Source organism: Paenibacillus sp. J22R98, from assembly GCF_059383835.1.
The window spans coordinates 173,015-230,347 of the sequence record NZ_JBXENW010000011.1; the positions used below are offsets into that span (position 1 = coordinate 173,015).

The window sequence follows — 57,333 nt, forward strand, 5'->3', positions numbered from 1 at the left end:
TTACCCGGATCCCAATAGGCTGAAGCGGTTGAGAAGACGTAACCGTTCGATAGCTTTTGTTCCCATGTTTGCGATTTATTGACCGCCCATTCCGGATCGATCAGCTCTTCGCGGTACAGTTTGTTCATGTAAAGGATCATCTCGCGGTATTTCGGGTCTTTTACGTCAAACTTCAGGCTTCCTCCATCTTCGTAGTAGGCTTTCATCCCCCACATACCTTTGAAGGTGCCCAGTACAGCGCCCATATTCTCCGCGTTTAACGTGAGCGGAATCGAAGCTTTCCCATCGATGTTCGGATGTTTCGCTTTAAAATCCTTCAGCAGCTGCTCGAATTCATCCGTTGTGAACGGTTGGCCGCCTTCCGCTTTGTCCGGCGCGAGCTCCTTGAGCAGATCTTTGCGCATTTGAACGCCGAATACCGGACTGTTATCCATGCCATACCAGTTGGACAAATAGTAGTTTTTACCGTCCGTATAACGCGTCTTTTGCAAGACTTCGCCGTATTGGGATTTGACGTCCGGTCCGAAGTTCTCGATCAGATCATCAAGTGGAATGATAGCGCCGGCTGCAATGTATTTGTTTACGATATCGCTGCCGCGGTCCATGAGGATAATATCCGGCAAGTCGCCGCTGGCAAGCATCAGATTCAGCTTCTCCGACGGATTGCCGCTCGGCTGCTGGATTTCAACGGTAACGCCTGTACGTTTGGTGACTTCTTGCGCTACAGGGTTTGTGAAGGCATCGCCTGTATTTTTATCGAAAAAAGTAAGCGTAATCGGTTCTGCCGGTTTCGACGTTTCAGTTGTATTGTTCGCATTGGTAGCATTCGTCGTATTGGCCGTAGTCGCGGTATCGTCTTGTTCATTCGTTGCGGTGTTGTTATCTTTGCTGCTGCAGCCGATAAGCAACGTCATAAGGACCGTGATTGTGAGCATGACTGTGAATATACGTTTCTTCTTCATAGATTGTTGCTCCCCCCAAATACAATGATAGATGATTCATCGACTTTTCCAAAGACATTCCGTGGTAAAACGATATTTTGCTGACTGTGCGCCTGAATTAGCCGCCTTCCACTCACACTCCTTTCATGTCCCGCAAAAGATCAGCTTTTGACTGCACCCAGTGTCATACCCTTGACGAAATAGCGCTGCAGGAACGGATAGACGAGCACAATCGGAAGTGTTGCGACCATGGTCGCTGCCATACGGATCGTATCCGACGACACCGCCAGCCTCTTCGAAGAATCTGCCAGCTGCTGGGCTTCGGACACCATGCTGCCTGTTTGGTACTGATTAAGTATCTTAACTAGCACTGCTTGAAGGGTCTTCAAGCTGGGCTTATAGGTGAACACATACGAATCGAACCAAGCATTCCAATGGCCGATGGCCGTAAATAGAGCGATCGTGGCCAGCACCGGAGTCGTCAGAGGAAGAATGATGCGGATGAACACTTGCAGATCGTTAGCGCCGTCAATCTTAGCCGACTCCGTCAGCTCCTGAGGAAGCTGCTCGATATACGTCCGCACGAGAATCATGTAGAACACATTCATCAGCCCAGGGAAGATAAACACCCAGAACGAGTCGATCAAGTGTAAATTCTTCAGCACCATATAGTACGGGATCAGCCCGCCGCCAAAATACATCGTGAAGATGAAATACAAGGTAACCGGTCTTCTCAGCACCAAATCGCGATTGCTCAGCGGATAGGATAATAAGCTGATGACCAAAATCGTAAGCGGCGTCCCAATCACCGTCCGTGCTACGGTTACCCACACGGCGTGAATGATTTGACCATCGGTTAAAATCTCTTTATAGCTCGTAAACGAAAGCTCCCGCGGCCAGAAGTAGATGCCCCCCTTGATGGTATCGGACGCACTGTTAACCGATAGAACCAGCACATTCCAGAACGGGTAGAACGTTGCGAATACGACTGCCAATAGAAAGGCATATACTGCGCCGGAGTAAAGCATGTCTCCCATTGCCCTGCTTTTCATGCTCTCTTTCCTCCCTAGACTCCTTTAGAAAAGCGATTGATCATTTACTTTCTTCGCCAGCCTATTCACCAGCAACACCAAGATAAACGCCACTACCGACTTGAACAATCCTACCGCCGCGCCATAGGAGAACATCCCATTTTGCAGCCCGTACCTGTACGTATAGGTGTCGATAACGTCGGAATACTTCAACACCAAGTTGTTCTGCAGCAAGTATTGTTGGTCGAAGCCGGCATTCAGAATGCCCCCAACCGCCAGAATGAGCAGGATGACAATCGTCGGCCGAAGCGCGGGCAGCGTCACGTACAGCATCTGCTTCATACGGGAAGCACCGTCCACTTTGGCCGCCTCGAACAGCTCGGGATTAATGGAAGCAATTGCCGCAAGGTACATGATGGCGTTGAAGCCCATGTCCTTCCACATGTTGGAGGAAGCGATGATCCACCAGAAATAGTGTCCGTTCTGGAAGAATCCGACCGGCTTGTCGGTAATGTGCAGCAGCATCAGCACTTTATTAACAAGTCCCTGCGACGATAACAGCGTGATGATAATGTTCGCCGCAATGACCCAGGAGATGAAGTGCGGCAAGTACGAAATCGTCTGCACAATCCGTTTGAACGCCCCGCTGTTAATTTCATTAATAGCGATGGCAAGAATGATCGGTGCCGGGAACCCGAACAGCAGGCTTAACGAGCTTTGGGCCAGCGTGTTGCGCATGATCAGCCAGAAGTCGCCATTATTGAAGAAGTATTTAAACCAATCCAGTCCGACAAACTCGCTGTGAAAAAACGATCCAAAGAAAGAGCCGCCGGGTTGGTAATTGATGAACGCCATATATAATCCGAACATCGGGGTATAGGAAAACAGCAGCGTACAAATAAATGCGGGCAAGATCATGAGCCATAAATATTTTTGTTGACGGAAACGCTTCCACTTTCCGTTATTCTTTCCGAGCAGCGGCGCTCGCTGCAACGGGTGTTCGATATGCGCTTTCAAATCCGCTCTCCCCCTGCCTTATCGTCTTGAATATCCTCATTATAGGGGAGCTTTCCGCAGCCATTCCATGCAAACATCCGCTGATTCATACTCCAAAACACCTGAATTGATCCTGTGCCATTGTTGAAATACCGTAGGGCGACTACAATAATACAAGTAACGATCATCCCGCTCTCACATAGGAAGGACGTGGCGCTCACATGCATTCGATACTACTCGTTGACGATGAAAAGATAGAATTGGAAACGCTTACCCATTATGTGCCCTGGGAATCGATGGGGATACGGGTTGTAGGAACAGCCCGTAACGGCCGAGAAGCGCTGGAGTTAACCCATCAGCTTGATCCCGATATTATTCTGACCGATGTTCGGATGCCGATCATGGATGGACTGGAGTTTGTAAAACGTGCGAAGCAAGTTCGCAAGCGGGTCAAAATCGTATTCTTAAGCGGTCACGACGAATTTCAATATATTAAAGCCGCGCTCGCCGTCGAAGCGTCCGGTTATCTGCTCAAGCCCATCGACATGGAAGAGCTCAGGCATCTCATGGAGAAGGTCAAACAGAAGTGCGAGGAAGCCAAACTCACGGAGCGCTCGGAAGAGATGGCCAAGGAGAAGCTGCTGCGGATGCTCCTTATGGAGGAAGCGCCGGACCGGCGTATCGAACTGGTGCAGAAGCTGCTACAGTTGGATTCAATAACCCAGCCGCCGTTTCGCGGTCCCTATAAAGCAGCCTGCTTGGTGATTGACCGCCCTAGCCGAAATGACGGTTCAGCTGCTGGTGCGAGCATGCCGGACCCGCTTGAGAGAAGCATTGGCGAAGCGGTACATAACCGATTAATGGCGCTCGGCTATATCGGTGAGCTGATCGATTGGGAGTATCGTACATTCGCCGGCGTGTTTCCGGACTCCCTCTTTGACGGTGAACGGGAGACCTGGCAGCAATTACAGAAGCTAATTGAAGCGGATTTCCCCGTATCGCTGACAATCGGTCTATCCAGAACAAGCGAAAGATTGGAAGATGCCTATACCCTCTTTAAGGAAGCGCGTGACGCTGCAGGGCAGGCTTTCTATTTCGGTAACGGGGCGTTGCTCTCGGCAGAAGACATTCATAAGCCGACTACAGAAGAGGTGGAGGTTGAAGAACACCGGGCTGCACTTTGCCGCACCATCGTGCATCAGCGCTCCGAGGAAACGGAACATGAGGTCAATCTTTTCATCCATAAGCTTCGGGAGAAGCATGTTCACCCTCATCTTGCCCGCTCCGCAGCCGTTCGTCTCATTACGGCGGTGGAGCAGCATTTCGGAGGCGCAATTAATGAGCTTCAAGTGGGCCCGTTCAGCAGCGAATGGGAGATTATGAGCCACTGCCAAACGCTTGACGATATAGGCGAGCATGTCCTGCATGTCTGCCACAGCTTGATTATGGCCCTGTCCGAGAAGGACAAAGACCGCCATCAGCATATCGCCCGGCACATTCAAGATATTATTGACCGTTCCTATCACAAGCCGCTAACCGTGGAGGATATCGCGAAGGAAGTTTACTTATCGCCGAACTATATACGCACCATCTATAAAGAGAAGACCGGACGCACCATTCTTGAGGTCATTACGGAGACACGAATGGAACGAGCAACCGCGCTGCTCGCCGACAAATCGCTCAAAGTCCATGAAATCGCAGGCTTAGTCGGTTACGAGAATGTCTCTTATTTTTGCTCCATTTTCCATAAGACAACGGGCATGACTCCCAACCATTATCGCAAACAAATTTACTGATTCGGAGGGACGCTTCGTGCCCGGCCTCATTCATCGTCTGCTTGTAAGACCTTTTCTCAATATGCACTTACGCAACAAGCTGTTTGTCGTCTTCGGACTTGTTTCCGTAATCCCCCTTATTTTCTTGGCCATTTATTCCTATGAGACGATGAAGAGCGAGCTGACTCGGCAGATGTATTCCAACATGCTCTCCACGACCGATCAGATTGGCTCCAACCTGAAGATGAAGCTCGACTCTTACTCCAAAGTCTCCTCCTCCTTGTATCTGGACAGCCGCCTGCGCGACTTCCTGACCATGGATTATTCCGATAATAACCAATACGTCGATGCCTATGAATATATCGACAGCACGTTCCGAAATCTGCTGGTCACCAACACGGACCTCAGTAGTGTAACGGTTTACACGAGCAATCTGACCTTGCCGACCGACCAGGTGTTTATTAAACGTTCCGATAACAACTTGATGCGTTACCCCTGGTATAGTTTAGCCAGCAGATCCTACGGGAGCGTGACGTTCACCGTCATGCCAGAGACCAATCCGTCAAGCGAACAGGTGACACAAGGTATTGAAGAGCGCAAACCATCCCGCATCGTACTCGCTCGTCTGCTGGACAATAACAGCCTGAATTACCCGTACGGCATCCTGACCATGGATATTCCGGAAGCCGACATTTACGCCCTGATGGCAAAAGAAAACAACAACAAAGAGCTCTTCATCGTTTCCGAGGATGGAGCCATTATTTCCGGCAAGGACAAGAGCAAGATCAACCACAATCTAAAGGAATTCGTGCGGGGCGACTGGGGAAACAGCAAGGCCGGCAGCTTCATCGGCATGTATAAAGGCGAGCGTGTTTTTGTCGTCTTCAACTCCATCGATAATGGGTGGAAAACCGTCTCCATCGTGTCCTATAACAGCCTCTTAATGAACGTAAAGATCGCGTTCTCCCGTCTGTTCACGATTGCCATTGCCAGCCTCATTCTATCGATCATTCTCATTTATATAATGGCGCGGTGGTTCACGATCCGAATCGAGAAGCTGCTGCAGCTCACGCGCCGGATCGAATCGGAAGACTTCGATGTCCAAGCCGTGTCGACCTGGCATGACGAAGTCGGACTGCTATCCTTCGCCATGATGAAGATGGCCAGACGGATGAAGGAGCTCATTAACGAGGTGTATAAGAAGGAGATTGCGAAGAAGGAAGCGGAAATGAGCATGCTCCAGGCGCAAATTAATCCGCATTTCCTCTATAACACGCTGGCTTCCATCTCATCGTTAGCGATGCGTAGCGGAGATAACCGCATTCAAGACATGGTTACCCATCTCGCGAAGTTTTACCGGATCTCACTAAACAAAGGAAAAACCATTGTCGGCTTTGCCGAAGAGCTGCGGCTGACGAAATCCTACATTGCCATCCAGCAGCTGCGCTTCGAAGGGCTCCTTCATGTTCACTTTGACATTGAGGAAGCGGCGCTGCCATATCCGGTTATCAAGCTGATGCTGCAGCCTTTTATCGAGAATGCGATCAATCACGGGATATGGGACGATGAAGCCGGCATCAACGTAATCATAAGGGCGTGCATACAGGAAGACACCCTTATGCTCCATGTCATCGACGACGGCATGGGCATGCGGCCGGAGAAGCTTAAACGGATACTCGGTGAAGAGGATAGTGACGGTGACGGAACTTCCGGTTATGGCATCCGTAACGTGGACCGCCGCATTAAGCTGACCTTCGGAGACAGCTACGGCGTCCATATTTACAGCCGCTTGGGCATTGGCACGGCGGTTCAAATCCTTATTCCGCTAAGGGGGCCTTTATAAGAAGCAAGAAAAACCGGAGGCGCTGGCCTCCGGTTTTTCTGCATCACTTAGTTCTTAGGGGACAATCGGAATAGCTTGGATTCCATGGGCTCAAGCGTCACTTGCAGGGAGCCGTGAACGTCTTGGGAAACAGCCCCCGTCCAGAGATCCTTCAGCTTGTAAGCCGCGCTGCCATCCAATCCGGCTCTTGCCAGATCGACTGTTTTGTCGACAGGCGCGCTGCCGTAGTTAAACAGTGCGATGTAATAATCGCCTTTATCCTTCAGCACGAATACATCCGCAGCCTTGGCACCGGTATTCCCCTCGACTGGGCGGAATGCTTTTCCGATCTGAGCGACCTCGAGAACTTGCTTATTCGTCAGCAGCGCCGTCATGTACTCCTGTGCTTTCGCATCGTGAACGTTATCCGAATCCAAGAACACAGTGCCCGAAATGACGGCGGAATTGACCCTGCTTCTAGCCTCGGTCAAGGAACCCGCTCTGGACAATGCCATATGATCGGGATCCGTGTAGTGATAGATCGTGCCGTTCTGCCACCAGCCATACGTCAACGCGTTCAGCTGGAACTCCGTGTCGGAGATGCTGCCGAACGTATCGGTAGCAATACGTCTGCTATGCGCATACTGGCTTGGGAACAGCGGTGCGATCGAGGCGCTGATAAACATTTTATCCGCAATAAGACTATCGACGAAAGCCATTCCTTGGTTATACGCTTGCGTTCCGGTTTGGACCGCAGGGTCATAATGGTTTCCTTCCAAAGCACCGTGCGTCAAGAAATCCAGCTTGATATATTCAAAGCCGAGATTCTTAAAGCGGTTAAGGAAATACGTGATCCGTTCCTTAGCCCCCGGATGAGACGGATCTACCGCATAGGCACCGTCCAATTTAGGCAACGGGTTGCCGGACTCATCACGAAGGATGATATCCCCGTATTTGTAACTGGATCCCTCCACCTGCTGCTCCATATTGTCGCCCCAGTAGACGAATGGTCCCCAGTAGATGCCGGCTTTCTGTCCATTCTTGTGGATCTTGGCAACTACGTCCGCTAACTGCGTTTCCGTTAGATTGTCCCAGTACGAATCCAGATTGATATAGGTGACCTTCTTATTATTGAAGCCATCCTTCTGCAGATGCTGCTTCACATAATCGGATGTGTCCAGCACATCCTGATAAGTCAGGTTGCTGCCAACAGCACCCCAGCTGTTCCAACCGACAGGCACACCTTCGGGAACCTTTTTACCGAATGCAAGCGGCGGAGCGATTACTGCGTTTGCCGTGCCGTACTCTTCCATGCCCTTCCGATAATCGCCATAGAAACCGACAAACGCCGTTGGCGACGTCAGAACAGTTCCCTTAATGGTTCCATGAGCGACCGAATCATGCGTTTTCGCGGTCGAGGCGCCGCCGAATACTTCCAACCGATTCAAGCGATTGTTCTCGCCGATGAATTGAATCCCCGTTTTCCAAGTATCGTGGGTCACCGAACCTACAATGAGTCCGTTGCGGCTGGCATTATCATAGATCGCGGACACTTCGTAACTCATGTCTGCTGAATTGATAGGCACGGCTTGATGGCGAATCCACATATCGTTGTCATAAGGAACGGATAATACCCGTCCGTCCGTATAGCTGCCAATATCGATGCCACCCGTTGTATTCGTTACGAGCGGAGCCATATAATTGGTTTGCATTTCTACAGCGGATACCGCTTCTGTTCTTGTGAAGAAATAAGGCGTATCCTCATAAAAGCTGTACCACTGGTTCAATGTCGGACTTCCTTCTTGGCTGTTGACGAACTTGACCTTAATGCCTTTGCCGAACCCGTCTTTCAGAGGGGTCACATCTGCCATGGAGAAGCTGTGGCTGTCATAGCAGCTGCTCGCCTTATCGTCGAACTTACTGTATACGCCTTTGGCGATCGTCTTATCCTTCCATGCATAGTCCGCCATTCCGTTATCCGTGCGATATGCAACGGCATAGTCACCATTCTGGATGACAACTGTATCCGCATAGGCAGAGATCTTGATCGACCCGAACTTCTTCTTGTCCAGCGGCGCTCCAAGCGGCGGTGCTTCCGTGATGACCTGCTCACAAGGCTGCACTTGATCCGCTTCTACCGGTGTTACGACGATTTTGTCCATATCAGGTGAATACCCGCCTCCATCCGAGAACAGAATGGTATTGCTTCCGGCCGCTAAATTGACGCTGATGGTCTGTGAACCCACGGTATTCCAATCCTTCGTGCTTTGGAACAGAATATTTTGAGCCGGACCGCCATTGGTGCTCACATCGGCAGCGCGCGGATCTCCGGAAATATAAAATACAGTCAGGTTGTAGCTGCCTGCTGCCGGGACATTAACGGCATTAAATTGCAAGGAAGCGCCTTGATAGAGATTCCCCACCTTCTGCCCGCCGGAGCAGGCGCCGCAATTCGATACGGCCGCATTCCCGGTCAAGGTGTTACCTGAAGCTTCTGCCTCATAGCCCTGTGCGATCGGATAAACGTCGATTTTATCAAAATCGGGCGAATAGCCGCTGCCATCTGAGATATCGATATAGTTGCTGCCTTGAACTAGGGTCATCGGAATCGTTAACGTACCTAACGTATTCCAGTCTGCCGTCTTGTCGAAGTCAATATGACGGGAAGTGCCGCCGTTCACGCTGATGTCCGCGCTTCTCGGGTCTCCCGAAATATAAGAGAACACCACGTTATACGAACCGGCCTCCGGCACCCCAATATCGGTAAAACGCATGCTGCTGCCTTGGTACAAGCCCCCCACCTTCTTGCTGCCCGAGCAGACGCTGCAGTCGGCAATGGAGGCGTTGCCCGTCATCGTGTTCCCCGCCGCTTCCGCTTCGTAGCTGTAGATGGCTTCGTTCGCTGAGCTTACCGAGGCGTCTGCATTGGAGAGCGTAGACGTACCGAATGAAAAACTACAAACAAGTAGCAAGAGTGCCAAACAAGTTGTGAGCGTTTTCATAATGAACTCCTTCCAACCTTTTATTTGGATACATCTCTCAATGTAATGCAGCCCGAATAGCCGTTCAATCCCAATATCTTACGAAACATACCGCAAAATAAAGGAATACCGGCAGCCGCTTCCGAGGCACTGTATGCGAGTCATCATCCGTTCTCTACTTTCGATCTACCATCCTCAACTTCTTTCGGAATGTTCGTTGTAAGATAGCGTTTACACGATATACTTAAGAGAAAATCCCCCAAAGGAGAAAGTTACGAATGAGCTTTCTGCGCCGGCTCACCCTTTATCCCAAGCTCGTTCTGACCTTTCTGGTCATCATTATTCCTCTTGTTACCATCAGCCTGCTCATGAATATCCGCAGCGAGCGGCTTGTCCGCAACGAGATAACCAGCTCTATGCAAGCGAAGGTCAATTACTATATCAACGCGCTCGAGGACGATTTCGGCCCCCTCGTCACATTGGAGCAGCAATATACGCTCGACGATGACATTTTCAACCTCGCCTACTCTTCGATCATTATGACCAGCGAGCAGTATACGAATGCGGTCAGAAACGTTCAGAAGAAACTGCAGATATTAAAAAATATGAGCCCGTACGTAGAAGACGCCTTCGTCAACTTCCCCGTGCTCGATCGCAAAATATCAGCTTTATCCTTCAACGAATTGAACCATGAGGAAGCAGCCGCCTTAAACCAAATGGCCGATACGTTTGAATCGCCATTCCTGCTCTATCAGAACCGGCTATGGATGAGTTTGCCCTATCCTAACAGTCAGGCTATCGGCCGCGGGTTCACGATCGCGCTCGAGATATCGAGCCAGGCGGTCAGGGATTCGCTGTCCGGCTTCCTCATCGACGGCAATGGCGGCGCTATGCTCTTGGATCAGGATTTGTCCTGGAGCGAGACGAGCGGCAATGTGCCGTCTGATCGCGCGAAGCTGCAATCCCTGATCAGAGCACAGCTGCAAGCCGGACAGAAAAGCGGATACGAAATCATCGAGGACGGAGACTCCACGTACTATGGCTTTTTTGAGAAGTCATCGAAATTAGGGCTTACGCTTGCGATATTCGTGGAAGAAAGCAGCTTCATTGGACCACTTAAACAATACGCGGTTTGGTTATGGGCGATCTCGATTGCCGCTCCGATTCTCATTCTGCTGTTTTCCTATCGGCTCTACCAAGTTATCCATACGCCTCTGAAGCGACTTGTCGGCGCGTTCAAAGGACTTGAGAAAGGCGATCTCTCGGCCCAGCTGAATTACCGTTCACGAGATGAATTCAATTACTTGTATTTGCAATACAACCGAACCGTCTCCAGACTGCAGGATCTGATTAACGAAGCATACGTCCATCAATACCAAATCAAGGTTGCCGAACTGAAGCAGCTGCAATCGCAGATCAACCCGCATTTCTTGTACAATAGCTTCTTCAACCTGCACCGGCTGGCCAAACTCCAAGAGAATGGCAAAGTCGTCGCCTTCTCCAAGCATCTCGGTGAATACTTCAAATACGTCACCAAGAACGCCGACTCCGTGCCGCTCGATCAGGAAATCAAGTTCTGTCGATCCTATGCGGCCATTCAAGGCATTCGGTTCGACGATCATGTCCGCGTAGAATTCGGCGAAGTCCCTGAACGCGTCGGCTCGCTTGCCGTGCCTAAGCTGCTGCTTCAGCCGCTTGTCGAGAACGCCTACCAGCATGGGTTAGAGGACCAAGTTGAAGAAGGGCTCGTCATGGTCGCGTTCAAAGATTGGGGGGATCATGCCGAAATCGCGGTGGAAGATAACGGATCGCTGGATGAGGGGGAGCTGGCGCATATCGTTGCTCTCTTGACCGACTCGGAGTACAAGTCCGACAGCGAAGGCTTGCGTAACGTCCAACTGCGCATTCGGCTTCACTTCGGCGAGCATGCCGACCTGCTTGCGAGCCGAGGCATGCTTGGGGGCTTGCGAATGACGATCATCATTCCATTTAAGGAGGCATGAGACGATGTACCGACTGTTAATCGTGGATAACGAACCGATTATCGTAAGAGGGCTTCAGCAGCTCTTGGGAGAAGAGGCACCGCTGGAGCTGGGCGAGGTATACGGCGCGCATTCGGCGGAAGAAGCTTTGCGGCTGCTGGGTATAATGAAGATCGATATCGCTTTGCTCGATATCCGTATGCCCGGGATGAACGGCCTTGAGCTGCAGGCCAAGATCGTGGAGCATTGGCCCGACTGTAAAGTCGTTTTCCTGTCCGGTTACGATGACTTTTCTTATATTCAGACAGCTTTCCGGAACGGCGGCGTCGATTATGTACTCAAGATGGACGGCGACGAAGCGATCATAGCGGCCATCCAGAAGGCCATCGATGAGCTGTCGCGCGCCAGCTCGATGAACCAACTAATTGATCAAGCTAAACATAAGCTGCAGCAGTCGCTTGCCCCTTTGCAGAGAGATTACGTAAGCCAGTTGATTCACGGCCTTGCGTCCGCCAAGCAAGAACGCATGGATGAACTGGAGATAGCAATGGACGCATCTACGCCGCCGCTTCTGCTGATCTCGCGCGTTGACCGCTTTGCCCCATCGCATTCCGATGCGGATAAAACGCTCATGTATTACGCGCTGCAAAATATCGCCGGCGAGTTCTGGTCGGGCTGCCGGGCTTTCAGCGTTATGCTCGATCCGTCCGCGATGGTGACGTTCGTCCAGCCTGCTTCGAACAGTCGGTTGGAGCCGGTGAGCCAGCGGTGGGTCCGGTTTGTGCATGGTCAGCTGGAAACAATCCAAGCCGCCTGCAAACAGTATTTAAAGCTGCCTGTTTCCTTTGTCGCCAGCTCGGAGACGGTCCGTTGGGCTGACATTCATTTGAAATACTCGGAGCTCAAGCAGATCTTGTTCTACGGCTTTGGCCAGCGTACCGAGATGCTGCTGACGGACGGCGTTAACCGGAACTTCGCCTCGGGAAGCCCGCAAACTAACGAGACGATCATCAAAGCCCAAAGTAGGTTAAAGCAGCTGTTATCCTCCGAGATGGCGCTGGAGAATCGGCTGATGGGCGACTTCGACGAGCTCGCGGCGCTCTCTCGCCAGCTGACGGGCAATCATCCTTTTCTGTATGAAATGTATAACGGCATCGCCTATATGCTGTTATCCGCCATTAATCATCAGCCGCGGACGGAGGCGTTTCCTTCGGATTGGCTGACGAAGCTTGTCTCCTTGGATGCCCATTCGTCTTGGGAGGAAGCACTCGATTATTTGCGGGATACCATTCGCCGACTGCTCGACATTCGCAATCAAGAGAGCGAAGCAGGCGCTCATCTGCTGATCGCCAAGCTGAAATCCTTCATCGACGGCCACCTGAACGAAGACCTGTCGCTCGTCCGGCTGGCGGAAACCGTCTACTTGAATCCGACCTACCTGTCTCGGCTGTTCAAGCAGCAGACCGGCCAAGGCATCTCCGAATACATCGCCGAGCTTCGACTGACGAAATCCTGTGATCTGCTCAAATTCTCGAATCTGAAAATACAAGATATCGCCTTGAAGGTCGGGTTCGATTCTGCGACGTCCTTCGGAAGGTTCTTTAAGAGAGAAATGAACGCCACGCCCCACGAATATCGGGAAAGCGCATCCGCATCATAGAGAAAAGCCGCCGGTTATAAGTTAACCGGCGGCTTTCTTGTTTATTGGAACACGCGGACATAATCGACGAACATGTCGACTTGATTTTTGTATCTGGCGAGATCGATCGGCCAACCGCCGCCAAGTGCCAGGTTGAGCATGAAATACATCGGCGTTTTGGCTTGGTCGAACGTCGTATGGCGCCATACCTCTACGTTGTCGATGTAGTAGATCGTGTCGGTCGGCGTAATTTTGGTGCCGTAAATATGCCAGGTTGATGCGTTGTCTCCGAAAGCGAAGTTAGAGGAGGAGCAATGCGTGTCGTGCATTTCCGGGCTGCCTGCCCACCAGTGCTTCGCCTGGCAAGCGCCGTTCGGATCCTGCCCGTAGGCTTCGACCGTATCGATCTCCGCCGTCGATGGCACGCCTTGCGAAATGCTGTTCTGCGACATGAGCCAGAACGCCGGCCATGTCCCTTTGCCTGCCGGCATCAGAATGCGTGCTTCAAAGTAGCCGTAGGTTGCTGCGACGCCCGTTCCGTTAGTACGCACGGAAGATAACAAGCCGCCGGTGTAGGTACGGTTCCAGCCCATTGGATCGACAGTGCCAGCCGGTGCTTTCTTAGCGCGAATACGCAGATAGTTGCTTCCGAGGATCGCAAACGGATCATTCGCCCCGCCGTAATCGGCGAAGATTGCTTCACCGAACTCGGTGCCGTTTGGCGCATCCGGTTTGGCTGTTGCGTAGGTGGCGCCTGCGCCCGTGCGGGATGCCGACAACGGTCCTGTGAAATCATCTTGGAACAGCACGCTCATGCCCGAAGCTTGGGAAGGCGCGGACGGAATGCCCTGCTTCCAAGTGACGCCGCCTTCGTTATACAGCTGCACATAACAGTTATCCGAGTGCGCATAGTTCGGATTGCCTTCCGGCGAATCCCATGCGCTCAGGATGACGGAGATCGGTCCATGCGGGAAGTCTGCGGCCGGGAAGGTCACTTCGCCATACCCATTCGCATCGGGTGTCACCCGCTGGAACCAGCTGTCATAACCATTCGCGTTCGGATGCGCGGTATCCGGCTGATGCCAGGATCTTGCCCATACGTTCTGCATGCCCGGCGCGTAGAACTTGATCGTAATCGTGCCGTTAATCGAAGCGCCGTAGGATGGCGATATCACGCTTACTTGGTAATTCGGATAGGTCGTAGCCGGCGGCTCCGTTGGAGGCGTCGTTCCGCCTCCGGTGCCGTAATACTTGATTTCCGTCGCCCCGGAAGCCGAGCCGGCTTGCGGCGTGAAGACAATTCTCATCTTGGAAGTCGTAACGGGCGTAAACGTGACCGTGTTGACCTGCCCGCCTGTCGGCGTTGCGGGCGACTTGGATTGGCTTGCCGCGTTCGTCCATGCGGTGCCATTCCAATACTGCACGTTGTAGGAAGCCGGTGCTTTAACGCCGCCTCCATCATCGTAAATATAAATCTCAGCTTGCGCTACGGTGCTGCTGGCGCTCAAATCCTTCTGCACCCAATCGGTTGCGTTCGGCGACTGGTAGCTGGTCCAGCGATTATGCGGCGAATTGACATAGGAGATCGTGCCATCATCTACATCGTCCACCTCATCCATGTGGAACGTATACGACGCTGTGGACGTTCCGGCTAGCGGCGACGATGGCGGCGTAGTTGGAGGATCGGTAGGCGGCGTGGAAGAATCCGTGCCATAGGCGATTTCGGTTACGCCGGACTTGGAGCCGGATTGGTGAGTGAATACGATTCTGAACTTGCTTGCCGACACGGACGTGAAGGTTACCGTGTTGACTTGGTTACCGGTCGGATTCGCCGGGGACTTCACTTGGCTGGCGGCATCCGTCCATGTGCTGCCGTTCAAGTATTGCACCTTGTAGGAGCTCGGTACCTTCACACCGCCTCCGTCGTCATACAAATAGATCCCGGCGCTGCTTTTCGTTACCGACGAGCCGAAGTCTGTCTGTACCCAGTCCGTCGCATTCGGAGACTCGTACGCCGTCCAGCGATTTTTCGGGGTATCGTCGTAAGACAAGATTCCGTCATTTACGCTGCTCGTCGAGTCCATGAAGAAGGTGTAAGATGCCGTGACAGTAGCCCCGGTGTCATACGCGAAGGCTTGCATGCCGGAGAACAGCGTAGACAAGAGAACGCTTACAATTAGGAGCGGCAAAAATACTTTCCTGGGCCTTAATCTCTGCTTTTTCATTAATCATCACTACCTTTTCGCTAAATTGGGTTGCAAGTGTATTATAGCGAAGCCGCGTGCTGCTGCCATCAGCCGTTCGCTACTTTCGCTCTACCGATTTCTACTTTTTTGGCTGCTATAACAAGAGCGCAGCCCATAGTGGGCTGCGCTCTTGATTGACACTTAGCTTTTGTTTAATCCAATGGCGAGCTGGTCCGAAGCATGATGCAGCGGAATTCACCCTCACCTTCCGCAATCATTGATGCATCCCCAGGCTTGGCAGGTCTGCATGCACAGTAGAAGTGATACATTCTGTCATTCCAATAGATCACCGAGGACTTATGCGCATGCGTCTCATCCGCTTCACCCGGTTGTCCATGTGGAATCCACGGCTCGTTCATGATCTCCCAGTCAGTCAAATCCTTCGATACCGCAAGCAGCCCTTGCGCATGCTTGCCGTCGAATCCAAAGCCGAAATTCACCCAATTGCCCGTCCGGCTATCAAACCGGATATGGGGATCGCTGACGTATTGGCTGTAAAACGAATCCGGCTGCACACCCATGACAGGCTTACCACCGGTGAACCTCGTCCAGTGCCGCAGATCATCCGACACGGCGAGTCCCGTCTCCTCCGTCCATGGCCAATTCGGTTTGTCCTTGGCATTGTAGAACATCCAATACCGGCCCTCGAACTCGACGAAGCAGCACTTGTACAATCCGGCCCGTTCCCAATCTCCGCCGTTCTCATACGAGAAAATCGGTTCTTCGAGACGATGCCAGTCCAGCAAGCTCTCACTCTCGCACCAAGCCAGCCCCATCTTCGCTCCCCCGGCCTCGTAACCGAACTCGGGATACGAATGATAGATCATCCAGTACTTTCCGTCCACTTTCTTCAAGCGGGGCAGCTCGTATAAATCATTGTTCTCCAGCAGGATCCACGAGTACGCTGCACCTACATAATCCCAGCGTGAGGCATCCTCTCCACGGTCCAGAATGATGCCTTCATGCTTCCACTCGACTAAATTGTCGCTCGTAGCCAGCGCCGTCCGATAGCCTAAGCCATCGAAGCCGATATGCATCATATAAAACGTATCGTTGTGGTAGAAAACAAACGGACAATCCACCGACATCGCATCATATGTGCCAGCCTCGCCCGATCCTTGCAGCACCGGCGCTTCCCGCTTATACGGCGTGCGCAAATGCTCAAATTCACCTGCCCCTAAACTTGCCATACGCTCCGGAGCTCCTCTCTCCTTCAACTCATCTACTCTTTCACACTGCCTACGATGACGCCTTTAATGAAGAATCGCTGCAGGAACGGATACACGCAAATGATCGGCAAAGCAGCCAGAAAAATTTGCGCGCCTTTTAGCGTCCGGTCCGATATGTCCGCCAGTGCCTCCGCATCCACCATCGAGACGAGGCTGAGATCGCGGTTGATTACAACGGTCTGTAAATAGCTTTGCAGGGGATATTTGTCCGGTGAGTTCATCAAGATGAGACCGTCGAACCAAGAGTTCCAATGCCCCACCATGGAGAACAAAATGAGCGTGGCAATCGCCGGCATCGACAGCGGTACATATACTTTCCATAAAATCTTCCAATGTCCTGCTCCGTCGACGAAAGCCGCTTCCTCTAACTCTTTGGGCAAACCGCGGTAGAAATTAAGGAGCAATACGGCGTTAAACACGTTCACCGCTCCGGGCAGAATGAGCGCGCCCATCGTGCCGAGTAGATGAAGCTTCTGAATCACGAGGTACCAAGGCACGATTCCGCCCCCGACCAGCATCGTCAAGACGAAGAACCAGACGTAAAACAATCTGCCCCTAAACGCGAACGATTCTTTGGACAACGGGTATGCCAGCGTAATCGTCAGCAGCATGTTCAGTGCAGTCCCGAGCAGCACCCGCTCCGCGCTGACGCCGAGTGCCCTCAGAAACTCGGGCTTTTGCAGCACGAAGTTGTACGATTGCCAGGTGAAATCGACCGGCCACAGCGACACCTCTCCGGAGCTCGCCGCGGTGCTCGAGCTGAGCGACACCGCAAGCACGTTTACGAGCGGGAACAGGCAGAGAAAGGCCAGCAGGATGAGAAATAGCGCGTTAAAGACATTAAATAGTTTTCCGGATACGGAAGTTGTCTTCATCATTTGTTCCGCTCCTTATTTAGAAAATTCGGTAGTTGGCCAAGCGATAGGCTAGATAATAGGAAACGGATATCAAAACGATCGATACGCCTGATTTCATCAACCCTACGGCCGTCGCCAGGCTGTACTGGGCTTGTTCAAGTCCGAGCCTGTACACGAGTGTGTCGATGATGTCTCCGCTTTCGTAAACGATCGGACTATACAAGTTGAAGATTTGATCGAACCCGGCATTCAGCACGTTGCCTAAGCTCAGGGTCGCAAGAAGTACAATGACCGGCGCCATGCCCGGGAGCGTAATATGCACCATCTGCTTCCAGCGGTTCGCCCCATCGATAACGGCCGCCTCATACAGCGCCGGGTTAATGCCCGCAAGCGCGGCCAAGTAGACAATCGTGCTGAAGCCAAACTCCTTCCACACGTCTGATATCACGACGACAGCCGGAAACCAATGCACATTGCCGAGGAAAAAGATCGGTTCGATGCCGAACACGCCGAGGAATTGGTTCACAACACCCGAAGTCGGCGACAAAATATCGATGAGCACGCCGCCCAGAATAATCCACGATAGAAAGTGAGGGAGATAGATCAGCGTTTGAATCGAGCGCTTAAACGTATGCTTACGCACTTCGTTCAGCAGAAGCGCCACAACAATCGGCACGACTAATCCTGCTGCGATTTTCATAACCGCGATGAAGACCGTATTGCCGATGACTTGCCAAATGTCCGGCAGCTTGAACATATAGTCGAAGTTATCCCACCCCACGAATGGAGAGTGGGCAAAGCTCTTCACGACAGAAAATTTCTGGAACGCTATAACGAGTCCTGCAATCGGGCCGTAACTAAACACCAGCACCAGCAGGAACGAGGGGGCCACCATCAGATGCAAAGGCAGCTGTCGGCGCATTTTCGGTTTCAACATCTACGGACACCGCCTTCCCGGTACAAGATAAGAAGGGAGGCCGGAAGCAAGTCCCGACCTCCCGATGACGCGATTGCTTATGAGGATTCATGATTCATGGCGTTTATGATTTTTTGGCGTACCAATCGTTAACTTCCTGCGTGATTTGCTCGCCGCCTAACTTGTTCCAGTCCGATACGAATTGATCGAAATCGGAGATTGGCGCGCCTAGGATGATTTTCGTAAACTTCTCGAGCACCAATTTATCCAAAATCGCTTGTTTGTCCGTCATGCCCGGCGTTGGAGCACCGAAGAACTCACTCTTCATCAGCAAGCTTTGATCGACGTAATTCGCTCCGATCACATCCCACGAACCGCCGGCTCCGAATACTTTGTTCGTTGCCCAGTTTGTTCTGTCGCCGCCGTTGAACAGTACGATTTTGTCATAGTAGCTCTTCTCTTCCGGCGTTAACTTCGCTGCATCATTGGCTTGAAGTGCCGCGACGACATTCTTATGCACGGACAGCAGACCTTGCGGCGTTCCGAAGCCGCCTTGCAGCAGCGCGTATTTGAAGAATTCGATGCCGTCTGCGCTGTGATACTTCGCTGGTTCAGCTGTTTCGCCAATGATCTTCTCATTGTAGAAGTTGAACAGCTTGACGATCGCTTCCGGATGCGCGGCACCTTTCTTGACGACCCAGAAGGCGTTGAAATCGGCTTTCGATTGCGCTTTGGCAGGCGTTCCGTCCACGGAAGGAACCGGGAACACGCCCCACTCGGCGTTTGGATCTTTGTTCACGCCGTCTTGCAGCGGCCACAGCGGATTCCACATCGCGCCGAAGCTCATGCCGACTTTGCCCGCCGTTTGCAGCTCGGCCGCTTTACCGCCGTCTTTGACGCCGAATTCTTTGTCAATCACGCCTGCTTTATACAGCTCTTGCAGCTTCGCAAGGGCATTCTTCATTTCCGGCTGCGTGCTGCCGTTGACGAGTTTGCCGGAGCTGTCTTTGATCCAGATGTTCGCGTAAGCGTGGAACCCGTTCATGAAGCCGGAGAAGTCCGGGTATCCGCCGAACAAGTCCTTCGAAGCGGCGAGGCCGTAAGTATCGTTCTTGCCGTTGCCGTCCGGGTCTTGCGTCGTGAAGGCATCCGCGATCTTGTAGAAATCATCCATCGTCTTCGGTTCAGGCAGATTGAGTTTCTTGAGCCAATCGGTTCTGACATAGAGCAGCGGTGCTCCGCCCAGGTAATCTTCAGCAGGCGGGATCCCCATCAGCTTGCCGTCATACATAGCTGCCGATTTGGCGTTTGTACCGCGGTCGATCATCGTTTTCGTCAATTCGGAACCGTAGTCCGCGACGTACTGCGTCAAATCCTCAAGCTGGCCGCCTTCTGCCAATTGGCGGAATTGCACCGAATCGACTTGGAAAATGTCCGGCAAATCGTTCGACGTAATCGTCAGATTCATCTTCTGGCCGTATTGATCGCCGTTGACGATCCATTTGTACTTGATCTTAATGCCTAGCTCGCTCTCGTAAGCTCTCGTCCATACGTTGTTCTCGATCGTATCGCCGTCTTTGAATTTGTAAGTAGGATCTGTGTAGCGGACAGCCGCAACTTCGATCGGCGGATCGTATTTGGCGTTCGGATCGATCGCCGGAGCTTCCGTCTCGGCAGGTGCCGGTTCATTTGTGGTGGCGTTTGTGGATGTGGATTCGTTTGTTGTTGCGGTGTTGGTCTTGGCGTTATTCCCGCCATTGTTATTGTCGCTATTGCCGCATGCGGTCGTAACCGCCAGCAGAAGAGCAAATGATGCGGTCAAGCTTCTGTTCCGCAGCTTCTTGTTCATACTGTGCCTCCCCGAATATGTGTATGTCGTAAGGAATCGTTCCTTCTGTGCTTAATAATAAAGCAGGTTTACTTCCGAGCCTATCGTCCGTTGTTGACATCGGATCGACCGATTTCAACTTCTTGCGCCGTAGAGATTGTAGAGTAGTTCCGCCATCTCCGCGCGGGTCGGCGTATTGCTGAGGTGCTCGAACAGGCTCTCGATCACAGCAGGATCGAGATGAGAAGCTGTCGATGCCCGCTTCACGATCGCGATCATTTCCACCTTCGTGATGGATGCGGTCGGATTAAATTTGTTATTCCCGCTGCCTGCGACGATACCTAATGCTCGGGCTGTAAGCACCGCATCCGAGTAATAGGCAGTGCCGGGCACGTCGGTGAAACGATCACCTGACTTTTGTCCTTTCCATTCGAGAATTCGTGAGAGCAGCACGATGAAATCCGCGCGGGATATCGTTTTATCGGGGCTAAATCGGTTATTCGTCGTCCCTTTGATAATCCCTTTGGATGCTAAAACTTCGATGGCTCGTTTCGCAGGCGATGAGCCGATGTCATCGAACGTCTTGTGGACATATGCGACCGCATACGTGCTGAAATGGGTTGTCGAGAAGGTAATTGATTTCGCCTCGGCATCGTAATGTCCGTTCGGCACAGTATCGATATGGCCCGCTCCATCCAAATACCACACGACGATATGCTCGGGATTCCGTAATTCCTCTGCTGTCGGCACATAAGGGATACTCACCTGAACCGGAGCTTGTGGATTGTTCCATGAAATGACCTTTTCTCCGTCCAGGGCGGTCAGCTCGATCACGGGATGATTGCCGATTAACTGCTTCGTCTCTGCTGACCAAGTATTGATCTCACCCTGGCCAATCTGAATCGAAATCTCGCTTGATACGATAGACTGACCCTTTAACATATCACTTGGCAGCAAAACTGTAGCGTGCGGTGTTTTCACCGTAATGGATAGCGACGACCCGCCAGACAAAGCATCAGCAGGCAGCTTGAGTTCGTAGGTTGAAGCAGCCTCTTGGGATACTGGCGCTTCGATTGCGATTTTATGGATACCGCTGGTTGCCGCGCTGTCTTGGGCTTGCTTCCATATCTCTTTGCTCACGGTTAACGTGGTGGTCGTTGCATTCATGGATACAGCGGGTGCAACGACCACCGTATCACCTACTACCTTCGTTGCCGGGATCGACGCAGGCGCAGAAGGGCCGGTCGTTGGCGGCGGAACAGCTGCATCCGGCTCAAACACCCTTACGTAATCGACGTACATGTCGATTTGGTTGCCGTATTTCGCCAGATCAATCGGCCAGCCTCCACCGAGCGCCAGATTGAGCATGAAATACATCGGTGTATTCGCCTGCTCGAAGGAGGCATGCCTCCAAACCTCAACGTTATCGATATAATAGATAACCTCTGTCGGAGTAATTCTCGTGCCGTACGTATGCCACGTTGATGCGTTGTCCCCATAGGCAAAGTTGGTCGAAGAACAGTTCGTTTGATGCGTTTCCGGGCTGCTTGACCACCAGTGCTTGGCTTGGCACGCACCGCTAGGATCGTGGCCGTAAGCTTCAACCGTATCGATCTCCGCTGTCGATGCCAGATGATCCGGACCTGTGCTGTTTTGCGACATTAACCAGAATGCCGGCCATGCTCCTTTGCCCGCAGGCATTTGAATTCTCGCCTCAAAGTAGCCGTTCGTCGCGGCAATGCCTGTTCCGTCTAAACCGACGGATGAGAGCAAGCCGCCGATATATTTGCGGTTCCATCCTTGCGGATCGACGTAACCGTCCGGAGCCTTCGTTACTCGGATGCGCAGATGATCGTCCCCTAGAATGGCGAACGGGTTAACCGCGTCCGACGGATCCGCGAAGATCGCCTCGCCGAATTCCGAGCCGTTCGGCCAATCCGGTTTAAGCGATGCGTACCGTGTGCCTTCGCCCGTCTTGGATATCGACAGCGGACCTGTAAAATCGTCCTCGAACAGCACATGCATCCCTTCCGTTTGCGGTGGCGCGGCCGGAAGTCCTTTCATCCACACGACTCCGCCATCGTTATACAGCTGCACATAGCTCGTCGTAGATTTCGTGAAGTTTGGATCTCCTTCTGGCGAATTCCAAGCATTCAGCATGACGGTGAGCGGGCCGTGCGGCAAGGTATCGGCATTGATTTGGATCGAACCATTCCCCTCCGCATCCGGCGCAACGTGTTGGAGCCATGCGTCATAACCGTTCGGATCCGGATGCGCTTCATCCGGCTGATGCCATACTCTCGCCCATACATTCTTCATCTCCGGCGCTTTGAAGTCGATGGTCACATTGCCCGACACGGTCGATCCGATCGCAGGGGAAATGATTTCGATCGCAGGCTCAACTTCCACAACCGGAGGTGCCGTCGGCACCGGTTCTTTATTCGTGTCGACATACGAGATTTCGGTCGCCCCTGATTTGGAATCGCCTTGGTGCGTGAACACGACGCGATACTTGCTCGCGATAACCTTGTCGAACGCAACGAGATTCAAGCCAGCCACCGGCTCGGCAGGTGTGCGTACTTGCCCGGGAAGGCTTACCCAGTCGCTTCCGCTCAAATATTGAACATCGTATGAAGCCGGCGTTTTCACTCCGCCGCCATCGTCATAGAGGTAGATCCCGGCCATATTTTTGGAAAGCGCGCTTTCGTACTCCGTCTGCACCCAATCCGTACTATTCGGAGAACCATAGGCGGTCCAGCGGTTACGCGGATAATCGTTCAACGAGATGATGCCGTCATTGACGAAACCGGCGTCATCGCCGTTATTTGAGTAAGAAGCCGTCGCCTCGCCCGCGGATGGCTCCGTCGGCAGCGACTGTATAGCGGAATCCACATACTGGATTTCGGTAACGCCGGTCTTAGCCGTGCTGTGTGTAAAGACAATTCGGAACTTCTGCGCTTCCACCGACGTGAACGTAACCAGATTAAGCGCATTGCCTGCAGGCTCTGCCGGCGTTTTCACTTGATTCGCAGCACTCACCCATTCGTTGCTCTCATTCAAATATTGCACGTCGTACGAAGCAGGCGGCTTGATACCTCCGCCATCGGAGAAGAGATAGATACCGACCGCATCCTTGCGCTTGGGCGAGCCAAAGTTCGTCTGCACCCAATCGGATTCGTTCGGAGATTCGTACGATGTCCAGCGATTCGCGGGAGCCGCTTCATACGACACGATGCCGTCGTTAACGTGGCTTACCTGATCCAGACGGAACGTATAGGAAGCCGAAGCATTGCCAAGCGGCGATACTTCCGCACCGGGGATTGGCTCGGTATTCGAATCGGCGAAGACGATTTCCGTCACGCCGCTCTTCGAGCCGGAATGCGTGAAGAGCACGCGGAATTTCGTGGCGGCCACAGAATCGAAGGTAACGAGATTCAGCTCATTGCCGGTAGGCTGAGCCGGCGATTTCGTTTGGTTCGGGACGTTCGCCCAGTCTGTTCCGCTCCAGTATTGAACGTCGTACGAGCTGGGAGCCTTGATCCCCCCGCCATCGTCGAAAATATAAATGCCCGCCGTGTTTTTCGAAGCGGTACTCGCGTATTCGAACTGTACCCAATCCTGCGGGTTGGTGGATTCATAAGAAGTCCAGCGACTCTTCGGATCGTCGTCATAGGAGACAATGCCATCGTTGGCATCATCCAGACGGTCACCGTGGTACGTGTAAGATGCCGTCAACGTAGCCGAGGCATCCCCAGCGGCTGCTGCCGGCAGGATTGGAAAGCAGCTTGCGATCAAACCTAAGGTTACAACCATAGAGAACCATTTGAGCACGGATTGCCGTTTCATTGCGTTTAGACCACTCCATTCTCCTCAGAAGGTGATCGGCATTCAGGGCCCTGAACGCCGATAGCTTTATCTTAAGGGAGGGCTCGGCTCGCGAATATCGTCCGTTGCCGACATCGAATCTACAATTCTTTACTATTTCGGGCGGACGAACAAAAAGGCTCCTGCCTGTAAAGGAAGGAGCCTTGAATGATTAACGATATAAACAATGACCCCGCTTGCCAGTGACTCGGCACGCGGAATACGAGGGGACGCGCATAAACGCAATTGAATGAGAAAAACCCGAATCCGCTGCATTAGCAGCCGCTTCGGTTTTTTTATTTGAACCGTATGCGCCATCCCCGCTCAGTACCTAGCCGGAGTAATCGACTTCTTTTTATTTTTTAAATATCTCCCGAACCAACTCATCTTCTTATTTCGTTCAAGGATAAACTTAGCACCGTCAATTAATAGTCTCGATCTCAACTCGTCACGACGATTCAATGTATGTAGCCTCTTTAGAAACTGCTCGTCCACCGGCCCATCCCCCCATTGTTGTTCATAGAGAAAGTAGGAACTAATGCGTATCTACATTCTATGCGGTCCGGTGAAAAAAGAGTGTCATACTGTCTGCGAGAATACGATGATTTTTGTCGAAATCGATTAAGATTTGATTTACTCTACGAATCTCTGGAAAAAAAAAGCTCAAGCAATTTATGCTTAAGCAGATCAATCCCGGCTCGCATCGTATATTTTTTGCGCCAAATACGCCGGCCTTGTCCGCGTATCCGTAAAATGGTCCCCATCGCCAACAATCAGCCGGAATAGACCGAGTCGTGTTGACATGTGGGGATTCCAGCCGTAGCCCTCTCCTTGAGGCATTACATTATCTTGATAGAAATAGACGTAGCTTTTGGGCGTTGGCAGCGCATAGAACGCTTTAAGGTCCAGTTTCTCGAAAAGCGGCTTTGCCGGCTCCGGAGCGACACTGGTATAAAACAACTTCGCATCTTCTGTGGAGGCGGTATTCACGAACAAAGCCCGAAACAACTCGAATGGCAGCATGATTGTATCATCATTTGACATCTTTCTGAGCTCTTCAAAACCTTGTCTTGTTTGAGGTGGTAATTCATCAACAAGCGCTTCTCCGTCTTTTAATACGAACGCATCCCAGAATACCAGGCGCTTGATACGATCGGGTATCTGTTCGGCCACTTTCTGAATGACGGTTCCACCGAAGCTGTGCCCAACGAGAATAATATCGTGCAGGTTCAATTGTTTGATATAGTCAACGACTGATTTCGTAATCATGGCATGCGTGACATTTTTATTGGGATCGGATCCGTGACCTGCGTACTCCGGCGTGTAGACGGTGTTCCCTTGACTGCGCAATACTGCAGCTACGCCATCCCAGAAATGAGCATCCGCCCACGAGCCATGCACAAGTACGAAAGTAAGCCGCTGAGGTGCATGGGGTCGATAGCTGCCTCCAGCGCCTTGTGGATACTGCCACCAAACCCATCCCGGTTCGGAATACGGGTTATAATACTGTCCCTGTGGTATGTAGCGATACACGAACAACATCCTCTCCTAGACGACATACCTGAGCATATGCCCGCATCGTCTTAAAGATTCAGGTCCACATATAACGTTTCTGCATACTTACCATTTGATTTGCTTGATGAGATGAATGATCTCCTCTTGTTCCTCGCCACTGATCTGCCAAGTCCGGATTTCTTGGACAATTTGATCCATATTGGCGAAGCCTTTTGCAATTCCGTTTAATCGAGCAGCCAAAGTTGCATTTGTCAGGTCATCATCGGTCTTGAATAGCGTTCTCAGCTTGTCCAAAGCGTCCGGATACCGTTTCAAATAATACTTCTGATGCCGATCCTCAGCAGGATAAAAAACAGTATAGGGCGAAACCTCGGTGTCCGGTACTCCGCTTCCTTGTTCCCCTCTGTTCTTCATAACCTCTTGGATGACATTTAGCTGCGCCTTGTCACGATACAATACCAAGGAATTGTACAACCGGTCTCTGTAATTATTGATATTGGTCGGTTTATGGCTGCTCCAGAACAAATCTAAGATCGTCTCCAGCTTCACGATAGCTGGATCGAACTCGATTTCGACCATCTCGGTATGGTCCCCCGTATGCCGGCTCCGTGGCGGATTACCGGTCGTTCCTCCGGCATAGCCTACACGTGTTCGCGTGACGCCCGCCAGTTGTCCGAACAAAGCGTCCGGGCTCCAGAAGCAACCCATACCAAGTGTAATCGTTTGGGTGTTGGTATTGTTCATCATCTTACTCCGCTCCGCGCGGACCAACGGTTGACCCACGCACGATCAATCGCGTCGGAAGCAGCAGCTCCGTATAAGGCGCGTCCGGAAAATGAATGCGCTCTATCAGTCGTTCCACAGCTTTGACTGCGTATAGCTTCAGGTCAACCTCTACCGTCGTTGATGGCGGCGTGGAGATACGAGACAGGTAGCCGTTATCGAAACTTACGATCGATACGTCTTCCGGCACCGACAGTCCTTGCTGTTGTACAGCAGCGTTTAGGAAGAAGCCGAGACCGTCATTCACGCAAAACCAAGCGGTCGGCATCTCGCTCAGTCCGTTTATATAGGAACAAATGAACGAGCCGTCTTCAATCGCCGATGTATGAACCCATTCCTCCCTTATAGGAAGGCCGAATTCATACATTGCCATTCTATAGCCGTCTAATCGCTCGTAGTAGCTTGGCGAGAAAGCAATATCCCCTACAAAACCGATGTTGGAGTGACCTAACCCAATTAAATGGCTGACCGCTTCATAAGCACCGAAACGATTGTTAGTCAGAATACTGTCTGCTTTGATTTGCGGGTGGTGGTGGTCGATCAGAACGGCAGGTATGCCTGTATCCAGAAGGGCATTAATATAATCTGTTGTGATATGGGACAAGATAATCATGCCGTCCACCGAACGGTTCTGCACGATTGCCGGCATAAGGAGTTCCTTGACAGAATCGGGGCCGATCGATTGAATGAGCAGCTCATAGCCCTGCTGCTTCACTTCTTTCTCAACGCTCAAATAGATTTGGCCAAAAAAGCTGTGCATGCTAAAGGCGAAATCAGAGGCAATCAGCGCGATCTTGCCGCTTATAGGGAGACTGCTCTCCTCCTTCTTGCCCCTGCTATATACATAACCCATCCGCTGGGCCGTCTCGATAATCAGCTTGCGCGTGTCTTCACTGACGCCATCTTTTCCGGTCAGCGCTTGCGAGACGGAGTTTTTGGACAATTTAAGCTCGTCGGCAATATTCTGCATCGTTACTTTCAATTTCATGACCCAAACATCCTTTCGACGCAGCATAGCAAATTCATAGACTTTCTTACCGCGAATCACTCGCTTCTATTGTAACGTTACAAAATAAAATTGTAAACATTCCGTCTAATGACACACCATTTGGAAATCGAATCAATCACTTGACTTTACGTTACAAATAATCAATAATTGATGACACAAGCGCTTACAAAAATATTGTAACGTTACTTTAGTCATGACAAACCTCATTACTTATTTTCGTTTGACACATCAAAGGAGGAATTTCACGTAATGAAAAAGCTCGCTTCCACACTTCTCATCACCGCAATAGCCGGTTCGGTGCTCGCAGGCTGCGGCAAAACCACCGATACCGACAATCAAGGCGGCACATCGGAGAATGGCGTCACAACAATCGAGTTTTGGGCTGCTCCCAACCCGACTCAGCAAGCTTACTGGACCGATTTAGCCAAAGCTTACGAGAAAGTCAATGACAAAGTTAAAATCAACGTTAGTGCCATTAAAGAATCACCAACCTCTGAAGCAAGCATTCAATCCGCTATTGCCGGCAAGAGCGCGCCGACGATATCGGAGAACATCAACCGCGGATTCGCAGCTCAGCTGGCTAATAGCAAGGCGCTAATTCCACTTGAAACGCTGCCAGGCTTCGAGGACCTCATAAAAGGCCGGAAAATGACAAACACAATCGAGCCTTGGAAGTTTTCCGATAGCCATCAATATGTGCTGCCGATCTACTCCAACCCTATGCTGTTCGGCTGGCGCATCGACATTCTAAAGCAAGCCGGCGTTAACGAGATCCCGAAAACCTACAGTGAAATGCTGGACGCGACCAAGAAGCTGAAAGCCAAATTCCCGGATAAATACGTATGGGCCAAACCGGATCTGGCTGATCCGACCGCTTGGAAACGCTGGTTCGACTTCTTCATGCTTTACAATGCGGCTTCCGGCGGTAACCACTTCGTCGAAGGCAGCAAATTTGTCGGTGACGACAAAGCAGGCACGGAAGTATTGACGTTCGTAGATAACCTGCGCAAGGAGAAAGGCATTCTGTCGCAAACCGTTACAGATCCATTCGAAACCGGCGTTGGCGTCTTTACCGATATCGGTCCTTGGACGTTCAACATGTGGAAAGAGAAGTTCCCTAAGCTTAAAATAAACGAAACGTTCGCGCTGAGCATGCCTATCGTGCCAGATGGTACTGACCCGGCTACAAGCAAGACGTTCGCGGATACGAAAGGTCTCGTCATCTTCGCGCAAGCTTCGAAAGCGGAGCAGACAGCGGCAGTTGACTTCATCAAATGGGTCTACTCCGATCCGAAGAACGACGTGAAATGGCTCGAGCAAACAAAACTGCCGCCGGCACGCGACGATTTAACAACAAATGAATCGTTCAAAACCGTGCTCGATGCGAATCCGGAATTGAAGCCATACGCGGAAAATGTGCCGAATGCCGTGCCGCCGATGGACAATGCAAAATATAACGACCTACAGACGATTATCGGTCAAGAAGCCTTCAACAAGGTGGTACGCGGTGAAATCGCGCCGGCCGAAGGCTGGGCTAATATGAAGAAAGCCATTGAAGCCGCTCTTCAATAGAGGGAGTTGTCCTAATGGATCAAAAAAACAATCGGTTGGGCTGGTTATTTACCAGCCCCTACCTCATTTATTCGTTGATATTTTTCTTTGGCCCGCTGATCTGGTCGTTTTACCTGTCCTTTACGGACTGGGACTTGATCGCGCCGGATTACAACTTTCTTGGGTTTAAGAATTTTACGGATGCGCTGAAATCGCCCGGCGTGCACGCTGCGTTCTGGGTGACTTACAAATTCATGATGATTTTTGTCCCGCTCGTGACGGTACTGGCCCTGTGCGTTGCGGTCGTTGTGCACAACCTGCCACGATTTAAGAGCCTGTTTCTAATCGGTTTCTTCCTGCCCTACTTGTCTTCCGGGGTTGTATCGTCTCTGATTGTGAAAGGGTTCCTGTCCTATTCGAGTCCGCTCAATACGGTTCTTCGCAAGGCAGGCATTAACATCGACTGGCTCGGCACTCCGATGTCAGCGTTGTTCGTCGTCGGCTTGATCTTGGCGTGGAAATTCACGGGATATTACGCTTTGATTCTGACTTCAGGACTGAATAGCATCGACGCTGAGATCTACGAAGCCGCCGCGATCGACGGCATCACGGAACGACAGCGATTTTGGCGCGTTACGCTGCCGCTGCTCTACCCGGCATTCTATACGACGCTTATTTTAGCGTTCGGCGTCACGTTCGGTATTTTCACGGAAGTGTATCAATTAACCGGCGGCGGACCGAATTTTGCTACGAACACGTGGCAGATGGAGATTTTCAACCAAGCGTTCAAAAACTTGAAAGCCGGCTACGCATCCGCCGTGGCGCTGCTCGCATCGATCGCAACCTTCATCTCGATCTTCATCATCCGTAAACTGCTGGAACTGTGGGGGAAACGCTATGGTTGGGACTAACCGAAACAGTAAAAGCAAGCTGACCGTCCGCTATGGGCTGGCTGTCATACTTCTGTTCATTATGGTCTACCCGTATTTATACATGGTGCTAAATTCGTTCGCGGATTGGAGCCAGGTCGACCAGAAATTCATACCGAGTTCGTACTCGACGAAATCGTACAATTGGCTGTTTTCCGGCGGCGAAACAGGCATTACACGCCCTTGGGTAAGCTCGTTCTTCAATAGCGTGCTCGTGTCGATCGCTTCGACCGCCCTGATGATGATGTCGGGCATCATGGTTGCTTACGCGCTTTCCAAGCTGAATTTCCGCGGGCGGGACACGATTAACAACTTCGTCTTGTTCCATATGTTTTTCCCGGCGATCATTCTGCTCATTCCGACGTTTCTGATCGTTCAGAAGGTCGGCTTGTACGACACTTACTGGGGGATGATTCTCCCTAAGGCGGTTAGCCTGTGGGCGATCTTCATGTACACGAACTTCTTCAAGGCGATTCCGTCGGTATTCATCGAAGCGGCCAAACTGGACGGTGCCAATGATTTCAAAATTATGTACCGCATCATGCTTCCGATGTCCAAATCGATCACAACTGTCATCTTCCTGTTCCTGATTATGGAACGCTGGACGGAACTGCTGTGGGATATGATCATCGTGCGCAGCGACAATATGCTAACGTTGAACGTATTGCTGTCGCAAATGTTCGGCCCGTACGGCACCTATCCTGGGCCGCTATACGCCGCGTCAGTGCTGCTGACCTTGCCGATCATCATCCTGTTTATCTTCTTCGGTAAGAAATTCCAAGAGGGCATGCAGTTTAACTTGAAATAGAGATTTTTTGGGTGAGAGGAGTCGAACAACTTGGGTTTGAACAAAACAGCTGTTAAAACATGCGAAGAGCTTCTACGGGCATTCCAGTCCTCGAGCGCGGTGCTGCGCGATTCGCAGAAGATTGCCTTTACCGGCGCTGATGTTGACAACAAGGATGTTTACAATATTACCGCTCCGTTCACGGACGATGGCGAACAAGTCATTGCGGGACGCGTAGAGTCGCGCGACAGCGAGCATTCGGATGTCCTGTTCTTCACGCAGAATGACGGAAGTTGGATGCCGCGTTCCGGCGCGCCGACATTCCGCTTGCAAGATCCTTTCTTCACGCGAATTGCCGGAGAGCTCGTGCTCGGCGGCGTGGAGATCTTCCCTGATCCAATGAAGCCGGATGCGCTGAAATGGCGAACCGTCTTCTACCGCGGCGAGAACATTGCTGCGCTGCAGCCGTTCTTCAAAGGGCCTGACGGCATGAAGGATATCCGCCTCGTCGAGCTTGCGGACGGTTCAATCGGTGTATTCACGCGTCCGCAGGGTACCAAAGGGGGCCGTGGAAAAATCGGCTACGTCCGAGTAGCCTCGCTGGACGAGCTAACCGTTGATCGGATCAACGAAGCACCGCTGCTTGACGGACAGTTCACCGATGAAGAGTGGGGCGGCGCCAATGAAGCTCATCTGCTTCAGAACGGGCTTGTTGGCGTACTCGGCCACATCGCCTCCTTCGATGAACAGGGGGATCGTCACTATTACCCTATGGCGTTCGTCTTCGATCCAGCGAATGGGACCTTCTCGGATATCGAGTTGATCGCCGTTCGCGCCGCCTTTCTTCCAGGGCCGTCGAAGCGCCCGGATCTGCAGGACGTTGTCTTCAGCGGCGGCCTTGTACGCCAGGGAGATGGAACGGCAGTCCTGTACGCCGGTATAAGCGACGCAGAAGCGCAGCGAATCACTATCGCAGATCCGTTCGCACGGTTTGAACACGAATTTGCTTGATAAGGGAGTTATCGATTGTTAATGAACATCTATCGCTATGAAGAAAATCCATTGCTAACGCCGCTCGACGTGAAACCGCACCGTGACAATTTCGAGGTCATCGGCACGTTCAACGCCGGCATCGCGTCCTACAATAATGAAATCATTATGCTGCTGCGCGTGGCGGAACGCCCAATCAGTCCCAATCCGGACACCGTACTGGCACCGGTTTATAATACGGCAACGAAAGATCTGGACCTGATCGAGCTGCGCCTGGATGATGAGCGTTATGATTTCTCCGACCCGCGCGTCATCCGAAACAAGTCGCACAGCGCAACGTTCGAGTATTTAACCTCGATGTCCTACCTGCGGATCGCGCGCAGCAAGGATGGCCACCGCTTCACGGTCGACGAGAAGCCATTCCATTATCCGTCAAACTCGCTTGAAACATTCGGGATTGAGGATCCGCGCATTACGCAGATTGGCGACACTTATTACATTTACTATTCCGCGGTGAGCCCGGTCGGCGTCGGCGAGTCGATGGTATCGACAACCGACTTTGTGAACGTCACTTACCACGGCATGATTTTCGGACCGGATAACAAGGATGTGCTCATTTTCCCCGAGAAGGTGAACGGCAAATATTACGCGCTTCACCGTCCGACAACCAAGAGCACCGGTAATCCGGAAATGTGGATCGCCGAGTCGGACAACCTGCTGTACTGGGGCAATCACAAGCATCTGATCGGTCTTCGCCAGGGCATGTGGGACAGTGGCCGCATTGGCGGCGGCTGCGTACCGTTTAGAACCGAACGCGGCTGGCTGGAGCTGTATCACGGCGCGACGCTCGAGCATCGCTACTGCATGGGGGCCGTACTTCTTGATTTGAACGACCCGTCGAAAGTGATTGCCCGCTCAGGCAAACCGATTCTGGAGCCGGAAGCCGACTATGAACGAAATGGCTTCTTCGGAGATGTTGTCTTCTCCTGCGGAGCGCTCGTGGAGGGCGATGTCGTCAAAATGTATTATGGCGTCGCGGACACGTCCATGGCGGCCTGCGAGCTGAGTCTGAAGGAGATTTTGGACAGCTTGGTACCGGTCGAATAAAGCACGTAGCTATAAAACAAAAAAGAAGAACCTCCGGGACAGCGTCCTGGAGGTTCTTCTTTGTTTAAAAGATGAGTATTACGGTCTACCTAGCAGCTTCCTCCGCCAAGATAGTCTGAAACAACTTTAGGGCTTCCACCTTGGTTTCTTCTCCTAAATCATCCTCGATCCACACGTTTCGGGCACAGGCAATCAGCTAGAATCTCAAATGCGCTAAACGCTCTTCCAAAATCACACGCAGTTCATTAGGAATCCGTACAAACTCGACCCCTTTCCCCAAAAACAAAAGCCAATCCGCATAATACACCAGCGTCTCATCATCCGTCACATCCAGCTGAACATTGAAAATCCCGCTCGACTGAAACATCCCGGTAAGGGACAATATTATTCCCGGCGGGTGCATCCGCTTAAAGCGCTGAATCCCAGTCATATCAAGCTTTACAACAAGATTGGCCTCACGTGCACGAAGCAGCTTTTTGTTTAAAATTTGTTGCTCCGACCACTTCATTTCCCGCTCCGAAATGGCCGAATCCCTAAGCATTTCAACAGGCAAATAGCGAAACTCCTCCGTATCCAGATCATAGACCTCGACCAACCACCGAGCGTTCGAGTTGAATATATGCAGCAAAAAAACGTCCAGCAACTGCGGCCAGCCCGGACTCAGCTCATAAGTCACGCGCAAGTGCTTATCCCGCACGGCAAGCGAAATCAGCTGGTTCAGCTCCGCAGGCGCCGCATCGTCGAGCTCCAAAAGGCTCGGATTGGCAGGGTTCGTATTTTCAAAAAGCAAAATGTTATTTAACTCAATCAGCTCGTCTTGTTGGGTTTGCGATGCAATGCCGATGAGTTTTTCAGTGATGGAGCGGCGGTTTTGCAGATAAGGCAGCTGCGAATTTTTCGAGGCGATAAAGCTGATAAAAATCGCTTTCAGTTCCTCCGTCGTGAAGCGAGCGGCGGGCAGATACTGATTCTGCAGCACATTGTAACCGCCACCGCGCCCAAGCTCTGTCGTCAGCGGAAATCCCATCGCCTGAATCTCGTTAATGTCGCGGATCGCCGTCGCGCGGGAAATCTTAAACTCCCGCTGAATTTCGGCAATTGTAAAATGCGCTCGGTTATTGATGTAGCGCATGATCAGGTTCACTCGTTCTGTTTTTTTCATGATTTTATTGTATCAAAAATGTAGCAAAATAAAGAGTATCATTTTTTGATACATTCGGCCAATAGAATCAGTCTTGTAATCAATAATCCCACAGAGGAGAGAATAATATGTCTAACTACTCCATCAGAACAATCTCAGAAAACTACAAAATGACCGCTTTCGGTGTTACGCTTGAAGACTACAACGACTGGGCAGGTAATGCAGCAAAAACCGCAGCGAAAAAAGCTGAAATCACGGAAAACGGCAAGCTTGCTGAACTGCTCGCGCTCGCTGACGGGCAAGAATATCAAATCAACTACGCCATCGACCGCAAGGCTTGGCGCGGATTCGGCGTGATGGGCGAGTTCGACGTGGATGGCGCGGTTGTCCTCGACTTCCTCGCAGGCGACTACCTCGTCGTGCCTGGCACAGGCGCTGACAAAGACCGCCTTGCTGACGAAATCACGGGTAAAGTTTTCGGCGGCTTGCTGGAAGAAATCACAGCATACAAATACGTTGGTCCCGGTAACGCAACATTCGTCAAAGCAGATGAAAACGGTGAATTTTACGGCGAAATGTGGCTTCGTGTTAAAAAAGTCGAAGGCTAATCTCTCGAAAAAGGAGCACGAACATGGCAGAGTACACACTTGAACACAAAAAATCATTCACATTGACCGCTTATGGTTTCTCAATCCAATCGAATTTTCAAGACATGCCGGCTTTGCAACAAGAAAAAGCTGAGTTTTGGGGCAAACTTAAGGCCGACGGGCGTTTTAATAAGCTCAAGGACGCTGCAAAAAACGACCGCGAGTGGTCAGTCAATGAGGTTTATCAAGGCAAGCCGTGGAATTATTTCGCGGTAGAAGCCGGCAAATCAGTGACTGACGCAACGCGCATCATCGAGTTTCCAGAGAGCGAGTATATCGTACTCGCAGGAAATGGCGACAAGGAGACTTTGTTTGATCAGCTGACTTATCGTGCTTTTGGCGAAGTTTTGGCCCAAATCACGGATTATGCTTACATCGGCGGTCCGAATGCGACTTATCGCAAAGATAACGGCGACGGCACTTTCTACGGCGAATTTTGGGTGCCTGTGGTTAAGAAATAAGGCACAGGAATAAAGCTATAGCTAGAGGCGATCTTCAGAATATTACTTTAATAGGTTTCTGATCCGTCATTAATTATGTTCTATAGTTACTTCCGGTCGCCCGTATCCTAGTGGATGCGGGCGGCCTTTTTTTCCCTTCATCCCATGCGGATTTCATAATTCACCACATTTGGCGCATTCTAACTAATGGAGGTGGAAAAAAGTGACGAAGATCAATGCAGCACAAACTTATATTTTAATTTCTTTCGCTGTCGCTTCTTTTTTGCAAACCACATCCGTGAACGCCGTTTTGGCCGCGGGCGGGCGGGACGCATGGATAGCTGTTGCATTATCGCTCGTACCCTTTATCGCCTTTGCATGCATCGTATATGCCGCGTCTGATGCGAATACATCGCTATTAGTTGAATCGAAACGCCAAGTCGGAGGCTTCGTTACGGCTATTTTCAAAGCGTTGTCCTTACTTTACTTAGCAACCAACGCGTACATTGAATGCCGTGACATTGTATCATGGGCCAAGATTGTACTGCTTCCCTTCACGCCTAAAATCATCGTCATCGTGGCTTTAGTCGGACTTGCCATGTATATGGGCGTTAAAGGAATTGAGCCCATCGGCATCGTTGCAGCTGTCGTATTTTTCCCGGCGCTCTGCGCTGTTTTTTTTCAAGATCTATTAGCTATGAAGTATGTTCACTACAGCTTTCTTCGGCCGGTTGGTACAACGCCCATTCCTTCATTGCTGGAATCCATGTGGGATACGTGGCGTGGAGAGGGCAATATTGCGTTTCTGTTATTTCTGTCCCATCATACCGACGGTACTGTAAAAAAGCGGAAATTTATATGGGCATGCGTAACGCTGGGCATACTCGCCACCATCATAACGGCAGTGCTGCTAGCTACATTTGGACCTGTGGAAGCAGCAAGACTGGCCTTCCCCATCTATAGCGAAGTTCGATTAATTCAAATTACAGAGTATATCGAGAAGATGGACTTCATTTCCGTGTTTATTTGGATGACATTTACCGTAGTCAATACGTCGGTCATGTTATTCCTGATCGGTGACATCGTTAAACCGAAATCTAAAGTACCGGTGCTTCTTATGGGGGTGCTCCTCATGATTGCCTTAGCATTACCATGGGGTGAATTAAGTTATTTAACCGTATTAAGCGAGTATTATATTCCTTATTCAGCCTGGCTTATAGTGGCCATTATTGGATACGCTTGGGCCATTCGTTTGAGAAAGAAGGTACTTTCATGAACAAAGAGGTAGAAGCCTTAGTTCAAGAAGCGCATGATGTCAAACTGGAGCACATAGGCGAGATCTCATTATTATATTGTGAGAGTTTAGTGAATATGGATCGTCTTAAAACCATCGTTATCCCGAATTGGAAACAAATGATTCAAAATAACGAGTGGAAGCCGATAGAGCAAACCATAACGGAGGAAATATTCGCAGGGGCGGTCGTGATGTTCCCTGGTCAGCTTAAATATGAACTTCCTGAGCCGCGAAGCCGAAGCGTAGAAGAGTCAACAAGCGAGGTCTCCATTAAAGGACCAAGGGACGGCTTTACGGAGGAAGTACAGACAAACGTGGCGCTCATCCGTAAACGGATGAAAACAACGTCGCTGAACTACGAGCAAGTGAAAATCGGAAGGCGCGGAAACTCGACTGTAGCGCTGCTTTATTGTAGAGACATCACCGATGAGGCGATTCTGAAGGAACTCAGAGCACGACTTGCCAAAATAGACATTGATGTCCTATTAGGCGCAGCTCAGCTGGAGGAATATTTGAGCGATTCGCCGAACTCCATTTTCCCGCTTGTGGATTATATCGGACGACCTGATTTTGCGGTTCAAGCCCTTATGACGGGGCGCTTCGTCATCCTCATAGACGGATCTCCGATGGCCATCATCGGACCGATCAATTTTTTGGAGCTCATCAAATCGCCGGAAGATATCCATTTTCCGTTTTACTATACGATTTTCCAGCGCATGCTGAGATTTGTGGGTCTCCTGGTTGCTATGTTTTTGCCGGGATTCTGGGTGAGTTTATTCGCGTACAATATCGACCAACTGCCATTTCCGCTCCTGTCTACGCTCGTTACCGCCCGAACGGGAATCCCCTATCCTGCGCCGATCGAAACGTTCATTATTCTTGCCCTGTTTGAAATGTTTCGGGAAGCGGGAATCAGGCTGCCGACGGCGGTAGGTCAAACGGTAGCGGTCGTTGGCGGACTTATTATCGGAGATGCCGCCATTCGCTCGGGATTGGCATCGCCTTCGATGTTAATGGTCACGGCATCTGCCGTCGTCGCTACATTTACGCTCGTGAACCAATCCTTAAGCGGAACAGTCACGCTCATCCGCATATACGTACTATTGGTATCCTGCATTTTGGGGTTGTTCGGATTTTTTATTGCATCTCTTTCCGTGATCGCGTATATGGCCACATTGAAGTCATTCGGTGTACCTTATCTGGCACCTATTAGTCAGATGAAAGTCAAACCAATTATCCTTTCCATCATCAATTTACCTTTTCATATGAAGAGGGAACGCTTCAAGGCACTCCATCCCAAAGATAAAACCAAGTAAAGGAGCATTATCCTTGAGCATCAAACTGGTAGCTAAATTGGTAGCTTTACTCCTAACCGTAACTTTACTGCTGACCGGATGCTGGGATTACAAAAACATCGAAGAAGTCCTATATGTGACCGCCATCGGATACGATTACGACAAGGGGAGGACGATCGCATACGTACAGATCATAAGCCTATCCTCTAACAATGCCGAACAGGGCAGTTCGGGCAATCAACCTCAAATATGGGTGGGGCGAGGGGTTGGCAAAACACCAAGCGAGGCCGTGGGCGATTTGTATAGTACCGCTCAGCGTAAGCTTGAATGGAGCCACGTAAGATCGGTTCTGATTTCGGAACGCATGCTCAGCCATATGGGATCAAATGGACTTGATTCCTACAAAAGATACCGGGAGTTTCGATACTCATCATGGGTATATGGAACAAAGGAACCCATGGATCAAGTGTTAAAGGCACAGTCCTTTTTTGCGTTAAGTCCATTAACCACCTCCATGCAATCGCCGCGAGACAGCCATAGCCAACGTTCGATCTATCCGCTGCTAACCTTTCAAGAATTAGTACTCGGCATGCTTGATCCCGGTTATACAACTACAATTCCTGCGCTCGCGCTGGATACGGAGAAGTGGTCCAATGATCAAAACAAACGTGACCCGCATCTTAAAATAGATGGGATTTTCGTTATGGACGAAACCAAGCCCCAGGGCTATATTTCAGAAAAAGGAATGATGGGGCTGCGGTGGTTTGAATCCGATATGATCCGCACCCCTGTACAGGTCTCTAAAGGTATCGTATCTATGGAGAAGGCGAAATCGAAAATTTCGTTCACCCGAAAAGGTGAACAGGTTTTCTTTACGATTGATGTGACTACCCATGGAAATATCGTCGAATGGATGAGCGACGAAGGGGAAGAGTCGTCCGTCGTCAACGAAGTTACTGAAAGCATTGCACGCGAGATAAGGAATACATACGAGAGCAATATTAAGAAGGGAATCGATCTGTACAATTTCAGGCACCACCTCTTTAGAGGCAGGGTAAAGAACTGGAAAACGATTAAGATCAATGAATCCTCCTTAAAAGATGTAAACGTGAAGGTGTATATCGATCATGCAGGAAAAAGAACGATCTGATGAACGGAAAGGGATTATATACGACCGGATTTAATTGTATGGAATGACAAAATAAAAACATAGGATTATCGTCTTCTAAATTACAAAAAAGGCCCGGGAATGCTCTCCCAGGCCTTTCATTCATGATGATGTGATTCATTACAATAAAGTGTTGTTTTGAACCTCTTTGATATTACCGAGTTTTTCATGCACCTGCTTGTGTTCAAATTACAATAAAGTATTGTTCCAAGTGATTTATTGAGAACAATTTGCAGCGACTTCATTACAATAATGTATTGTTCTCGAAGTCATTGTTTATACTCACTTTCTTCACATACAAAGGCAGCCGTAGCCAACTACTTCTTATTAGTAGCTGGCTTTAATTTTGTTATGAAAATTGCCTGTAAGACAGAATTAATTTACAATAAATTCATTTATGTTGTAATGGTTCCAAGATAAGTTGGTACTATTTATTTTCAAACGAATACCTTTCATATTAGAGACAGTGGTAAAGTTAACACCTTTCATTTCGATCGTTGTATTATTAGTGGAATAACTTAGACCGCTTGCGGAAGCTACTGTCGTCCACCCTGTATTGCCGTCTGTAGAAACCTGTACATCGAAACTCGTAATGCCTTGTCCTTGGCAGTAGGAACAAGAAATATTAACACCGCTAAATGATTGCCCCGCACTCCAGTTTAATTGCGCATACTGTGGAAAAGTTTAGGATGATGGTACCAAATAAATTCAATCCAAGGTGGCGCTACATCAGTTAAATGTCCCCAACTCCCAGGCAAGTCCCCAGGATAATTACTTTTTATCTCAGAAAAATATGCAAGTACAAATTGTTCCTTTATTAAGCCGTTCATAATCCTACTCAACGTTTGCGTGTATTCTCTTGGCTCTTGAATTTTATCTGGAGATTTAGAACGATCATACACCCAATCTTGATCTGGATATGATGTGAGCGTTTCATCCTTATACGGATTTCTTACTACATAACCACTACCATTCCAGTCCTCAAGTGAGAGTCCAGAGAAGAACGGGTTAGCACACATTAGATAATAGAATCCGCCGATTTTAGTTACTCGAGATACCTCATGAAAAACAACTCGTGAATCTGGAACAAATGTAAGTGAGTATGGATGCCACACTCCATCAAATGAATGATCTGCAAAGCAAGATAAATCGCGCATATCACCTTGAAATACATTAACATCTACTCCATAATGCTCAGCAGCCGCTTTATCTCGTTCTAATTGAGTATGTGAAATGTCCAGAACTGAGACATTAGCTCCCAGCAAAGCGAAAGCCGCAGACTGCTGTCCACCTCCGCTTGCCAAACATAAAACGTTCTTTCCTGTCAGGTCATCCAAGATACCCATTCGATCAAGACCTAAATAATCACGAGCAGACTCTTTATTAAGATCAAGATAAGGACGTGAGAATAGAGCATCTGATTTTGCCAACGACTCCCATCTTGCTTGATTAAATAAATACACTTCATCTTTCATCTTTTATCCTCCTATTGAAATTCATGTTAATATATCGTCGATTATCAGGTGAAGAACTGTTTAAATAATAACTCATCCAAAGTCTGCCGAACACCTAATGCAGTGACGTCCCGACGGGCTTAGGGGGGCTGGATGTGGTCACTCACTTCTCAGAGTGACCCCGAGCGTCAATATGGTGTTAGCCGAAGGAAGTTCTGGAAGCAGCCATTGTATTTAAGGCGTTCTCAAAATAGCTATATACTTCATCTGCAATTCCAAGAAACTCTTCAACAGGTACATGACTATCCAAGTAACAAGCATACAGATAATCAACTAAAGCGGAGTCAATCTCACAATAGTCTAATATGTCATTTTTCATCTTAATAATGTCATCTTGCCATACACCTGTATCTTCTAAAACCAAAGAGTATAATGCACGAATTAATCTCTTAGAATAACCTTTAATATATCTAGTTATCATTGTGATATCACTAGCATTAGAAAGTAAACTATGTATGCGATCTACTTCCTCCTTGGTCTCTGTATTTAAGTCTAAAATGAACTCTGGAGAAGTAATTATCGGTGGCACTCTTTCACCAACGTCATGACCATATATGCAAACACAAATTATCTTAATCCAAAAACCCCACTCATTCGGTTTATTTAATACATCGTCAATCGAGCAAATTATCGTATCAATCTTAGTTACTACTGGATATTCTTCCAAAAGATTGTCTTTAATCTTTGACAATCTTTCGTAATCAATATCTTTGGGATTTACACATACAATAGTAAAGTCTGCATCTGACTTAAAAGGTTTAGCAGTTCCTTTTGGAATCGAGCCACACATATAAATGCTATGAATCTTACCTTTAAATTCGATAAGTATATTATCTATATACTTATCAACAAAATCCTTATATTCACTTTGTATTACAATTCTATTTATAACTTTTTCTAATATCATATAGACTCCTCCTAAACATGTAAGAACTTCTTTCGGCTAACGTTCTTGAATTCTCGACGTCCGACGGAGTCGGATGTGTCCGGCTGAATCTACTACCTGGCTTCTCAACTTCGAGGGCGTAGCCCGAAGCGTGATTACGGTGTGTTAGCCGATGCTTCCTCTTCTTAGAGTTACCCATTGAATATGTCTTGATTTTCTTATGCCCTTATCCATTCTTGACCTTTATATGCCCATATCCGACCTTGACCTTCATATGCCCTTATCCGAACTTGTCCTTAGATGCTTCTGGCTTTGAGGGTTTACCCATATGTTCTTGACCTAGGAAGTTTCGGCTAACAGTGTATTTACGAACTTCGCGAAAATGATCAATTTTTAAGTATTCGCGAAGTTATTGAACAATCCTGCCCGTTAACGTAATGAAGCTGCCGATAACCGGCAGCTTCCTCATACGTGAGTATTCAACTATCGTATCCCGTTAGCCCAATGACTTCAACCAGCATAGTCGTACTTCATTTGCCTTTGTATCCATAGATTCAATGGAAAATACTTAGAAATGAATCCATTAACTTTTCTTTAAGGTCATTATCCGTGAATCCGGATTCTAATTTATTGATATAATCTATTTCCGCTACACCATACTTTTTAGATTTACCTGTTGACACTAAATACAATTGATTCTGACCATCAATATATACATTTACTTCTTTGTACTTTAAATATGGAAAAAGAAAATATTTCATGAGATTTTTCTCCAAGTTCTTTAGTATATCGACTTTAGCAAATTCATCTTGAAATATTCGCGAAAACATTGCGCAATCCTGCCGTTACTTCAATGAAGCAAAAAGGAGCCGACTCGAGTCGGCTCCAGGGCAAAGCGGGAATAGTCCTACTTATGATCATGGACTTGTCTTATGAGTTAGTTAAGGAACAGTAGCAACCGTCCCTCAACAGTATATAGCTTACTAAAAAAATCGGCGATAAAGTTCTCGTAGGCGTTCACCACGCAACTGAGCATATAGTTGTGTGGTCGATGCTTTTTCATGCCCCAACATACCTTGAATAAAATCTAAAGGAGCTCCGTTATCAAGGAGTTGGCATGCAAATGTATGACATACGTTTCTTCATATGCAAAACGGTAAAGGGAACGTACGAAACGGATACGATGTCCTAAGCTGCTTGGTTTCAATCGACCGGTCTGCTTTGCCAAGTATTCCTTCAGGAGATTTAATGTTATCTCAGCAACATTTATTTCTCCTCCTAGTTTCGTAGCCAGCATCTTGAATTGCAAGGTATAGGCTTTCAATGTATTCGAGCTAAACCCCTGGATTCGTTTATCCGCTTCATAAAGATGCCAAAGCTCGTTTAGTATCATATAATAACCTCCCATTAGAGCAATTAATTCTAGCTTGCTACTAATGAAAGGTTTTAGACTGCTTTTTGAACTAGCGTACCCTAGTATTTGAACGAATTCTCGTTAGAATGCATAGTCAAGATGGAAGGAACTTAAAGTATCTATTTTAAAAGTAAAGCGGAGTATCGATCGAATAAACGAACTCGATGCGCTAAGCTGCGGGCATTGATTGTTTTACTAATTAGGAATTTTATCTTTTAATATTACGAAAAGGACCGAGGATGATTTCCCTCGGCCCTTTCTTACGTGTGTAGTACTTCCCCTGTAAACTTAGTAACAGTTACACAATTTATTATGCAGTTACAAACTTCTTTTATCAGTTACACACAATATTTAACGCATTCAATTATTTTTACTACTTTTATACCCTACTCAACCGTAACCGACTTCGCAAGGTTACGCGGTTTATCCACATCATTACCACGTGCCAGCGACGCATAGTAAGCGATCAGCTGCAGTGGAACGACCGACAATGCCGGCGATAGAAGCGGCAGCGTCTTCGGAATCGCGAAGAGCTCGTCAACCGATTTCGCAACTTCTTCCTCGAAGCCTTCGTTTACTATGCCAAGTACGTGAGCGCCGCGAGCTTTTACTTCTTTAATGTTGCTAAGTGTTTTCTCGTACAGATCCTCTTGCGTGATCAACGAAATCACCGGAATGCCTTCTTCGATCAGAGCAAGCGTACCGTGCTTCAACTCACCCGCAGCATAAGCCTCGGAGTGAATGTAAGAGATTTCTTTCAGCTTCAGCGAGCCTTCTTGTGCCACTGCAAAGTCAACGCCGCGGCCGATGAAGAACAGGTTGTTATGCTTCGCCAGAGATTCAGCGACTTGCTTAAGCACGTTAGCTTTATCAAGAATGCTTTCCACTTGCTCAGGCAATTGATGCATCGCTGTCACAACGTCAGCAATCCATTCTTTGTCTTTCGTTCCTAGCGTATCCGCCAAGAACAAACCAAGCAGGTAGAAGGCGATCAATTGGGATGTGTATGCTTTCGTCGAAGCAACTGCAATCTCAGGTCCTGCTTGCGTGATTATGACATCATTCGCTTCACGGGAAACCGAGCTGCCAACGACATTCGTAATCGCCAGCACACGTGCGCCGCAGCGCTTAGCTTCACGCAGTGCAGCCAGCGTATCAGCTGTCTCACCGGATTGGCTAACTACGATTACAAGCGTGTCAGGCGTAATAATTGGGGAACGGTAACGATACTCCGACGCTACATCCGTTTCAACCGGAATGCGAGCCAGGCTCTCAAGAACCGTTTTACCAACCAACCCGGCATGCATCGCCGTACCGCAAGCTACGATATGGATCTTACGGATCGCACGAATTTCATCCGCAGTCATGCTGATTTCGTTCAACTCAACGGAACGTCCGTCATCCGAGATACGGCCCATCATCGTGTCTCGGTATGCTTTTGGCTGCTCATAAATTTCTTTCAGCATGAAGTGATCGAATCCGGCTTTCTCCGCCGTTACCAAGTCCCAATCGACATGGAATATTTCCTTGGAAATAAATTCGCCTTCAGTCGTCATCAATTCGACACCGTTTTTCGTCAAAATCGCCATTTCGCCGTCATTCAGAATATACACATTGCGCGTATGCTCCAGAATAGCCGGTATATCCGATCCAATGAAGTTCTCGCCTTCGCCAACGCCGATAACGAGCGGGCTAGCGAAACGTACGGCAACCAAACGTTCAGGTTCATACTCCGTCAATACGCCAAGCGCATAAGCACCGCGCATCCGTTTAACCGCACGTTGTACAGCCTTCACGATATCGCCATCGTACTCATCGGCAACAAGGTGGGAAATAACCTCTGTATCTGTTTCAGAAACGAACTTGCAGCCTTTTGCAATCAGCTCATCCTTCAAATCCAGATAATTCTCGATGATGCCGTTATGCACGACAGAGAACTTATGCGTGTTGTCAGTATGCGGATGGGAGTTAGCATCTGATGGTTTACCATGTGTAGCCCAACGCGTATGACCGATACCAACGGAGCCTTCAAGCGGCTGTCCGTCTAACTTCTGCTCGAGGTTTGCAAGACGACCGATCGACTTGCGCACTTCAAGACCATTCTTCGTGAAAACAGCAATACCCGCCGAGTCATAACCGCGGTATTCCAGCTTCTTCAAACCCTCGATCAAAATATCCTGCGAATCCCGTTTACCAATATATCCTACAATTCCACACATATGAATAGACCTCCGTATTGGGTAGTTTACCCCGCTTCAACGGTTGCCATGAAAAAATGAATCGGTCGGCACAAAGCCGTCTCCGTTCGCCGGCATCGTCCCTGCTAAGGTTCGAAATATCAAAAAAGGCAATAAGAAAGAAAGCGCACCTTCCGTGCGTTTTGAAAAATAACAAGAAATGAGTCCGAACACAACGCAATAGAGACAGCCCCTCTATGGTTTGCTGCCACTACCCGTGACTTGAACATCTACAATCTCAAATCGACACACTCCGGCCTCCGTTGCCGCAGGTGCTTTTTTAAATCCTATGGAGCATTTTACCGACCCTTTGTCAGCCCGGTCGCCCGGTCTATTTGAGTATCGGCTTACGGTTAAATGCAATACCGGGAGGTCCCCGCCGAACATTCCGAACACCTCCACCTCGTCAGCTTGCCGCTTTATACACCCGATTACCCGCATGGCCATTTCCGTATGGACCGTGCAGCAACTGTACAAACCCTTGCAAGCTCTGGCGCTTTGACTTGCTTACAACCTCTATCCTCACTTTCGCTTCCTGAATGATACTTCTCCTACTATATTCATTTTTATGCTACGGTGCAACAAATAATTGTGGTAACCGTTTACAAACCGCACATAATTTCCAAATGCTTATCTTACTCCGCCACGATCCTTTTCATTGCAAAAGCAACCCTAGACGCTCGCAGTAACTGCGTATGTCTAGGGTTGCCCGATCACATAAAGTTATGAACGATAATGCCGCAATTTACTACTCTGCACCAAGCTCTGCGCGCACCGTGTCCACGATACGAGCTACATAAGCCTCGACTTGCTCTTTATCCGGGCCTTCTGCCATGACGCGGATAAGCGACTCTGTGCCCGATGGGCGCACGAGTACACGACCGTTGTCGCCAAGCTCCTGCTCCACTTCAGCGATAACCGCAGCAATCGCCGGATTGTCCTTATACGTGCTTTTATCGGCAACGCGCACATTAATCAGCACTTGCGGATATTTGCGCATCAATGTTTTCTGTTCGCTTAGCTTCTTGCCGGAACCAACGAGCGTATCCGTCAACTGCAAGGCAGTCAGAATACCGTCACCCGTCGTATTGTAATCGAGGAAAATAACATGGCCGGATTGCTCGCCGCCCAAGTTATATCCGCCGCGGCGCATCTCTTCCATCACGTAACGGTCACCGACCGCCGTTTGTGCCGTGTTCAAACCGATTTTGCCGGCAGCCTTGAAGAAGCCGATATTGCTCATAACTGTCGTTACAACAGTATCGTTCTTCAGCTTGCCAGCCCGCTTCATCGCGTCGCCGCAAATGCACAGAATATAGTCGCCATCGACTTCTTCGCCATTCTCATCAATTGCGATCAAACGATCCGCGTCGCCGTCGAAGGAAAGACCGAAATCCGCGCCATGCTTCAGCACTTGTTCACGCAGATGCTCCGGATGCGTCGAACCTACGCCATCATTGATGTTCAGGCCATTCGGCTCAGCGCCGACCGTAATGATCTCTGCACCAAGCTCACGGAACACAGTTGGCGCAATGGAATGCGCGGAACCGTTCGCACAGTCGAGCACAATCTTTAACCCTGTGAACGAATGCGTAACCGTCGTTTTCAAGAAGTCGATAAATTGGCGTTTTGCTGTTTCATCTACGGTTACTGTACCGATATCGCCACCTTCAGGACGCGGCAATTCATCTACTTCTGCATCCATTAAGCGCTCGATCTCAAGCTCTGTATCATCGGAGAGCTTGTAGCCGTCTCCGCCAAAGAATTTAATGCCGTTATCTTCTACCGGATTATGCGAGGCGGAAATCATGACACCCGCATCCGCACCAAGCACACGTGTTAAGTAAGCAACCGCTGGCGTCGATACAACGCCGATACGTACAACACTTGCCCCAATGGACAGCAGACCCGCAATAAGCGATGCCTCCAGCATTGGACCGGAAATACGAGTATCCAGCCCGATAACAACCTTCGGCTTCTCAGCCTTGCCAGCAAGTACGTAGCCGCCGCAGCGACCGATTTTATAAGCAAGCTCAGGCGTGAGCTCGCGGTTTGCGACACCGCGTACACCGTCTGTTCCAAAATATTTTCCCATTGTTCCAAAATCCCCTTTATCTAATCTAAAATATGCATCAAGCAACAATCGGGCACTCTACGGCACCGATGCTCCTGTGTTCGAGTTTGGACTCGAGTTTGCCGTGCCTTCACTATTACCTTTAGCCTCACCGGCTGGTTCATCTCCGGTTATCGCGTCTTCCCCGCCATTTACAGCCTCGGAATCAGGAGTCGTCGCCGGATCGCCTCCGGTATCTCCCTTGCCGTTTGGATCGGTAGTCGTCTCTGTACTGTCTGTAATTTCCACCGTAATGGTAATCGGCGCATTTGGAGCTTGATCGACGAACCGCGGCAGATGTACCTCAAGCGGCACATCGTGGCTGCCCGGTCCGAGTCCGCTTAAGTCCGCAATCAGCTGGACATCCTTGGATTCAAGCGCAGCCAGAACATTCGAAGCGCCTTTCACAATAGCATCGACCATGCCGTTTGGAGGCAGCGTTACTTTGGCGTTCAAGCCTTCGGACAGACCAATCATCTTCACCGGCAAATGCGACATCACTCTCGTCTCGGCAGGCACAATCGAATAATCGAATGTGACTGTCAGCGGATCTACCGTGGCAATTCCTTCTATTTTTGGGATATCGAGCTCCATCGTACCTGATTCTGTCAGCTTCGACAAGTCAATTGTAATGCCATCATAATAATCATACTTGTCCAGCACGTTCTGAGGTCCGTATACCGTAATCTGCTCCACACTCTGCTTAAAGGATGCAATCGCATACCCATCCGGAATCTTACCCGTAAATCCAATTTGCAACGGCAGCTTCTTAAACGGCTTCGTAATTGGAATTTCCACTTCGACCACGCTCGGACTGATGACCGCGTCTGTGAGCTCGTTGCCTTCCTTATCGTAAGCGACAAGCTTCATTTTCTTATCGTTAACCGTCTCTTCTTCGCCCTCAACCGATACAGTGCCTCCGACCGATGCGACCAAATCCATCTGATCCTTCGGCAGCGTTACATGTACGCGGTTGTTTGGTTTCACGACCGGCTGTCCGATTTTATATCCTTTACCCGGAACGCCATCGGTCTTAACCGTGACCTCATATTCTTTCGTAACGATACGCTCTAATACGACCGTCACGTTGCTTGGCCGCACTTCGATGAGTTCCAGACCACGCGGCAGATTCACCTTAACCGGAAGCACTTTACGCCCCTCTGTGGCTTGACTGAGATCAACCGTGACTTGATAGTCATTGTTACGTGAAGCTATCAGAAAATCCGACTTCGAGCCCTGTACCGTCAAATGGACAACTTCGGGATCAAGCAGCCGCAGCGCATAATTCTTATCATCCATCCCAATCGGTGTTACCTGAACCGCATCAATCTCCTGCGTTTCCGTCAGATTTGCCACCGTATTAGGTGTTTTTTCCGAATCGAAATGTACAACGGCCCACATCAGAATACCGATCATCAGGGAGAGAATCTTAATCGCCGTCGGATGGCTTAGCCACTTATCCATGCTGATTGCCTCCTTTCCGTTTCCAGAAAGGTTTCTTCACACCTTGACGCTCGCGCGCTTTGGAGTTCGGGTTCAGCTCTTCGAACAGCTTCGAGATCAGCGATTCTTCTTTAATGTCGCGAACAATCATCCCGCCGACTGCAAGTGAAATCTGCCCCGTTTCTTCCGAGACCACGATAGACACAGCATCGCATACCTCGGTGACGCCGATCGCAGCACGATGCCTTGTCCCTAATTCCTTGCTGATAAAAGGATTCTCCGACAGCGGCAAATAGCAGCCCGCAGCCATAATTTGACTGCCTCGAATAATAACGGCTCCATCATGAAGCGGTGTGTTCGGGATGAAGATATTAATGAGCAGCTCCGAGCTCACGAGGGACTCCATTTGGATCCCGGACTCAATATAATCGGACAACCCGGTATTGCGCTCAAATACGATCAATGCGCCGATCTTGCGCTTGGCCATATAATTAAGCGACTTAATGATCTCGCCAATCCGATCACTAATGTCCCGCTCCACTACAGAGGACCGACTAAACAGACTGCCTCGTCCGAGCTGTTCCAGCGCCCTGCGAAGCTCAGGCTGAAAAATGATCAGGATCGTAACGACCCCGAACGTAAACATTTGATTCATAAGCCACTTGAGCGTATACAAATTAAACCAGGTGCTGACGGCCCAAGTTGCAACCAGGACAATGATCCCTTTTAACAGCTGAACGGCTCTTGTACCTCGGACAAGCAGAATCAATTTATAGATAATATAGCTAACAACGGAAATATCAATGAGATCTTTGATCCATTCTTTCCAAGTCAAATCTGCGAAATAGTTCATCTGCCAACCCCCAAAGACCAAATGCCTGGGCATTTTAATTCTTTTATCGGATTTCTAACTTTATTATTTTCTAGAACCGGGGATGCAAATCCTTTTTTTTTCACAAAAAAACCTCCCGCAAGAGGAGGCAGTCATAAATCAATAGGCCAAACTGCTGATGGAATGCGTAACTTTGTACCAAAACCAGTCCAGCGCCTGGTCAATCTGCTTCACTTCTCCGGATATATGTGCGGTAGAGGCTTGATACAGTTTACCTGAAATCACGGTAACATTGCCATCTACATCGCCTAGTACGTTTGCTTCGCCATTCTCAACCGTAAGGTCTCCCTTGATATGAGCACCTTCCGGTACAGTAACCGTATCACCTTCAATAATGACTTGTGCAAGATCTCCACCGCGTACAGTGAGATCGTTATCTTGCTGCCACATAGCGAGGAAGCTTGAGAACATCACAAGGGCAAATACAGCGGCAACCGAGACGGCAGGATGATTGCGAACCCAGCTGGCAAATCCGATTTTACGGCGTTTCACCGGCAGCGAGCTCATAATACGGTCGGTGAGCTGCGCGGATTGGTGCGGCGAAATCGTTACACGAGTGTCCATCATCGAATGTGTTAGCGCTTCCGTCCGTTCCAGTTGCTCAAGCCTTGTGCAGCATGATTCACAGGAATCTATATGAAGTTTCAATTCAGCCAAATCATCGTGAGGCAGCTCACCATCCAAATAATCATGCATCAGCATGACGGCGACGTTGCAATTCATAGCAGCCATTCCTTTCTTCGTTAGTTCAGTAGTATACGTTACGTGTTCGGGGCGGCGATGTTTCACTTTTTTTAAATATCCGCACCTGTCCAAAATTTAACTTTTCGCTATCCGCCTCTGCCTACAGCTTATGCTCCAGCTTCTTGCGCAGGAATTCCCGGCCGCGATGGACACGGGTTTTCACCGTCGTTACCGGCATATCGAGCACATCGCCGATTTCCTGCAAGGACAGCTCTTCTAAGTAACGAAGCACCATAACCGATTTATACTTAGCCGGCAGCGTCTCAATGGCTTGATGAATGATTCGCTGCGTGTCCGACAGCAGCATCTCGCTCTCCGGCGTACGGTTGTCGCTAGGGATCATGGCATACCCATCAAGACCCTCATGCTCACCTGACTCTGCATCTAAGGAGTACACCGGCTTTCTCTTCCGCAACCGGTCGATACATAAATTCGTGGCGATCCGGTAGATCCAAGTAGAGAATTTCATCGTGTCGTCGTAACGCTCTAAATTTTTGTATACACGCAAAAACACATCCTGTACAACATCCTCTGCTTCCTGACGGTTGTACAGCATACGGTATGACATATGATAAAGCTTGTCCTGATAAAGCTCCACGAGCTCTGCAAAAGCCCGTTGGTCGCCTTTCAAAGCTAACTTGGCTAATCTCGCCTCAACTGATTTCAATGCTTCTCCTCCAAACGCGCCGAGTTCCCCTTCCGTTTAACGGTCGGCAATTCGGCTATTCCGATCCCTGCAATAATAAGCAAGATACCAACTACTCGCCACACGCTAAGCGGCTCTCCAAGGATTGTCCATGCCGTCACTATCACTACCGGCAGCTCCACGGCGCCGAGCAATGCGGACAAGCTGCTGCCAATGCGGGGAATTCCGATATTAAACAACAAGGTGGGTATAACTTGGGCCAATGTACCAAGAAGCAATCCCCAACCAAGCAGCACTGCTTCTCGACTTGCTGAGAAGGCCCCAGAGCCATAGAGAAGCGCAATGAGTATAAAACCTGAACTGACCATGACAGCGGAGCGTATAACCGTATCCTGCTGCCCCTCAAGCTGTCCCGTCCACCAAATAAACAAGCTATAAGACACGGCAGATAAGAATCCCGCCAGGACTCCGGAGACACTCACCTTAGTCAGTCCGCTCTCCAGCAGCCCTACGGCAAGCACCGTGCCAAGCATAACGACGACAATCGCCAGCAAACGTAATCTGCCGGGCCATGTCCGTTTCTGAATGCTGTCTAGCAAGATGGTAATCCATGTAAACTGAAAAAGCAATACTATCGCCAGCGAAGCGTCCAACCGCTGCAATGCCGCATTATATAGAATCGTCGTCATCGCAGGTCCGCATGTACCGATCATTACAAGCTTCAGCCATGATCCGCGAAGAGGATTCTGCCGTCGCTTCCACCGCAGTAGCGCAATCAGCCATAGCATCACCATCGCTATGCCCATCTGATGAACGGTCACTTGCCCTTGCGTAAAGCCGGCCGCGTACGCTTTCTTAATAAGAGCTGACGTCGAACCGTAGCTTGCAGCCCCTATCAGCACACAAAGAAGAGATAGCCAATACATCGGATCCCGCTTCATGCGCAGCCGCCTCCCCTTGCCAGTTGACCGGATAACAACGAGAAAAAGGGCCGGACCCCGGGCGGACAACAACTGTCCGGGCGTCCAGCCCCTTTTATGAAAGTTATGCTCCAATTGGCGAAGGCATGATGTTTACATCAACCCGTGTTACGAAGTCCCGCTGCTATTCCGTTGATCGTGAGCAGCACTTCACGCAGCAGTTCCGGATCGTCGGCTTCACCGTTCTCACGTTTCTCACGCAGTTCCTTCAAGAGCTGCACTTGCATGTAGCTCAGTGGATCTACGTACGGGTTACGCAGACGGATCGACTCTTGGATAACAGGTACGTTATCAAGAATGTCTGCTTGGCCTGTGATTTGCAGAATGAACGAGGACGTCATTGCATATTCTTCCTCGATTTGAGTGAAAATGCGTTCCCGGATCGTCGTGTCTGAAATCATACCGGCATATTCTTTCGCAATTTGCAGATCGGCTTTCGCAAGCGCCATTTGCAAGTTATCAATTAATGTGGTGAAGAACGGGAATTTCTCGTACATGACACGCAGCGTGTTCATACGCTTCTCGTCACCTGCGACATACCCTTGCAGTGCCGTTCCGGCTGCGTACCAAGCAGGCAGCAAGTAACGGCTTTGCGTCCAAGCGAATACCCACGGAATAGCACGCAGATCCTCGAAACGGTCGCTTCCTTTACGTTTTGCAGGACGGGAACCGATATTCAGCTCGCCAACCTCAGGAAGTGGTGTCGATTCTTTGAAGAACGTCATGAAATCCGGATCGCGGAAAATCAGATCCTGGTACTTCGTTAGCGCAGTCTCCGAAATGCCGCGTGCAATCTCATCCCACTCCGCAGTTGCTCCTGCTTCTTGCTCCGGATACTTCGCCAAACGCGAAGCTGTAACCAGAGCCCAAGTCGCTTGCTCCAAGCTGCGGTAAGCAATGCCCTTCATGGAGTAACGGGACGATAACACTTCCCCTTGCTCCGTAATCTTAATACCGCCGCCAACCGTATGCGGAGGCTGTGCGAGAATACTGCGGTTCAGCGGCATACCGCCGCGGCCAAGCGCTCCGCCACGACCGTGGAAGAACTTCAGCTTCACGTCGAATTTCTTAGCTGCACTTGTAATCGCATTAAGCGCTACGCGCAGCTCCCAGTTCGCCGTAACCACGCCGCCGTCTTTGTTGCTGTCGGAGTAACCAAGCATGATCTCATGCAGATTCCCGCGCGCTTCAACAGACTGACGGTAGATAGGAAGTGCAAACAGCTGCTCCATAATGCCAGGTGCCGCATGCAAATCGTCGATTGTTTCGAATAGAGGTACTGCCTGCAAGGTGCAGCGAACTTGACCGTTTGATTCCTTGCGGAACAAACCGACCTCTTTCGCAAACACCATTACTTCGAGCATATCGCTCGCGCCCTGCGTCATACTGATCAGGTAGCTGGAGATACAGTTCACACCGAACTCAGCTTGTGCACGATAAATCGTATGGTAAACATCCAAGCACTCACGCGTGCTCTCGGAATAGTCAAAATGCGGCGAAGTAAGCGGACGCGGATCGTTCAGCAATTTGTGCAGCAGCTCGATCTTCTCGTCTTCTGTCAGAGACTCATAATTATCCACAATGTTCATGTTGGCAAGCACTTCAGTCATCGCATTCTCATGCTCTTTACTGTGCTGGCGAACGTCCAGTGCAGCGAGATGGAATCCAAACAACTCGACTTGGCGAATCAGTTTACGGATATGCGTATCCGCAACATAATCGGCAAAATGATTACGCAAGCTTCTGTCGATGATATACAAGTCCTCTTTTAGCTCATCCGCGCTGTTATAACGCTTGACTGAGCCCTTAGGCGTATCCTTCGAAGTATTAGCGAGCTTCTCTAGCATATAGCCGAGTTTAACCCTGTAAGGTTCTTTATCGTTACGCCATAGATCCACACTGCGCGTGTCGATTTTCTCACGATCACTCTTGATCGATTCCAGCAGCTCAGCAGAAACTTCAATAATATTCGTGCTGAAGCTGAGCTGGCTCATAACTTCCTTCAGCAGCTCCTCATACTTTTCCAGTACAAGTCCGCGCTGCAGCGTTAAAGTTTCCCAAGTTACTTTAGCCGTTACCGACGGGTTTCCGTCACGGTCGCCGCCAATCCACGAACCGAAGCGGAGATACGTAGGCACATGCCAGCGCTCTTCCGGGTAGTACTTATCCAAGCAACGCTCAAGCTCTTCATATACGCTAGGAAGCACCTCGAACAATGTCTCGTCAAAATAGTACATGCCATTACGCACTTCATCTATAACTGTAGGCTTACGATCGCGAAGCTCATCCGTTTGCCACAAAGTCAGCACTTCATTCAGCAGCTTCTCACGCAGTTTCTCACGCTCACGGTAAGTCAGCGTAGGGTTGTCCAATTCCATTACTTCCGCTGCAATACGCTGATGAATATCAAGCACGGCGCGGCGTGTAGCTTCGGTTGGATGTGCCGTCATAACGAGCTCAAGCGAAATATCTTCAATAATGCTTCTAACATTGTCTACATCAATACCTTGATCCTTGAGCACTTGAATAGCGCTTTCGATCGATCCAGGCTGCACCGTTTCCCCAGCAGAACGTTCGTAATCGCGTTTACGGCGAATACGGTGATTCTGTTCCGCAATATTAACGAGTTGAAAATAAATCGCAAACGCACGAATAACCTGATGACGCGTTTCCGGATTCAAAGCATCAATGACTGCAGTGAATTCATCATACAGCTCCGGCAGGAATTGCGCACGCAGCGCTTTACTCATCTCGCGGATTTTCTCTACATTCTCCAGCAGCTCGTGACCGCCTTGGTGGACAAGTACATCCCCAAGAATGTTCCCCAAGAACCGAACGTCTCGGCGAAGCAAATTGTTTGATTGCGGTCGATTGGTTGTGACAGTCGTTCCAGCATGTTCCGACATTCCCTAATCCTCCTCCAGGTTTCGCATGATGCAAAACCACCTCGTAAGCATAGTCTTTGTGTGTAACGGAGCAAAATCACTCGTAAGCAAATCTTCGGATTTAACGCATGAATTCTACTTGGCCTGTGTATTTATACGACTTACTTTCAGATTCCAGCTCGTAAAATCGTCAACATAAGCCAATTTAACCCGTATTGTCGGTTTTTAACTTTAACCATCATACTACAAATTAACAGTCGGTTGAAGCTTTTTCACGCATGGAAGAAAAAGGGTCAAACTATATAAAAATAAAAAGCCTTGGAGTACCAAGGCCTTGAATGTCGTTTTATGGAGCGGGTGATGGGAATCGAACCCACGCTATTAGCTTGGAAGGCTAAAGTTCTACCATTGAACTACACCCGCAGAAGAAGATGGTCGGGATGACACGATTTGAACATGCGACCCCCTGGTCCCAAACCAGGTGCTCTACCAAGCTGAGCTACATCCCGTTATGTATCTACTGCATTTAAAGAATGGCGTGCCCTGAGAGATTCGAACTCCCGACCTTTTGATTCGTAGTCAAATGCTCTATCCAGCTGAGCTAAGGGCACTAATGGAGCGGAAGACGGGAATCGAACCCGCGACCCTCGCCTTGGCAAGGCGATGCTCTACCGCTGAGCCACTTCCGCATTGTGTCAGTCGCTTTTTCTCAAGCGCGACAAGTAATAATATATCATGCTGAAATATGAAATGCAACCCTTTTTCTAAAAAAAAATATGATACCTTTGCAATCGCCGACCACACTGCTGTGGCCGGCGATGATTGGTGCGTATTAAGCTGCCCTATCAGCTCTAGACCGACATACTCAGTGGCATCGGTATCTCTTGCTGAATCGCCGCAGGCGCTCCTGTACGAGCGAGTGCGTAAGGTAAGCAAAGCGGCACGCCTGAGCGAGGATCCAAAATGATATCCGCCTCGATGCTAAACACCTCACGGAGGATATCCTTATTCATGACAGCAACCGGCGTTCCTTCGCCAACCACATTACCGCTCTTAATGGCGATCATATGATGTGCATACCGTGATGCATGATTCAAGTCGTGAACAACCATGACAATCGTTCTGCCAGCCGTTTCGTTCAAATGCTGCAACAGCTCCAATACTTCCAGCTGATGCGTCATATCAAGGAATGTTGTAGGTTCATCCAAGAACAGCATATCTGTCTGTTGAGCAAGTGCCATTGCAATCCATGCACGTTGACGCTGACCACCCGATAAACGGTCGATCGGACGATCTGCGAATTCCGTCATCCCCGTCTTCTCAACCGCCCACTGGATTACAGAGCGATCCTCCTTGCTGAGCGAGCCAAAACCCTTCTGATAAGGGAAACGCCCGTAGGAGACAAGCTCAGCCACTGTCAAACCATCCGGAGCCGTTGGATTCTGTGGCAGGATAGCTAGCTGCTTCGCTACTTCCTTCGTGGATTGTTTATGTACCGATTTCCCATCTAATAGCACCGTTCCTGCAGATGGGGACATCAAACGAGCCATCGTCTTCAATATCGTCGATTTACCGGAGCCATTAGCTCCCACAAGCGCGGTGATCTTGCCTTTAGGAATAATAATATTTAAGTTCTCGACAATAAGGCGTTCCTCATAGCCGATATTAAGTTTGGATGTCATAAAAGAATTCATCTATTTACAGCTCCTTGCAGAACACGATGCCCTGCTTTGATAATATTTCTCATTAGGTACTATATCATGATAATCATTCTCAGTTAATTCGTCAAGTGTTAGCGCCTGTTGAATGAAATAATATCCCCACACCTTCCACAACTCTGTGAAGAACCGATTATTATCGTGCAAATTGTCACAACATTCAGGCTAAACTGTGGATAAGTAATGCAGTCATACCAAGCGATTCGCCACTTATGCAATAGTTATCTACAGAGTTATACACAAAAAGGCCCTCAACGAGGGCCTTCTGTTTGTGATGCGCGTAGAGGGACTTGAACCCCCACGGTCGCCCGCCAGATCCTAAGTCTGGTGCGTCTGCCAATTCCGCCATACGCGCGCATATACAATTCCATTCTCATTAGGTGAAAATGGTGAGTCATGTAGGATTCGAACCTACGACACCCTGATTAAAAGTCAGGTGCTCTACCAACTGAGCTAATGACTCAAACTAAAATGGCTGGGGATCTAGGATTCGAACCTAGGGATGACGGAGTCAAAGTCCGTTGCCTTACCGCTTGGCTAATCCCCAGTATACTGGTGGAGGCTGACGGGATCGAACCGCCGACCCTCTGCTTGTAAGGCAGATGCTCTCCCAGCTGAGCTAAGCCTCCGGGGTAGAGATGAAAAAATGGTGACCCGTAGGGGACTCGAACCCCTGTTACCTCCGTGAAAGGGAGGTGTCTTAACCACTTGACCAACGGGCCATCTTACAAAAAATCACTGGAGCTCTCAACCGGAATCGAACCGGTGACCTCATCCTTACCATGGATGCACTCTGCCGACTGAGCTATGAGAGCATAATGGCTCCCCGAACAGGACTCGAACCTGTGACAACTCGATTAACAGTCGAGTGCTCTACCAACTGAGCTATCAGGGAACAGTATAATTCAGGAAACCTAACACCCTGAAAACTGGATACGAATCTTTGCGAAGGTCTTCATTAGCTGATCTTGTCCGAAGTTGAACATTCGAGCGAATGTTCGTAGGATAAGCCCTCGACCGATTAGTATTCGTCAGCTGCATGCATTGCTGCACTTCCACCTCGAACCTATCAACCTGATCGTCTTTCAGGGGTCTTAC

General features: G+C 49.7%; 42 protein-coding genes, 11 tRNA genes and 1 rRNA gene (1 of these 54 running past the window's edge). 14 read left to right on the forward strand and 40 right to left on the reverse strand.

Features of this window, described 5'->3' with window-relative positions:
* The 3 genes from AC50Y3_RS26010 to AC50Y3_RS26020 all read right to left on the reverse strand — a co-directional run.
* On the reverse strand, positions 1-962 hold the 5' portion of the coding sequence (locus AC50Y3_RS26010; protein WP_494821631.1) for an extracellular solute-binding protein. 691 nt of this gene lie to the left of the window's left edge; 962 of the gene's 1,653 nt are visible here — the first part of the coding sequence; the start codon lies at positions 960-962; its stop codon lies beyond the left edge, outside the window.
* A 140-nt stretch (positions 963-1,102) separates the two neighbouring features.
* On the reverse strand, positions 1,103-1,993 hold the full coding sequence (locus tag AC50Y3_RS26015) for a carbohydrate ABC transporter permease (protein WP_494821632.1): 891 nt from the start codon (positions 1,991-1,993) through the stop codon (positions 1,103-1,105).
* Positions 1,994-2,017: 24 nt separating this feature from the next.
* The gene (locus AC50Y3_RS26020; RefSeq protein ID WP_494821633.1) at positions 2,018-2,989 is read right to left on the reverse strand and encodes an ABC transporter permease; all 972 of its coding nucleotides are present in this window, start codon (positions 2,987-2,989) and stop codon (positions 2,018-2,020) included.
* Between the two features lie 200 nt (positions 2,990-3,189).
* Here AC50Y3_RS26020 and AC50Y3_RS26025 point away from each other — a divergent pair, with 200 nt between their 5' ends.
* Together AC50Y3_RS26025 and AC50Y3_RS26030 are read left to right on the forward strand one after the other, a co-directional pair.
* Entirely contained in the window at positions 3,190-4,764 is a 1,575-nt protein-coding gene (locus AC50Y3_RS26025; protein WP_494821634.1) for a response regulator, read from the forward strand.
* 16 nt (positions 4,765-4,780) lie between these two features.
* Positions 4,781-6,586, forward strand: coding sequence for a cache domain-containing sensor histidine kinase (locus AC50Y3_RS26030; RefSeq protein ID WP_494821635.1), 1,806 nt, complete (start codon positions 4,781-4,783; stop codon positions 6,584-6,586).
* 47 nt (positions 6,587-6,633) lie between these two features.
* Here the strand turns inward: AC50Y3_RS26030 and AC50Y3_RS26035 are convergent, their stop codons facing one another.
* On the reverse strand, positions 6,634-9,567 hold the full coding sequence (locus tag AC50Y3_RS26035) for a carbohydrate-binding protein (RefSeq protein ID WP_494821636.1): 2,934 nt from the start codon (positions 9,565-9,567) through the stop codon (positions 6,634-6,636).
* A gap of 257 nt (positions 9,568-9,824) precedes the next feature.
* Between AC50Y3_RS26035 and AC50Y3_RS26040 the strand changes: the two genes are divergently transcribed.
* Positions 9,825-11,549, forward strand: a complete 1,725-nt coding sequence (locus tag AC50Y3_RS26040; RefSeq protein ID WP_494821637.1) for a sensor histidine kinase — start codon at positions 9,825-9,827, stop codon at positions 11,547-11,549.
* A gap of 4 nt (positions 11,550-11,553) precedes the next feature.
* Positions 11,554-13,188 carry a helix-turn-helix domain-containing protein gene (locus tag AC50Y3_RS26045; RefSeq protein WP_494821638.1) on the forward strand — a complete coding sequence of 545 codons (1,635 nt, stop codon included), beginning with the start codon at positions 11,554-11,556 and terminating at the stop codon, positions 13,186-13,188.
* A 41-nt stretch (positions 13,189-13,229) separates the two neighbouring features.
* Here AC50Y3_RS26045 and AC50Y3_RS26050 read toward each other — a convergent pair whose 3' ends face one another.
* The 9 genes from AC50Y3_RS26050 to AC50Y3_RS26090 form a co-directional block, all read right to left on the reverse strand.
* On the reverse strand, positions 13,230-15,392 hold the full coding sequence (locus AC50Y3_RS26050) for a galactose-binding domain-containing protein (RefSeq protein WP_494821639.1): 2,163 nt from the start codon (positions 15,390-15,392) through the stop codon (positions 13,230-13,232).
* 173 nt (positions 15,393-15,565) lie between these two features.
* Positions 15,566-16,603 carry a glycoside hydrolase family protein gene (locus tag AC50Y3_RS26055; protein ID WP_494821640.1) on the reverse strand — a complete coding sequence of 346 codons (1,038 nt, stop codon included), beginning with the start codon at positions 16,601-16,603 and terminating at the stop codon, positions 15,566-15,568.
* Positions 16,604-16,635: 32 nt separating this feature from the next.
* Positions 16,636-17,520 carry a carbohydrate ABC transporter permease gene (locus tag AC50Y3_RS26060; RefSeq protein ID WP_494821641.1) on the reverse strand — a complete coding sequence of 295 codons (885 nt, stop codon included), beginning with the start codon at positions 17,518-17,520 and terminating at the stop codon, positions 16,636-16,638.
* Between the two features lie 16 nt (positions 17,521-17,536).
* Positions 17,537-18,436: an ABC transporter permease gene (locus AC50Y3_RS26065; protein ID WP_494821642.1), complete on the reverse strand. Its 900-nt coding sequence runs from the start codon at positions 18,434-18,436 to the stop codon at positions 17,537-17,539.
* 103 nt (positions 18,437-18,539) lie between these two features.
* Positions 18,540-20,264, reverse strand: a complete 1,725-nt coding sequence (locus AC50Y3_RS26070; RefSeq protein WP_494821643.1) for an extracellular solute-binding protein — start codon at positions 20,262-20,264, stop codon at positions 18,540-18,542.
* Positions 20,265-20,378: 114 nt separating this feature from the next.
* Entirely contained in the window at positions 20,379-24,089 is a 3,711-nt protein-coding gene (locus tag AC50Y3_RS26075; protein ID WP_494821644.1) for an S-layer homology domain-containing protein, read from the reverse strand.
* Positions 24,090-24,794: 705 nt separating this feature from the next.
* Positions 24,795-25,640 carry an alpha/beta hydrolase gene (locus AC50Y3_RS26080; protein ID WP_494821645.1) on the reverse strand — a complete coding sequence of 282 codons (846 nt, stop codon included), beginning with the start codon at positions 25,638-25,640 and terminating at the stop codon, positions 24,795-24,797.
* Between the two features lie 87 nt (positions 25,641-25,727).
* Positions 25,728-26,369 (reverse strand): peptide-methionine (S)-S-oxide reductase MsrA, encoded by a 642-nt coding sequence (locus AC50Y3_RS26085; RefSeq protein ID WP_494821646.1) that lies wholly within the window; start codon positions 26,367-26,369, stop codon positions 25,728-25,730.
* A 1-nt stretch (position 26,370) separates the two neighbouring features.
* Positions 26,371-27,393 (reverse strand): LacI family DNA-binding transcriptional regulator, encoded by a 1,023-nt coding sequence (locus AC50Y3_RS26090; protein WP_494821647.1) that lies wholly within the window; start codon positions 27,391-27,393, stop codon positions 26,371-26,373.
* 270 nt (positions 27,394-27,663) lie between these two features.
* On the opposite strand from AC50Y3_RS26090, the gene AC50Y3_RS26095 reads away from it, so the two are divergent.
* Genes AC50Y3_RS26095 through AC50Y3_RS26115 form a run of 5 tightly spaced genes read left to right on the forward strand, consistent with a single transcriptional unit; the run spans position 27,664 to position 32,778 of the window.
* Positions 27,664-28,986, forward strand: coding sequence for an ABC transporter substrate-binding protein (locus AC50Y3_RS26095; protein ID WP_494821648.1), 1,323 nt, complete (start codon positions 27,664-27,666; stop codon positions 28,984-28,986).
* A 14-nt stretch (positions 28,987-29,000) separates the two neighbouring features.
* Positions 29,001-29,876: a carbohydrate ABC transporter permease gene (locus AC50Y3_RS26100; RefSeq protein ID WP_494821649.1), complete on the forward strand. Its 876-nt coding sequence runs from the start codon at positions 29,001-29,003 to the stop codon at positions 29,874-29,876.
* Positions 29,863-30,702 (forward strand): carbohydrate ABC transporter permease, encoded by an 840-nt coding sequence (locus AC50Y3_RS26105; protein WP_494821650.1) that lies wholly within the window; start codon positions 29,863-29,865, stop codon positions 30,700-30,702. The genes AC50Y3_RS26100 and AC50Y3_RS26105 overlap by 14 nt, the downstream gene beginning before the upstream one ends.
* Before the next feature lie 30 nt (positions 30,703-30,732).
* Complete coding sequence (locus AC50Y3_RS26110) at positions 30,733-31,692, forward strand: MTP-1 family protein (protein ID WP_494821651.1); 960 nt, start codon at positions 30,733-30,735, stop codon at positions 31,690-31,692.
* A gap of 21 nt (positions 31,693-31,713) precedes the next feature.
* Positions 31,714-32,778 (forward strand): BtaManbiosPhlase, encoded by a 1,065-nt coding sequence (locus AC50Y3_RS26115; protein ID WP_494821652.1) that lies wholly within the window; start codon positions 31,714-31,716, stop codon positions 32,776-32,778.
* A 196-nt stretch (positions 32,779-32,974) separates the two neighbouring features.
* Here AC50Y3_RS26115 and AC50Y3_RS26120 read toward each other — a convergent pair whose 3' ends face one another.
* Entirely contained in the window at positions 32,975-33,940 is a 966-nt protein-coding gene (locus AC50Y3_RS26120) for a helix-turn-helix transcriptional regulator (protein ID WP_494821653.1), read from the reverse strand.
* A 107-nt stretch (positions 33,941-34,047) separates the two neighbouring features.
* Here AC50Y3_RS26120 and AC50Y3_RS26125 point away from each other — a divergent pair, with 107 nt between their 5' ends.
* The 5 genes from AC50Y3_RS26125 to AC50Y3_RS26145 all read left to right on the forward strand — a co-directional run bounded on the left by AC50Y3_RS26125 (position 34,048) and on the right by AC50Y3_RS26145 (position 38,745).
* Positions 34,048-34,527 (forward strand): hypothetical protein, encoded by a 480-nt coding sequence (locus AC50Y3_RS26125; protein ID WP_494821654.1) that lies wholly within the window; start codon positions 34,048-34,050, stop codon positions 34,525-34,527.
* Positions 34,528-34,550: 23 nt separating this feature from the next.
* Positions 34,551-35,027: a GyrI-like domain-containing protein gene (locus AC50Y3_RS26130; protein ID WP_494821655.1), complete on the forward strand. Its 477-nt coding sequence runs from the start codon at positions 34,551-34,553 to the stop codon at positions 35,025-35,027.
* A gap of 202 nt (positions 35,028-35,229) precedes the next feature.
* Complete coding sequence (locus tag AC50Y3_RS26135; RefSeq protein WP_494821656.1) at positions 35,230-36,282, forward strand: GerAB/ArcD/ProY family transporter; 1,053 nt, start codon at positions 35,230-35,232, stop codon at positions 36,280-36,282.
* Complete coding sequence (locus AC50Y3_RS26140; protein WP_494821657.1) at positions 36,279-37,616, forward strand: spore germination protein; 1,338 nt, start codon at positions 36,279-36,281, stop codon at positions 37,614-37,616. The genes AC50Y3_RS26135 and AC50Y3_RS26140 overlap by 4 nt, the downstream gene beginning before the upstream one ends.
* 13 nt (positions 37,617-37,629) lie before the next feature.
* Entirely contained in the window at positions 37,630-38,745 is a 1,116-nt protein-coding gene (locus tag AC50Y3_RS26145; protein ID WP_494821658.1) for a Ger(x)C family spore germination protein, read from the forward strand.
* A gap of 393 nt (positions 38,746-39,138) precedes the next feature.
* Here AC50Y3_RS26145 and AC50Y3_RS26150 read toward each other — a convergent pair whose 3' ends face one another.
* The 26 genes from AC50Y3_RS26150 to AC50Y3_RS26275 all read right to left on the reverse strand — a co-directional run.
* Entirely contained in the window at positions 39,139-39,387 is a 249-nt protein-coding gene (locus tag AC50Y3_RS26150) for a hypothetical protein (protein WP_494821673.1), read from the reverse strand.
* 35 nt (positions 39,388-39,422) lie between these two features.
* Positions 39,423-40,238, reverse strand: a complete 816-nt coding sequence (locus tag AC50Y3_RS26155; RefSeq protein WP_494821659.1) for a class I SAM-dependent methyltransferase — start codon at positions 40,236-40,238, stop codon at positions 39,423-39,425.
* A 178-nt stretch (positions 40,239-40,416) separates the two neighbouring features.
* Positions 40,417-41,184 carry a nucleotidyltransferase domain-containing protein gene (locus AC50Y3_RS26160; protein ID WP_494821660.1) on the reverse strand — a complete coding sequence of 256 codons (768 nt, stop codon included), beginning with the start codon at positions 41,182-41,184 and terminating at the stop codon, positions 40,417-40,419.
* Positions 41,185-42,146: 962 nt separating this feature from the next.
* A complete protein-coding gene (locus AC50Y3_RS26165; protein ID WP_494821674.1) occupies positions 42,147-42,245 on the reverse strand; it encodes a hypothetical protein in 99 nt (32 codons plus the stop codon).
* A 5-nt stretch (positions 42,246-42,250) separates the two neighbouring features.
* Positions 42,251-42,556 (reverse strand): site-specific integrase, encoded by a 306-nt coding sequence (locus tag AC50Y3_RS26170; RefSeq protein WP_494821661.1) that lies wholly within the window; start codon positions 42,554-42,556, stop codon positions 42,251-42,253.
* 407 nt (positions 42,557-42,963) lie between these two features.
* Positions 42,964-44,796 carry a glutamine--fructose-6-phosphate transaminase (isomerizing) gene (gene glmS / locus AC50Y3_RS26175; protein ID WP_494821662.1) on the reverse strand — a complete coding sequence of 611 codons (1,833 nt, stop codon included), beginning with the start codon at positions 44,794-44,796 and terminating at the stop codon, positions 42,964-42,966.
* 766 nt (positions 44,797-45,562) lie between these two features.
* Positions 45,563-46,909 carry a phosphoglucosamine mutase gene (gene glmM, locus AC50Y3_RS26180; RefSeq protein ID WP_494821663.1) on the reverse strand — a complete coding sequence of 449 codons (1,347 nt, stop codon included), beginning with the start codon at positions 46,907-46,909 and terminating at the stop codon, positions 45,563-45,565.
* A gap of 57 nt (positions 46,910-46,966) precedes the next feature.
* Positions 46,967-48,391, reverse strand: a complete 1,425-nt coding sequence (locus AC50Y3_RS26185; RefSeq protein WP_494821664.1) for a CdaR family protein — start codon at positions 48,389-48,391, stop codon at positions 46,967-46,969.
* Positions 48,384-49,223, reverse strand: a complete 840-nt coding sequence (gene cdaA / locus AC50Y3_RS26190; RefSeq protein WP_494821665.1) for a diadenylate cyclase CdaA — start codon at positions 49,221-49,223, stop codon at positions 48,384-48,386. The genes AC50Y3_RS26185 and cdaA overlap by 8 nt, the downstream gene beginning before the upstream one ends.
* 138 nt (positions 49,224-49,361) lie before the next feature.
* Positions 49,362-49,985, reverse strand: a complete 624-nt coding sequence (locus tag AC50Y3_RS26195; RefSeq protein ID WP_494821666.1) for a zf-HC2 domain-containing protein — start codon at positions 49,983-49,985, stop codon at positions 49,362-49,364.
* A gap of 121 nt (positions 49,986-50,106) precedes the next feature.
* Positions 50,107-50,673 (reverse strand): RNA polymerase sigma factor SigW, encoded by a 567-nt coding sequence (gene sigW / locus AC50Y3_RS26200; RefSeq protein WP_090986482.1) that lies wholly within the window; start codon positions 50,671-50,673, stop codon positions 50,107-50,109.
* Positions 50,670-51,593 (reverse strand): DMT family transporter, encoded by a 924-nt coding sequence (locus AC50Y3_RS26205; protein ID WP_494821667.1) that lies wholly within the window; start codon positions 51,591-51,593, stop codon positions 50,670-50,672. Before AC50Y3_RS26205 ends, sigW begins: the two co-directional genes overlap by 4 nt.
* Before the next feature lie 137 nt (positions 51,594-51,730).
* Positions 51,731-54,538 (reverse strand): phosphoenolpyruvate carboxylase, encoded by a 2,808-nt coding sequence (ppc, locus tag AC50Y3_RS26210; protein ID WP_494821668.1) that lies wholly within the window; start codon positions 54,536-54,538, stop codon positions 51,731-51,733.
* A 328-nt stretch (positions 54,539-54,866) separates the two neighbouring features.
* A tRNA-Gly gene (locus AC50Y3_RS26215) sits at positions 54,867-54,940 on the reverse strand.
* Positions 54,941-54,949: 9 nt separating this feature from the next.
* A tRNA-Pro gene (locus AC50Y3_RS26220) sits at positions 54,950-55,026 on the reverse strand.
* Positions 55,027-55,051: 25 nt separating this feature from the next.
* Positions 55,052-55,128, reverse strand: a tRNA-Arg gene (locus tag AC50Y3_RS26225).
* A 3-nt stretch (positions 55,129-55,131) separates the two neighbouring features.
* Positions 55,132-55,206: transfer RNA gene (locus tag AC50Y3_RS26230), tRNA-Gly, on the reverse strand.
* Between the two features lie 162 nt (positions 55,207-55,368).
* On the reverse strand, positions 55,369-56,211 hold the full coding sequence (locus AC50Y3_RS26235) for an ABC transporter ATP-binding protein (protein ID WP_494821669.1): 843 nt from the start codon (positions 56,209-56,211) through the stop codon (positions 55,369-55,371).
* A 299-nt stretch (positions 56,212-56,510) separates the two neighbouring features.
* A tRNA-Leu gene (locus AC50Y3_RS26240) sits at positions 56,511-56,590 on the reverse strand.
* Between the two features lie 32 nt (positions 56,591-56,622).
* Positions 56,623-56,698: transfer RNA gene (locus AC50Y3_RS26245), tRNA-Lys, on the reverse strand.
* Between the two features lie 9 nt (positions 56,699-56,707).
* Positions 56,708-56,782: transfer RNA gene (locus AC50Y3_RS26250), tRNA-Gln, on the reverse strand.
* Between the two features lie 6 nt (positions 56,783-56,788).
* A tRNA-Val gene (locus AC50Y3_RS26255) sits at positions 56,789-56,864 on the reverse strand.
* 18 nt (positions 56,865-56,882) lie between these two features.
* Positions 56,883-56,957 (reverse strand) — tRNA-Glu (locus AC50Y3_RS26260).
* A gap of 17 nt (positions 56,958-56,974) precedes the next feature.
* A tRNA-Thr gene (locus AC50Y3_RS26265) sits at positions 56,975-57,050 on the reverse strand.
* A gap of 4 nt (positions 57,051-57,054) precedes the next feature.
* Positions 57,055-57,130 (reverse strand) — tRNA-Asn (locus tag AC50Y3_RS26270).
* 106 nt (positions 57,131-57,236) lie between these two features.
* Positions 57,237-57,333, reverse strand: a 23S ribosomal RNA gene (locus AC50Y3_RS26275); the annotation flags it as partial.

Excerpts from the sequence above, each read along its gene's own strand:
- AC50Y3_RS26015 (WP_494821632.1), bottom strand. The coding sequence starts at position 1,993 with ATGAAAAGCAGGGCAATGGGAGACATGCTTTACTCCGGCGCAGTATAT.
- AC50Y3_RS26025 (WP_494821634.1), top strand. The coding sequence starts at position 3,190 with ATGCATTCGATACTACTCGTTGACGATGAAAAGATAGAATTGGAAACG.
- AC50Y3_RS26035 (WP_494821636.1), bottom strand. The coding sequence starts at position 9,567 with ATGAAAACGCTCACAACTTGTTTGGCACTCTTGCTACTTGTTTGTAGT.
- AC50Y3_RS26040 (WP_494821637.1), top strand. The coding sequence starts at position 9,825 with ATGAGCTTTCTGCGCCGGCTCACCCTTTATCCCAAGCTCGTTCTGACC.
- AC50Y3_RS26045 (WP_494821638.1), top strand. The coding sequence starts at position 11,554 with ATGTACCGACTGTTAATCGTGGATAACGAACCGATTATCGTAAGAGGG.
- AC50Y3_RS26050 (WP_494821639.1), bottom strand. The coding sequence starts at position 15,392 with ATGAAAAAGCAGAGATTAAGGCCCAGGAAAGTATTTTTGCCGCTCCTA.
- AC50Y3_RS26055 (WP_494821640.1), bottom strand. The coding sequence starts at position 16,603 with ATGGCAAGTTTAGGGGCAGGTGAATTTGAGCATTTGCGCACGCCGTAT.
- AC50Y3_RS26060 (WP_494821641.1), bottom strand. The coding sequence starts at position 17,520 with ATGATGAAGACAACTTCCGTATCCGGAAAACTATTTAATGTCTTTAAC.
- AC50Y3_RS26065 (WP_494821642.1), bottom strand. The coding sequence starts at position 18,436 with ATGTTGAAACCGAAAATGCGCCGACAGCTGCCTTTGCATCTGATGGTG.
- AC50Y3_RS26070 (WP_494821643.1), bottom strand. The coding sequence starts at position 20,264 with ATGAACAAGAAGCTGCGGAACAGAAGCTTGACCGCATCATTTGCTCTT.
- AC50Y3_RS26075 (WP_494821644.1), bottom strand. The coding sequence starts at position 24,089 with ATGAAACGGCAATCCGTGCTCAAATGGTTCTCTATGGTTGTAACCTTA.
- AC50Y3_RS26085 (WP_494821646.1), bottom strand. The coding sequence starts at position 26,369 with ATGATGAACAATACCAACACCCAAACGATTACACTTGGTATGGGTTGC.
- AC50Y3_RS26090 (WP_494821647.1), bottom strand. The coding sequence starts at position 27,393 with ATGAAATTGAAAGTAACGATGCAGAATATTGCCGACGAGCTTAAATTG.
- AC50Y3_RS26095 (WP_494821648.1), top strand. The coding sequence starts at position 27,664 with ATGAAAAAGCTCGCTTCCACACTTCTCATCACCGCAATAGCCGGTTCG.
- AC50Y3_RS26100 (WP_494821649.1), top strand. The coding sequence starts at position 29,001 with ATGGATCAAAAAAACAATCGGTTGGGCTGGTTATTTACCAGCCCCTAC.
- AC50Y3_RS26105 (WP_494821650.1), top strand. The coding sequence starts at position 29,863 with ATGGTTGGGACTAACCGAAACAGTAAAAGCAAGCTGACCGTCCGCTAT.
- AC50Y3_RS26115 (WP_494821652.1), top strand. The coding sequence starts at position 31,714 with ATGAACATCTATCGCTATGAAGAAAATCCATTGCTAACGCCGCTCGAC.
- AC50Y3_RS26120 (WP_494821653.1), bottom strand. The coding sequence starts at position 33,940 with ATGAAAAAAACAGAACGAGTGAACCTGATCATGCGCTACATCAATAAC.
- AC50Y3_RS26125 (WP_494821654.1), top strand. The coding sequence starts at position 34,048 with ATGTCTAACTACTCCATCAGAACAATCTCAGAAAACTACAAAATGACC.
- AC50Y3_RS26130 (WP_494821655.1), top strand. The coding sequence starts at position 34,551 with ATGGCAGAGTACACACTTGAACACAAAAAATCATTCACATTGACCGCT.
- AC50Y3_RS26140 (WP_494821657.1), top strand. The coding sequence starts at position 36,279 with ATGAACAAAGAGGTAGAAGCCTTAGTTCAAGAAGCGCATGATGTCAAA.
- AC50Y3_RS26155 (WP_494821659.1), bottom strand. The coding sequence starts at position 40,238 with ATGAAAGATGAAGTGTATTTATTTAATCAAGCAAGATGGGAGTCGTTG.
- AC50Y3_RS26160 (WP_494821660.1), bottom strand. The coding sequence starts at position 41,184 with ATGATATTAGAAAAAGTTATAAATAGAATTGTAATACAAAGTGAATAT.
- AC50Y3_RS26170 (WP_494821661.1), bottom strand. The coding sequence starts at position 42,556 with ATGATACTAAACGAGCTTTGGCATCTTTATGAAGCGGATAAACGAATC.
- glmS (WP_494821662.1), bottom strand. The coding sequence starts at position 44,796 with ATGTGTGGAATTGTAGGATATATTGGTAAACGGGATTCGCAGGATATT.
- glmM (WP_494821663.1), bottom strand. The coding sequence starts at position 46,909 with ATGGGAAAATATTTTGGAACAGACGGTGTACGCGGTGTCGCAAACCGC.
- AC50Y3_RS26185 (WP_494821664.1), bottom strand. The coding sequence starts at position 48,391 with ATGGATAAGTGGCTAAGCCATCCGACGGCGATTAAGATTCTCTCCCTG.
- cdaA (WP_494821665.1), bottom strand. The coding sequence starts at position 49,223 with ATGAACTATTTCGCAGATTTGACTTGGAAAGAATGGATCAAAGATCTC.
- AC50Y3_RS26195 (WP_494821666.1), bottom strand. The coding sequence starts at position 49,985 with ATGAATTGCAACGTCGCCGTCATGCTGATGCATGATTATTTGGATGGT.
- AC50Y3_RS26205 (WP_494821667.1), bottom strand. The coding sequence starts at position 51,593 with ATGAAGCGGGATCCGATGTATTGGCTATCTCTTCTTTGTGTGCTGATA.
- ppc (WP_494821668.1), bottom strand. The coding sequence starts at position 54,538 with ATGTCGGAACATGCTGGAACGACTGTCACAACCAATCGACCGCAATCA.
- AC50Y3_RS26235 (WP_494821669.1), bottom strand. The coding sequence starts at position 56,211 with ATGAATTCTTTTATGACATCCAAACTTAATATCGGCTATGAGGAACGC.